Below are 55,384 nucleotides of genomic sequence, written 5' to 3' on the forward strand. Positions count from 1 at the left end.
CGGGCATGCGGAAGACGGTGCTGAGGTCCATCGCAGTCTCCTTGGCGGGGAAGGGGTGGGGCCAGGGCTTGCGGCCCTGGCCCCGGCTGGGTTCAGCGCGTCGGATCAGGCGTGGACGGTCGGCTCGGTCGGCCAGTCGTCGGCGCCCTCCCGGGAGGAGTGCATGGTGAAGCGGACGGACCCGTCGTCGTCGCGGAGCTCCTCGACGGCGTCGAGGAAGTCCTTGGCCCAGGTGTCGTTCTTCATCGCCGGTTCCTTCTCTGCTCGGGCTTCCCGGGGTTGGGCTGGGGCCGTACGGGTTGGTCGGGGGTGCGCGCCCCCGTGGTGTGGGGCTCACGCGACGGCCTGTGGGGCTGCGACCGGCTGGGTGCCGGGCGGGAGGGGGCAGGCGCAGGGGCGCTGGTCGGCGGGGGCTTCGGTGTCGAGGGCGGCCAGGAGCTGGTCGGTGGCGTCGTCCAGCGCGGCGAAGTAGGCGGCGCCGGGCGTTTCGGAGGTGGGCAGGAGCCGCAGGTCGAGGACCGGGTGGGTGCGGCCTGTGGTCTCGCAGGTCAGGTTGTTGCGGGCGACCAGGAGACGGACGGCGGGCGGCATGGCGGGCGCGCATCGGGTGGCGGCCCGGCACAGGGCGGCGGCGGTGGCGGCGTACTCGGCGCCGTCGCGTGGGAGGAGGCCGACCTCGCATGTCTGGCTCTTTCGGGCGCCGTCGTTGTAGTGGTGGCCTTCACAGCTGTCGTAGGTGACGAGGTGCCAGCGGCCGGTGAGGTGGTCGACGAGCGGTTTGATGCCGGGCTCGATCGCGTCGTTCCACTGCGGGTGGGCGGGGTCGAGGTCGTCGGCGCTCTGGGCGGTGGGGCCGGGCAGGCCGGTGGTGTTGATGTTGCCGAAGGCGCTGGTGACCAGTTGGGCGGGGTGGCGGGCGGCTTGGGGGTTGTCCCAGGTGGCGAGGAAGGTTTGGACGTCGCGCATCCGGTTGACGGGGGTGGGGCGCCAGCGGGCGGTCCGGCACCAGGCGCCGTCCGGGTGGGCGGGGTCGGCGAGGAGGGCTGCGGTTCCGTCGATCAGGCGTATGCGGTGGTCGCAGTAGGCGTCGTGGTGGCCGGCGAGGTTCATGCGCCAGCGGGTGGCGATGCAGCCGCCGCCGCAGGTGCCGCGGTAGTCGCAGGTCACGCAGGCGGTCATGAGGCCCTTGCCCTGGCGAAGGAGGTTGGAGCCGCGCTGGGCGGTGGTGATGTCGGCCGGGCTGGTGGTGGGCGTCAGGTGGGTGAGTTGGGCCTGGGGCCAGGGGAGTTCGTCGCAGCTGCCCAGGCGGCCGCCCGGGTAGAGGGTGAAGACGTGGTCGCACTTCATGTCGGAGAAGTGGCAGAACGATGTTGCCAGGCCCCGCAGTCGGCGGATGGTGGGGACGGCCGGGGAGAGCCTGAGGCGGCGGAACAGGCCGGTGGTGATCCAGTGCTGGGTGAGGCCGAGCACGAAGTCGGTGTACTGGTCGGGTGTGATCGCCCAGGCCGGGCCGCCGGGCCGGTCGAGGGCCGCCTGCTGCAGGGTCCGGCTGGGCGGGCGGCGGCTGCCGGTGTGCGTGGTGGGCCGGGTGACGGCGGTGTCGAAGCACGGCACGACGCTGACCGAGGTGACGGCGGTGAACGTGGCCAGGTGGTCGAGGGTTTCGGCGGGCCGGCCGAGGAGCGCGGGGGTGACGGTGGTGATGATGCCGCAGGTCCGGCCGCGTTCGGCCAGCAGTTCCAGGGCCTTGACCACGAGCGGGTAGGTGGCCTCGCCGTCGTAGCCGACGCGCCACCTGTTGCCTTCCGGGTCGCCGTCCAGGGAGATCCCCAGCTCCAGGCCGGGGTAGCGGGCGTCGAACAGGTCGAGCCACTCGGCGTCGAGCTGGACGCCGTTGGTCTGCAGGGACAGGCGCTTGACCTGCGGTATGCCGGCGAGGGTCCGCAGCAGCTGGGCGATGTGCTCCTTTCCGGCGGTCAGGGGTTCGCCGCCGTGCAGTTCGATGGCGAGCGGGCGGCCCGGGAAGAGGTTCGGCAGGAGCTGGACTTGGTCGGCGCTGATCCGTGCGCCGCCGGGGCCTTCCTTGCGCTTCTCGTAGCAGTGCAGGCAGTCGATGTCGCAGGTCTCCCCGCGGACCTTGAGGATGAGCGAGACGGCGTCGACCTCGGACGCGTCCAGCGTCCGGTACAGGTGGCCGATCAGCTCGTTCGGGCTGGTGGGGTGCATCGGGTGCCTCCCAGGAGAGGGGCGGGCTCGGGGCCCAGTCAGGAGTGAAGCGCCTGGTGCCACGCGGCCAGTTGGCCGGGGGTGAGGCGGATGGTGTCGTCGGCGAACTTCAGTCGCCAGCCGTCGCTGTAGCGCTGGGGCAGCCACCCGGCCTCCAGCCAGTCGTCCGGCACGTGGCCGTCCGGGGCGGCGGTTTCGGGCCACACCGCCAGCAGCGCGGCCAGCAGCCGGGCGCGGGCCTGGCGCAGGGCCTGGTGCACAGACGCCGCGGGCGGCGTCGGGGCCCCGGCGAGGACGGGGGTCCACTTGTCACCGAGGAGCGGGTGTCCGGCGGCGGTGTTCTCGGCCTGTTGAACAGCGAGGTGCAGTTGCCCAGTGACCAGATCCACGGCGTCACTCAGTCCGGCCTGGAACAGGCCGTCGAGGTCCTCGACCAGGCTGATCGCGTGCTGGACGCGGTCGGCCAGCGCCCACCGGCGGTAGACGTCCCGCTCGGCCTCGGACATCACCGGTTGTTCCCCGCCGTGCATGGCGTGGGCGGTCCGAAGCACAGTCAGCGCCGGAACTCGGCGCCTCACGGTGCGGAACAGGTCGACGTCGTCGCCCAGGATGTGGAAGCACCGCAGGTAGCCGTGCAGTTCGTCGGCCTCGGCCACGGCCTGGGCCTCCAGGTCTACGCGGATACCGTCGATGATGCGGGACTGCAGCACCGGCACCGGGCCCTCGGTGAACAGCACCCGCAGATCGACGTCGCTGCGGGCGTGGGCGATCCCGCAGGCCACGGGCCCCGTCATCCACACCGGCGAGTGCGGGTACTCCTCGGCGAGCTGCCCGGCGACCGCGCGGGCCGCCGCACGTCTCTGTTCCACCCACGCGTTCACCGGGCCGCCTCCCCTCTCAGGAGGGCGCTGGCGGTCTGGGTGACCCAGGCGTCCAGGGCAGCCCGGATGTCCGCGCGCTGAGCCCCGATGTGAGGGGTGGCGAGCAGGTTCAACGGGGTGGGGCCGGACTTGAACAGGTGCGCGTCGGCGGCCTCGATCGGATCGACGGCCAGGCCGGTCAGGCCGCCGTCAGCAAGTGCCTCCAGGCACGCGCTGGCGTCGATGGTGGCCAGGCGCCCGGCGACGACGAGCAGGGGCCGGCGCCCCGCCGCCGAGCGCAGGAAGCCCGTGCCGAACGCCCCGATGTTCTCTGCGGTGGCGGGCAGCGCGACGATGTGGGCGTCCGCCCAGCCGGGCAGTTCAGCCGCGGGCATCTGCCGCAGGCCGTCGGTGATGCTGGGCCGGGCGGCGAAGGCGACCTCCGCACCGAATCGCTCGGTCACGGCGGCAGCGGCCCGACCGATAGGCCCGGCGCCCCAGACGGCCACACGCATCGACACCACCGGCGTCCCCAGGCAGGCCGTCTTGAGGTGACAGCCGAGGGCCAGGCCGTGGGCGCCGAGCGGGATGCGCCGGGCCAGGGCCAACAGCGCCGCGAGGCACCACTCGGCGACGGCCGGGGCCGATGCCTCGGGGTATCGGTACAGGCCGATCCCCCGCGCGGCCAGGACGGCGGTGTCGATGCCGTCGAGCCCGGAGCCCGCGCGGATGACGTGCCGCAGCTTCGGCATGGCGGCCAGCCGGTCCACATCCAGCCGGATACCGGAGCGGATGACGATCAGCTCCGCGCGGCGCACCGCGCCGCCGAGCTCGTCGAGGCCGGCGACCTCGTAGACGTCGTACCGGCTGAGGCAGCGGACCAAGGCGTTCGGGTCGCCCGCCCCCTTGGCGACGAGGACCGTGGGCGCCCTCATCGCGTCGTCTCCGTCTGGGCGCGGTCCACGAGGACGTCACGGGTGTCCGTGAGCGCGGCGAGGATGGCGGGGGCGACCTGCGGAATCAGGGTCACCGCGGTGAGCTCGGCCAGCGGCAGCCATGCGAAGCCGACCTGGATGGGATCGCGCGGATCGGAGAACCGGGGCGTGGTGCGGCCGTCCGTGATCTCGGCGAGGAAGTTGTGCTGGGTCTTGTGCAGCGGGCCGAGGTCCTTGCCGAAGTGGCCGGGGACGTACTCCACGACGAACATCTCCCGCACGGTCCGCACGCTCAGCCCGCTCTCCTGGTGGACCTTGCGCACAACCGCCTCGCGCAGCGGCTCGCCCTCGATCGCCTTGCCGCCGGGAAGGTTGTAGTGGAAGCAGCCGCCGTCCGCGCTGTCGTCGTAGGACAGGAGCAGGATCCGGTCCTGGTGGATGATCGCGGCCTTCACCGACACGCTGATGCTGGGCAGGTCGCTCAAGGGTGCCTCCGTACTGGTTGTCGGAGCAGGGGTGTCACAGGCAGGCGCGGGCGTCGGGGTCGCCGACGCGCATGAGGTCCTGGACGTCGGCGAGCTGGCAGGCCTCGAAGATGCCCGTGGCGCGGAAGCCGGCGGCGGCCCTGTGCATCGCGGCCAGTGCGGCGCGGGTCAGCTGGTTGGCGTAGATCGCCAGGGCGAAGCCGGCCTCCCCGAGGAGGCGGCGGTCCAGGTGCGGGAAGGCGGTGGGGACGGTGACCAGCGGCACGCCGGACCAGCGGCGGCCCACCTCCAGCGCCTGGTTACCGGTGGTGTCCTTGGAGTGCAGGAGCACGGCGTCCGCTCCGGCCGCCTCGTAGGAGGCGGCGCGGGCCAGTGCGTCGTCCATGCCGCCGCCGCAGATCAGCGTCTCCGTGCGGGCGATCAATAGCAGGCCGGGGGCGGCGGCCTTGAGTTCCTTGATCTGCTCGCACACCGCCTCCGTCTCCGCCATCGCCTGGGCGCGGTGTTCGGAGAACGAGTTGCACTTGGGGTAGCGACTGTCCTCCAGACAGACGGCCGCCGCCCCGGCCGCCTGGAGGTCGAACCCGAACCTGGCGGCCGACGCCCCGGTACCGGCCGCGTTGTCGACGTCCACGATCACCGGCAGATCGGTGACGCGGCGAAGCGAGATGACGACATCGGCCAGGTCCCGGGAGCCGAGCAGGTTCTCGTCCGCCAGCCCGTAGGCAGCCGACACCTCCAGGCCCGACACCCACAGCGCGCCGAACCCGGCCTCGACGGCGACCCGCGCGGCCATGGCGTTGACCGCGCCGATCGCCTGCACGGGCCGCCGGGAGGCGCCAGCGTCACGCAGCGCGGCCCGCAGGCGGCCAGCCGCGGATATCTCAGACATGGCGGCGCTCACCGGATACTTCCTTCCAGGTCGGGGGTCAGGCCGCGCTCCAGCAGCGCGGTCCAGGCGTTCGCGAGCACGTCGGCCCGGGGCTGGTTGGCGTCGATCGTCACGGTCGGCCCGATCTTCGGGAACGCGGCCGGGCTTGCGGTGATCGCCTGGTAGGTGCCGCGCACGGAGCTCTGCACGTGGTCCACATCCCAGTCGTCGCGCACCGAGTCCCCCGCGCTGCGGGAGGCGGCGCGCCGCATCGTGGTGCCGGTGGCAGCGTCCAGGATGAGCGTCAGGTCCGGCACCAGGTCGATCGCGTCGGCGAGCCCGACGTAGGTGTCCTGCGGGTCCTGGCCGTGCTTGACCTGGAAGAACGCGAGCTCCGACAGCAGCCACCGGTCCGCGACCACCGGCCGCCGCGGCAGCGTCGGCGCGATCAGGCGCTCGACGGTGGCCTTCTTGTCGGCCCGCAGTGCCCGCAGGTAGCGCTCGCGGTTGGCCTCGGTGGGCGCGTACTTGCCGTCCACCAGGTCCGCGGCCACCTCGGGGGCGAGGAAGTTCGTGGTGAGCACCGACAGCGGCGTCACCCCGTACAGGGTCTCGAACAGCCTGAACAGGCCCTTGCGCAGCGTGGTCTTGCCGCTGCCGTCCAGGCCCTCGATCACGACGAACGGATACTGGTCCATCCCTACTCCACCTGCCCCGCTCCGGTGCCCGACTGGTACTTGGTGAACTGGCCGCGCCACGGCACCGAGGTGGTCACCAGGTCGGTGAGGCGCATCCCGCCGATCTCGCCGAGCAGCTGCGGCAGCGACGCCTCCAGCACGACGACCTCGGCGACGGCCCGGCAGTACGCGGCGCGCAGAACCGCGCTGTCCTCGCCGCGGGACCGAAGCGCCGCCCGCAGAACGCGCGTCCCTGCGCCGAGGGCGACGGCCCGCACGGCGGACTGAAGCATCGCCAGGGAGGCGGTCCGGCCGCTCTCGTGGTGGATGACGGAGAGCACCCCCACCCACCAGACACTGGAACGGGTCGCGCCGTGCACGGCCGCTTCAAGGCTGCTGTCCAGATCCTCGGCCAGCATCCGGCCCACCTCGTCCACCGCGAGGGTCAGCGGACCGTCAGCGGTGCGGTCGTGGCCGAGCCGGTACGGCACGTCGATCCACGACGTGAGGCCGGCGGCGCGGATCAGCACGTCGTCGCACGGCACCACGAGGGCTGGCCTCGACACCAGGTCGATGGGGTCCAGCTCGGCGGGCAGCCCGAGCTGTTCGGGCGCGAGCGTCGCGGCCTGGCGCCACTGCTCCTGGTGCAGGTGCACCCGCTGCACGTGCAGTCCGTCGGCGAGCGCCTGCCAGCTGTCCCGGACGCTCGCGGGCCTCAGCACTCCGGGCGGGCTCATGGCGGGGGTGGATCCTTCCACGCGGTACTCCTTGATGGTCGAACCGAAGCGATGAATCGTAGTCACGCAGTGACGGACAGCAATGGAAGATGTCGTGGCCGGTTACCGGCCGGTTGACGTGGTGTCGGGCGGTCAGGAGACCGGAAGGTCGGCGTGCACGCTCTTGCCCCAGGGTTCGAGGGTGGTCCCCCACCGGCCGCCGGTGAGTTCGTGGACCAGGGCCAGGCCGCGGTGGCACTCCTGGTCCTCGCCGGCCGACAGCAGCACCGGCAGTTCCGGGGAGCCGTCCCGCACGCAGACTCGGACGAATCCCGGGGCTGGGCGCCGGACGGCCACCTGCATGAAGGTCAGGCAGCCGGTCTTGCAGGCGTTGGAGACCAGCTCGGTGACGATCAGCTCGGCCGGGTCGACCAGTGCGTCCAGGCCCCATTCCTTGAGCTTCCCCCGGACGAGCAGGCGTGCGGCCCGCGCCGACTCCGGGCGGTAGCGCAGGGATGCCGTGGCGGGGCGGGAAGGGAGAGCCGGCTCGGCTGGAGCGAGTTCGACGGCCGTCATGCCAACCCCCGGTACCGCCTGAGCCGCCGTCCGTCCTCCAGCCGCCGCAGGACCGTCTCGCGGCGCAAGGCGCGCTCGAAGCCCTCGACGAAGACCTCGGTACCGTCCGGCCGTCGCCGCCAGGCGCCCCGAGAGGCACCGACGGGATACACCCGCTTCAGGAGTTCGTCCGGGTCAGCACGCGCCGGCCGCCCCGGCAGGCCCGCCGCGATGTCGGCCGGCACCCGGCGGCGAAGCTGGTCGTCAGCAGATCGGCGCACGAAGACCTCCGCAGTCCAATGGTGGAGGTGGCGGCCGTCGGCGTCTCGCGGGCCTCGACTGACCGTCTCTGATGCCCCGTCAATCAGGGCGTTCCACCAAGGTGGCGCGTCTACGCTGAATCTGCAACGGAATCGGCACTGAATCCCCCGACGAAGAGGAAATGGCACATGCCAACGCAAGCGCATGGCCTGGCACCGCGCGCGCGTGACGTGCAACACTGCGCGGATCGATACGGACGGTAGACGCATGCACTCCGGAGGTGAGCACGTGGCAGCACGGCCGAGGCCGACAGCACGGCGGATCGAACTGGGGCACGAGCTTCGGGAACTGCGGCAGCAGGCCGGCATCACGCTGGAAGACGCTGTGAAGGGGCTGGCGTTCAGCTCGACGAAGCTCCAGCGTGTGGAGACCGGTTTTCAGGATCTTCGCAACGCCGGGGATCTACGCAAGCTCCTCGCCCGGTACGGCGTCGACGACGAGGATGAGACCGAGCGTCTGGTGGATCTCCAGCGCACCGCTTCGCGCCAGGACTGGTGGACGCCATACACGGTGGCGACGATGGCGCCCTCGATGCCCCGCTTCCTCGGCGTCGAGTCCGCGGCCCAGTCCGTCCGCGCCTACCACCCCACGTGCGTGCTCGGATTGCTGCAGACCGAGCGGTACGCGAAGGCTCTGCACGAGATCGCCAAGCCGATCGAGGAGTCCACGTCGGAGTTCATACAGAAGAGCGTGGCCCTGCGGATGAAGCGCAAGGAGCGGGTGGTGGCCCCCGACGATCCTGTCAAGCTGTGGGCGATCCAGTACGAGCCGGCGCTACGGTACGTGGCTGGGGACGTGGACATCATGCGCGAGCAGTACGAGGAGATCGCCCGGATCGCAACGCTCGACAACGTGACCGTGCAGATCCTTCCGCAGTCGGTTCGCGGCTACCTGTCGCTCTCTGATTTCACGCTCCTGGACCTCGGCGACAAGCTGCCCAAGACGGTCCAGCTGGACACGGGGGCCGGCATGTCCCTCACGGACAAGTCCCGCGAAGTCGGCCGGTTCACTCGGATGTTCGAGGCGCTGTCCCGCTCGGCCCTCCCCGCTGAGGCGACACCGGAGTTCCTGAAACAACTCACCCGAGAGATCACCTCATGACCCACCACATCACTGCCCCCGAACTCACCGGCGCGGCCCACTGGTTCAAGTCGTCCTACAGTGGAGGATCCGGCAACAACTGCGTCGAGGTCGCCGACCTGACCGGCACTCGCTTCGAAGCGGTGGCCATCCGCGACTCAAAGGACTCCGCCGGGCCGGCCCTGCTCGTCACACCGGAGGCATTCGCAGGTCTCGTGGCGTTTGCCCGCAGCTCCCGCGCCTGAGTCAGCGAGGTGCCGTCTCCCCCCGCCCAAGCGGGGAGAGACAGCACTTCCCCGCGCGGTGGTCACGAGAACGCCGCCATCGACGACCTGCGGCGGCAACTGGCGTCCGTCGGCGCACCACGCCGCTGGCTGCGCCGCGTCCTGCCGCCCGCCGAACCGACCCCGCCCGGGCCCGTCCTGGCAGAGCGCCTCGCCGCGTGCACCGGCGAGGACCTCCCCGGGACGGCCCGCGCGGCTGCCGCGCACCACGTCACCGCGTTTCCCAGGGTTTCCCACGCCCAGATGCGGTTGGAGCGTGAGATCTCGCTGGGCCTGGGTCGACTCAGTACCCACCGGTCTTCCCCTCATAAAGTCCGTGATCCGTTCGCAGTCACCACTGCGGTCGGTCACCATCACAACGACACCGCGCTCGTAACGGGCGATGCCAACCGCGGCAGGTCCGCCGCCGTGTCCCTCCGCGTTCGCAACCAGCTCTGCGACCACCAAGGCCACGTCGTCGGCAAGGCCGGACATGGACCAGGCGAGGAGAACCACGGCCAGGCGCCGCGACACCGCCGCCGGCCTCTCCTCATCGGCCAGCCGCAACAGCATGTCGGCACGGGCCAACCCGAGGTCACAGCGTCCAACCAGGGAAGTGATCAGGAGTGGCATCTTCGCCTCCTCGCACGGCCGACGCGGGACACGCCGTCTTCCAGACCTCCACCGTGCCACCCCGCGGCCTGGTGATGCCGCAGCGCCCGGGCCACGGTTGATTCATCCCCCGAGGCCGCCAATGGCTGCGCTTCGACCTTTCCGACCCTGGATGAGTTCTCGATGGCACTGCAGCTCCATGTAACGCGGATGCGTCACCGCCGCGACACGCTGGCCGCGCCACGCCTCACCCCGAGTCGTGCCCATGCCGAACGGCCACAACAGCCTGGCCATGGGCCGTTCCGGGGCGCGTGTGCGATCCGAACATGCTGGCGCGGCGGTTGCTGCTGGTGTCCCTACGTGCCACCGCGTGACCGTCGGCATCGCCCGCCCCTCAGAGAGGGCGCTGGTCAGCGTCCCTCCAGTAGTGGGTAAGCATCTCCGCCGGCCAGGCAGGCTGGGTGATCTTTCCACGCGGGCCCATCTCACGGAAAACCGGCGCGATGTCGATCACTGGGGTGCCGTTCACGGCGTCGAGGTCCGTGACGTGGATGTCCCGCCCGGCCACGTGCAGCAGGCGAGGGTAGGAGACGGCGAGCTGGGCGGGCCGGCGGTGGTTGCGGTGCGCGAAAGCGCCGCTCTCGGGCCAGCGGGGGTTTCCGCGCGGGCTGCGGGCATGCAGTTGCACGTCCTCCGGCGAGGCCAGGTGGAAGTGCCACAGGACCTGGAGGTGCGAGAACTCGTCGAGGCCCTGGAGCGTGTCGAGGGGGAAGCGTCCGTCGAGCCGGATGATCGACTCGACTCCGCCCTGGTAGTCGTCGGCGACCTCGTGGTGGCCTCCGACCACCACGGCGACAGGCTCGATCGTGAGCATGCGTTTCTCCTCCCCTGTCCGCAGGGTCCCGTGGCCGTTCGGTGGCCGGTCCTGCGGACGCTCGTCGCGGTGCGGTCAGCCTATGGCCTGGAGGACTTCGCGGGCGCGGGCGTCCAGCTGGGTGGCGGCACTGCCGCCCCGGCTGCGGACGGGGGACAGGGCGCTGCGCATCTGCTGGACGATGTCGCGGGTCCGGCCGGACTGGATGCCGTCCATCGCGTCGAGTGCGGTGTGCCAGGTGGAGCACGCTTCGTCGATGTGGCCGCGCTGGGCCTGGACGGCACCGAGGTATCCGAGGGTCACGGCGTGCGTGCGGGCGGAGGCCCGCTGCCGGGTTCGGACGCTGTACCTCATCTCCTCCTCCGCGCCGCGCAGGTCCCCCAGGGCCCGCAGGGTCAGGGCCGTCTCGTGTGCCAGGCTGGCCTCGGCGAAGAAGGCGACCCGCGCCGGCTCCCTGTCCTTGCCGCTGTCGGCGGCGGAGAGGTCGTGCTCGGCGCGGTGCAGTGCCGCCATGGCGTCCGGCTTGCGCCCGGTGGCGGCAAGTGCGCGGGCGTGGACGACTCCCAGCAGCGCGCGTTCCCGGGGGCTCGCGGCTGTGTACCGGGGGTTGTCGACGGAGGCGTCGGCGAACCGCAGGGCGGCCCGGGGGTGGCCGAGGTCGAGCGCCTGGTGGGCCTGGGCGCGGAGGATGTGACCGGCGAGCGCGGGGTCGTCCGCCTCGGCGGCCAGTGCCAGCGCCAAGCCGAAGCTCTGCTGGGCGCCGCCCTGGTCGCCGCCGTCGAACGCCATCCAGCCGTCGAGGTAGGTGAGTTGGCCGGCGGCGGCCAGCAGGTCGGTGCGCACTCGCTCGCTCGTAGGGCGGCCGGTGAGGTAGGCGGCGACGTCGGTGCCCAGGTAGGCCCGCAGGGAGGTGCGGCCAGCCCGTCCGCCCAGCCGCTGGTCCTGGCGGGAGTAGAACTCCGCAGCGTCGCGGAGGGCTTCCACGTGCGCCTCGGAGACCGTCAGGGCGACGACGGGAGCCCGGTTGCGGGCGTGGTCGCGGCGGACGCCCCACCAGGCCGGGCCGGGAACGGTGGCGGCGAGGACGGAGAAGAGGAGCGGTCGGCGACCGAGCATGTCATCCCTGAAGTTCGCGAGTGCAGACACGGGGTCGCTGTCCCACGTGGTCGTGTCCCGGCCGTGATCGGTGAGACCGATCTCGGCTGGACTGACCGGGCGTCCCAGTCCGCGGGACAGCGCCTCGCACAAGATAGCGGGCGCCCGGCCGCTCGGCCTCGATCCGCGGAGCCACTGCGCGATGTGGGACCGCGTCACCGAAAGAAGCTCGTTGGCCCCCGCTTCGGCTGCCGTCCGGCGCACCTGGGCCGCGAGTCGGTCCTGGGACCAGCCCAGTTCCCGGATCACGGCCTCCAGTTGCGTGTTGCGGACCGGCGCCACCGTGTGCTCCCTGCGCTCGAAACGATCTTTAACGGCGTTAACGGCATCCGCACCGTCTCGGGCATTCACACCGGGCGTGACAGGCGGTTCGCTCACTGTCATGAAGATATGGCCTGGCCGGGCCTTGCGGAGCCCGTTTCTCCCGAGTCCGCCTCCATCCCGGGACTCGCACCCTTGCGCGTGCGGACGAGCTCTGACTGTCCGTCCGGCCACCGCTTTCCCGTAGACGACTGTCCTGGAGTGACAACGATGACCGATTCGAGCCGGCGGGTGGTGCCGCACTACGGGCGCACCACTGCGGGCGTCCCCGGGCGGGGCCGTCCGGCCTGTGGCACCGGCGGCCGAGTTTCGATCCCCCCGGCATCCGACGGGCGGGTCGCCGACATGGACGTGATCGGCGAGGCGCCGGAGGCGACGCTCGGCGCTCTGATCGCCGCTCAGGTGCAGCGGGCCGCCCGGCGGATCGCGGAGGCTGAGGCCGCAGTCGTCGACGGCGTCGGGCACATGAGGGGGGAGAAAGCCGCTACCGAGTACGAGGGCGCGGCCGTGATGCTGCTGGAGATCGTGAGTGTGCACGGCTGGCCAGGCGCCGCGCTGGTGGGCGAGGAGGCCGCTGAGGCCGCAGTGCTGATCGCGTCGCGGGCACGCGCCGGGCAGCGTGGCCGGCTGACCCCGGCACTGGCGCGGGCCGTGCACCTCGGGGCGGTACCCGCCTGGCACCTCCAACGACTGGGGGCCGTTGCCGCAAGCGGCAACGCCGAGGCGAGGGCGGCGGCGTGATCACCAAATCCGTTCTGCCCCGGCTGCGCCGTCGGCACGGGACCGCCGAGGCGGTGGTGCCGGCGCACCGGCCGGACGAGGTCAGGGCCGCCGAGCGGTCGATCGAGGAGTTCGTGCGCACCGGCCTGCCGCTCGTGGTGCGGGCCGCCGAGAACGCCGGGGCACTCCCGTCGCCGGACGAACGGGGCCTGCGGCCCGGCACCGATCCGGCAATCAGTCAGCTGACCGCCGCGCTGAACCGCGTCCGCACCACAGCGGCCCTGGACGTGCTGTACGCCGTGCGGCCAATGCTCGATCTGCTGGCCGGGCAACTGCCCTCCGGGGCGGGAGCCGGACGGCTGCTGCTCCTGGCGCCGCAGGCCGCGGTGATGCTGCGACTCGCGGTGCGGGCCGCGGTCCTGGCCGGCGGGGGCTGGCCAGGCCTGCACAGCGAGACCGAACCCCTCGGCGGCCTCGCGCGCGCCGCTCTGGCCGGTGTGGACGGCGGTGACCGGGTCGAGATCGTCGTCCACCTGGAGCGCACGGTCGCTGCCCGGGCGGTGGAACCGCTGCTGGCCGCGCTGGCCGAGCTCGCGGACAACGCGCTGCGGGCCTCGGACGGCACGCGGGTCGTGATGGTGGCCGGGCCGCCGGCGGGCGGGGTGCTGCCGGTGACCGTCACCGACACCGGCACGGGCATGGACGCCGCCGCCCTCGCCCGCACGCAAGCCCTCCTTCGACACCGCCGAGGCGTCTACACCGCCTCGTCCGGCTCCCCGGCCGACGGTCTGGGACTGCGGCTGGTCGCGGCCGCCGCAGACAGCGCCGGTCTGGTGGCCACCGTCGACTCGGCCACCGGCCGGGGCACCACCGCGCAACTCCTGATCCCCGCCCATCTGCTGACCGACCCGGACGACCCCGCCGCGTACGCCGACCCGCACCCCCACGACCGAAGGACCACGCCGTGACCGTCAACACCACGACCGCGCGAACGCTGCTCCTCCACACCAACCGGCCGAAGCCCGGCCCCGCCCGCGCCGACGGACCCAGCCGGCACCGATCCGCCCTCACGCCCTCGGCCACGAACGAGGTGCGGTAATGGCGGTCTTCTCCCGAACGGGCCGTCACCGGGGTGCCGCCGCTGACGTCGTGGCCGTCGTCTGCCAGGAAGCGCACAACGCCGCGCTCAACGACTTCGTCGCCACCTGGCTCCCGCACCTGCTTCGCGCCGCCGAACTCGGCATGCCGCCGCGCGTCGATCAGGCTCCGTCCGTCGTCCGGCGGGCCGCGGCCATGGTCCTCGCGTCCGCCGGGCGGGTCCGGGGGCAGATCTCCCAGGACGCGGCGACCGCGGTCCGCCCTGTCCTCGCCCAGCTCGGCCGGCAGGGCAGTGAACTGAGCGCGGCCCAGCAGCAGATCACGGACGCGGCGTCGCTGGCCTGCCTCTACCAGGTCGACCTCGCCAACGCCCTGGCGTCGCGCTTCGCGGTGCGGCTGGCCGTCCTGACCGGCGGGATCTGGCCCGCACCGCGGCGACAGCCCGCGCAGTTCGCCGAGGTCGGCCAGGCCGCGACGAGCCGGGTGGCGGACTTCGAACGGGTGCAGGTACTGGCAACCGCGGACCTCACTGTGGTGCCCTGGGCGATCGAACCCCTCGCCGCCGCAGTGGCGGAGCTCTTGGACAATGCCCTGCTGTGCGGCGGCCCGCAGGCGCAGGTCGTCCTGGCCAGCTCGACGGAACCGGGCGGTGGCGGTGCCACGTGGCTGACCGTCACGGACAACGGCGGCCCCGGCATGGACGACAGGACCCTCCCGGCCGTACGGCAGGTCCTGGAGAGCGGTGGCCGAGCCCCGGCCGGGACACGGTGGCCCGGCCTCGGGCTGCGGCTGGTGGCAGCGGCCGCCCGGTACCTGGACCTGAAGGTCACCGTCACCAGCGTCCCCGGGCAAACCGTCGCGAGCGTGCTGCTGCCCCCGGCCCTCCTCGTCCCGCCACCCGCCACCGTCAGCCACGCCCTGCGCCAGTTCCAGTGACTCCGTCGGCCGGAGGCCGGACCGGACTGCCCGCCTGCCGGCCATCCCAGCGATCCACGAGGACGATCCGATGACCTCCCCCAGCACCACCGCCGGCGTTCCCGCGCCCGCCGGAACTGGCGCCGCTCGGCCGCTCGGCCCGTTCCTGACGATGCTGTCCCCATCATCCGTGTGCGGCGACCGGACCCGTATCCCGGCCGAGCGCGACTGCACGGGGCCCGGCGAGCTGAGCGCGGCCGCCGCCCGGGCCGGCGGCGCTGGGACGCGGACCGCAGGTGCTGCTCGAGACGGTGCTGCCGGGGGCGACAACCGGCGAGGCGAAGGTCTTCATCGAGAGCAAGCTCTACCCGGCCCTCGTGGCGGCGGCCGGCGGGTGGCGGGCCTACGCGCTGCATGCGCACGGCTTGCTGCTGCTGGCCGTGGTCCCGGATCGGCCCGGCGCCGGCACCGCCCCGCGCCTGCACCTTGTCGGTCCCGCCGCCACCTGGGTCCCCGAAGCAAGGGGAGCCGCGTGACGACACCCCAGTCCAATCGCCGGTCACGCGATGTCCGGGCCGCCGCGCCCACGGGACAGCCGGCGACGCGGACCAAGCCCACGACAGCCGCCGAGAACAGGTGCTCGGGGCGCAGCCGGTCGGCGGCCGGCCCGCGCTCACGGCGTGCTCCCCTCGTGCTCAGCCGTGTTCTCCCGGGCCGTGCCCTGGAGCCGGGTCGGCATTCGCCCGTCTCCTCGCGACGCCGCTCGCGGGACGAAGTCAGGGGAGCCCTGATCGGGGTGCTCCTGCTGGCTGCCACGGCGGGCTTGACGGCGGCCGCTGTGCTCGTGATCGCGGCCCGGACGGGGTCCTGGCCTGCCGCGCTGCTCATCGCGGTGCTGATCGTCGCGGGCGTCGGCGCCGGGGCGGCGGGCACCGCCCGGCTGCCGGCCACCTCGCCCTGGCCGGACCCGTCGCCGGGCAGCCGACCCCGGGACCGCGGCACCACCGGCATCCTTCGGCCCTCGGCGGCCCCGACGTCCCGCCCCACGCCCATCATCCGATCCGTCTTCTCTGGAGGTTCGATGTCGCACCTCGACCCCACTACGAGTCCCGCCGACCACGCTTCGACGGTGCCGCCGTTCGTCTTCGCCCTTCCGGCCGGCGGTGGCCAGGGCGAGGCTGCTGCCCAGGCGGGCGCCGACCGCGTCACGGTCTACGAGGACGGGTCCCGGGTGTCCCTCCACCCGCCGGGCCACGACGGCCCGGAGAGTCTGGTGGCCGCCGCGCTGCCGCAGGGTACGGCGGCGACCGGGCCCCTGAGTGTCGACGGCGTACTGCTGTCGGCCCAGGTAGGGGCCGACGGGACCTGGACTGCCCGCGCGGTCCAGCACCGGGGGTGGGCTGTGGTGACGCTGACGCCCGCTGGCGGCCACGAGGTTCCCCAGGTGACGCTGACCACCGACAGCGGTGCCCCTGTCGCCGACCTGAACCGCGACCGCGCCGCGGGCTGCAGGCACCGACCCGCGTGCCCCGGCGCCGAGGCGGCCGACTTCCAGGCGGCCGTCGCTGTGAACGGCCATCCCGAGCAGGGGTGGAGTCTGTTGTGCAACGGTGTCGTCCTCTTCTCGGACACTGGGGCGGCGATGCCCGACGGTCGCGTCGTCGCACCGCAGGACCGCCGCACCGATATCTGCGAGCGTGCCGCGTGAGCGGGCCGGCTCTGACGCGCCCCGGCGCCGCGCATCGTACCTGCGTGCCGCAGGCCCTCGGGATCATTCGCGTCGACCGGCCCACCGGCGTCGGCGCGCCGTGGGACAACCCATGGCCCGCCGAGTCCACGAGGTACCCGGTGCGCCTGGACACCGCCGCCTCCGCCCGCCTGGCCGGCCATGTGCTCGGCGGCAAGGACCACTTCGCGTCCGACCGGGCCGTGGCGGCCCTACTCGCCGAGGCTGACCCCGCCTGGGCGGCCGACGCGGGCGCGGCCCGCCTCGCCGTCCTCGTCCTGGCCACCCGCCTCGCCGGCGACGGCGTCGGCCAGTTCCTGGATCTGGGCTGCGGCCTGACCACGGGCCAGGCCGACAGCGCGCTCGCACCACTGCACAGCGCTGTCTTCCCTCACACCCCCGCGGCCCGGATCGTCTACGCGGACCGGGACCCGATGGTGCTGGTCCACGCTCGTGCCCTCCTCCGCACCCCGGCGGCTCCCGGCCGCCTTCAGCACCTGCACGTCGACCTCACCAGGGCCTACCGGACGCTGGCGGTACTCCGCGGCCCGCGCGGAGCGGGCTTCGACTGGAGCCTGCCAGTCGCGGTGGTCCTCTCCGACGTCTGCCACGAGCTGACGGCCGGCCAGGTGACGCGACTGCTCGCGGTGCTGCACCGGACCCTGCCGCCGGGAAGCGCCGTCCTCGTCAGCCACCGCACCCCCGCCGACGACGACGCGCGGCGCGCCGCCGTGGCGGCCGCGCACGCCGGCGCCGGCCTGCCGTGGCACCCGCGCACGCCCGCGCAGCTCGCCGACCTGGCGCGGCCCTGGACCAGCACCCGGTCCGCGGCAGCAGGGGCCGGAATCGCCGTGGCCGTGCTGACGGTCGGGAAGGCGGACCGGTGATCGCCGCCAGGCCGCCTGCCGCTGCCGGGCGCCCGCTCGTCGGCACGGGCGCCCTATCGGGAGCACCGGTTCCGCGGATCACACGCTGGAGCAGCGAGGTACTCCAGCGCCCGCGGCCCGTACGCGCCGCCGACGGCACGGTGCGCCTGGGCTACCGGAGGGAGATGCCCGTCGACCATGTGGCCGGCGCCCTGGTCCTGCGCTGCACGGGAATGCCGGGGCGGGGCGAGCCGCTGTGGCGCCGGGCGCACCCGGGCCGCCAAGCCGAGCTGATGCTCGCTCTGGCGTGCCGGGTGTGCGGGAAGCCGGCCGACCGGAGCAGCGAGGGCGTGCTGTGGCTGCTCCCGCTGCCCAGGATGCGCAGCGGGCGGCACCGGCGGGTGGCGCCCGGCTGGCCTGAGGGCGCGCGGGTCGAGCATCCGCCGGTGTGCGCGGAGCACGCCCTCGCGTCACCGGGCCTGTGCCCGGCGTTGGGCGGCGCCGTGCTCGTACGGGCCTCCATGACGGCGCTGTGGGGTGTCGCGGGCTGGCGGCTGCTCCCCGGTACGGAGCCGGTGCACGGCTGTTTCGCCTTCGGAGATGCGCGGGCGCTGCGCTGGGTGGCGGCAACCCACCTGCTGCGCACGCTCACCGGATGCACGGTTCTCACCCTTGAGGATCTGCGGGCCGGCCTCACCGGCCGCTCCGCGGTTTCGGGGGCGGCGCGGTGATCACCAACACGATCGGTGGCCGTGCACATGTGGCCGGGCCGGTATTCCAGGCCGACAGCATCCACGGCGGTATTCACGTCCACCAGGGCGCCGGCGAGCTGTGGGTCCGCCCCGAGCAGCTTCCGCGCACGGCGCCGGAAGCGGAACAGAGCGCCCTGTTCTGATGCTGCGCAGCATGCGCGAAGGATGGACGACCCGGCGTCTACAGCCGCGGCTCCCGATGTGCTGGCAGGCCGAGAGCCGACCCGCCGCCGCAGGGAGGCAGCCGCTCATCCGGCCTCCCCTTCACCCGTACACCACCCCGAGGAGACGTCTTCACATGAACCACCCGCACCTGCCTTCGCTGCTGGGGGTATTCGCACACCCGGACGACGAAAGCCTCCTGGCCGGTGGTGTGCTCGCCCAGCACCACGCAGCCGGCGCCCGTACCGCCGTCGTCACCGCCACCTGGACGGCCGACACCCACCGCATCCCCGAACTCGCCGACGCCCTGAATATCTTGGGCGCCGGAGGCCCGCGGCTGCTCGGCTACGCCGATGCCCGCAACCCCGCCTCGGCACCCGGCGGCGCCGTGCGCCTCGTTGACGCGCCGCTGGACGAGGCCGTCGGCCGCCTGGTCGCACACATCCGCGAACTCCAGCCCGACATCGTCGTCGGCCACGACGCCCTTGGGCAGCTCACCGGCCACCCAGACCACCGGCGTGCCCACCAGATCACCCTCCTCGCCGTAGAGGCCGCCGGCCTGCCACACCTGTATCCCGAAGCCGGCGAGCCCTGGCAGCCGACCGCCCTGTACGCGGCCACACACCCGGAATCGGGCGTGGGCCGGCTCGGCCCGCTCCTTCAAAGCGTGGGCAAAACACTCCTCGCGGCACCGGACGTGTACGTGACCACGACCGTCGACGTCTCCCTGTGGGTCGCGCAGAAGTGGGAGGCGATCCTCGCCCACCGCAGCGAAGTCGCCCGCGCACGGCCCCTGCCCGGCCTTCTCGCCCGCCTGCCCGAAGACGAACGCAACGAGATCGTCCGAACCGAGTTCTTCACCCGCCTCTACTCCGCTCCCGCGCCGGGCGACCCTCACCGACTCACCGACTGACCGGCCCGCACCCAATCCCCATCAAACCGAGGACCCGCATGAGCACGACGCCACCCGCCTTCGACACGCCACCCTCGTCCGCCCAGCCCCTGCCCGTCGAACATGCCGACACTCGGACCTGGCGCGTCACCGTCCGAAAAGGATGAGACCGCGGCCTGGTTCGCGTCGGCCAAGTGACCACCCGGCACGTCCGCCGTCGAGCACCGCGGCGAGGCTCAGCAGTGAGGCCGGCACAGCCCCCGTACGCAGGGCGAACTCGCTCAGGCGCGCCGCGCGGGCCGACCGTAGAACAGGTTCGATGTCAGGGCCCGCAGGGCCAGCCGCCGCTGCGGCTAGAATCCAGGGTCATCCGGGAACGGATGCCCGTACGCCGCGGTGACCGCACCAAACAGCACGCACCGCCCCCTGGAGCACGCACCGCCCCCTGGAGACAGCGCCATGACCGCGCCCCTGCTGCTCGTTGACGGCCACTACCTCCTCCACCGTGCCTGGTACGGGTTCGCCACTCGCATTACCAGTCGCGACAAGACCAGCGACCGCACCGGCGTGTTCGGCTTCATCGCGCTCCTGCGCAAGGCACAGGTCCAGCATGCCGACGGGTTCGAGATCTTCGTGGTCTTCGACTCCGAGGAGGGCTCCCAGGGCCGGGCTGATCGAGTCTCTTGCCCTGATCAAGAGCGCCCTCGACCGCACGGGCGTCCGGTGGATCGAGCAGGACGGCTGCGAGGCGGACGATGTCATCGCCACCCTGGCGACCGGTGCCCGCGCCGAAGGCCGTGCGGTCGACATCATGACACCGACAAGGACTTCATCCAGCTCCTGGCCGACCCCAGCGTGCGCCTGTTGAACACCGGCTTCGCCATGGAGCACCGCTACACCGCAAGGGAGCACGTCCTCCCCCGCTACAGCGTCCTCGCCGAACAGTGGCCGGACTTCCGGGCCCTGATGGGCGACTCCGCCGACAACATCCGCGGCATCCGGGGCGTCGGCGCCAAGACCGCCGCGCGGCTCCTGACCGGCGGGCGCCGGCTCGAGAACATCCCTGCCGAGGAACTGCGCCCCGCCTGGACGGCGCAGTGGGCTCAGGTTCTGCGCTGGCGCGAGATGATCAAACTCGACACCAGGGCCACCGTCTCCGACAACCTCCTCATCACCTCCCCCACTGCGCCGCTGCCCACGGCCGCGCAGGTCCTGGAAGCGCTGCACCTGTGGTGATGACCAAGGTCGCGGCAACGCCTGGTTCTGTTCAGGCCGGGGTGGTCACAGGGCGCCGTCGAAGATCTGGCGATGAGCGTTGACGAAGGCATGCTCGCGGCGGCTCCATGCGATGCGTTGCGTGATGGCTTCCGCGCTGACGGGAAGGCCATCTGAGGCGAGCCCTTGCTCTGCCCAGAACCGGGCGTTGCGGATTTGCCTCTCCAGGATGGAGTCGACGAGCGCGCCGCGGGCCATGGCGTCCAGCCCGTACGCGTCCGCGAGGGCTCGGACCTGAGCCGCCTGGTCCTCGACGGCGGGTGCCGTCAGCTTGGCGCTGATGCACCAGGTCCACGCCATGTAGCCGAGGTCCTCCAGCGGGGAGCCGGGGGCCGCGGTGTCGAAGTCGATGAGAGCTGTCGGCACCCCGTCCCGGAAGACGACGTTGTTCGGACCGGGATCGTGATGGCAGACCACCGGGAAGCGGCCAGCGAGGTCGCTGCCTCTGGTCGCGTCGTGGAACGAGCGCAGGAGCGTACCGGCGGCGCTGACCTGCTGGTTTGACCAGGTGCGGAATCGCTGGGGGACCTCTCCGGGAAGGAAGTCGAGGATGTCGCTCGCTCCCTCGCGTCGAAGGTAGCGCGGAGCGCCGTCGAAGCCCCGGGCGTGCAGCAGCCCCAGGAGTGCGGCGACGAAGGGGGAGGCTGGGGTGGACGGGCGCCGGACGGTGGCACCGTCACGGACGATGCCCGTTGTCATGCGCCCGCCGGTCAACGCCACGGCGCCTGGTGTGGGCGTGGGGAGGACTGGCGGTGTGCTGGTCGCCGGGCGGCTGGGTCGGGCGGTGTGATGGGCGGTGCCTTCGGCGGCCAGCAGCGGGGGGAGGCCGCCGGTGGAGAAGGGCAGGTGCGCGTCGGCGGTGGAGAGTGCGACCCAGGCCGCTTCGGCGATCTCCTCGTCCCCGCCCGCGGCCGGATCGCCGTGGACGTAGGCCGCGCGGAAGACCGCGAAGAGGTCGTGGACGTCGGCAATCCGTTCGCCGACGTGGACCAGGGGGCCGACGTCCACGACCACCCCGGCTTTCGCCAGGGTCTCGCGGGCGGCGGCTTCGGGGAGGGTCTCACCGTGCTCACGGCGGCCTCCGGGTAGTCCCCATTGTCCGCTTCGGCGGCCTCTGACGAGCAGCACCCGTTGTGCCGTCGGGTCGGTGACCAGGGCGTACGCCGAGTCGACTCGTTCGAGTGGGGCCGGCATCAGCTGTTCCCTTCGCCGGGGCCGTTCCACCCCGGGTGTGGGCTCGCCGGGGAGGTCAGGACCTGGGCGAGGTGGTCGGCGATGGTGAAGGCGACCTTCGGGTCGGCGAGGAATCCGGCTGGTTCGATGCTGCGGGTGACCATCAGCGGGATGACGTCCCAGTCCAGGTCGTCGGGGGCCTGGCAGGCGCGGGCGGCCGCGGCCGCGTGGGCGGTGATGGTGGCGGCCTTGGCGAGGAGCTTGTCGCGGTAGCGGGCGGTGAAGCGCTGGACGTGCTGGAGCAGGGCGTGCGGGGCGACCGCGCCTTCGGGGTTCTTCGCCTCGATGACCCACAGCCGCCGGGTGGCCGGGTCGGCGACGAGCAGGTCGATCTCCCCGATGAGGCCGGGGATACCGAGCTGGGCGGCGGTTTTCTCCAGGAGGCGGAAGCGGTGGGGCAGGCCGGCGGTGCGGGCGACGGACTGGATGTCGGCTTCCAGGCGTTCGTCGAGCTGCTGGCGGTAGCGGCGCAGGGCGTCCCCGACGGGCCGGGGCAGGTCGGGGTGCGGGAGGCGACCCTCGTCGAGGTAGGCGGCGTAGAGCTCCTGGGAGGTGTGAAGGAGCCAGGGCAGCAGGAGCAGGCGGTCGCCATGTTCGATCAGCGGGTGGGTGGCGGGCCGGATGCGGCGTTCGACCTCGGTGTAGGCGTGCGCCCCAGACGGGGCGGCGTTGGCCGAGTGCAGACGCAGCCGGTCGACAGCGGCTGCCAGCTCGCCGTTGGGCAGCGCCGACCAGGCGGCGGCCTCGTTGATCAGCTCCTCGGCGGTGACGGCGGCGATGCCGTCCGCTCCGGTCGGCCAGTCGGCGGCCGTTGCCAGCACGGCCCCCAGCGCGGCGAATCCGAAGCCCCAGTGCCGCCGCAGGAGTTGGTCGGCGGCGGCAAGCTGGCTGCCCGCGGGCAGGCGCGGCGCGGTGAACTCGACGCGGGCCCGGGTGCGGGCCGTGGAGAACACGCTGGCCGGGTCGAGGTGTTCGGGCTGGGCAGCGGCGGCCTGGGAGATGAAGTGCTGCTGCCGGGCGTGCTGGTAGGCCTGTGCGTCGAAGCCGAGGTGGAGCAGCTCGGCGTCCGGGTCGGCGATGTGCGTCTGGTCGGTGTCGGTGAGGGTGAACACGCCGGTGGTGTGGATCTCGAGGTGGAGGTCGTGCAGCCGGCGGGCGGCGGCGACCGCGGTGGTGCCGCAGTGCAGTACGAGCTCGGCGAGGGCGACCAGCTCGGCGACGGCCAGCATGTCGACGGGCCGGCGGCCGGCGGGTGGGGTGGTAATCGCCTGTTGGAGGAGCAGCTGCAGGGCGGAGGTGGCAGCGGCGGCACCGGCCTGGCGGCGGCCGGCTTCTTGGACCCAGTTCTGCGCCCAGGGTGCGGCGAGGTTCACGGTCACCTCGTGGTGGCCGCGGGTGCGGCTGGCCCAGGCCGCATTCAGCTGCCGGGCCAGTTCGTCGACCAGGTCGGGCTGGTGGGATCGGATCTGCCCGGTGAGCTCGTCTTCGAGGGCGTGGAGCAGTTGCTCGGCTGGGCCGCCCCGGGCGTAGGCGTCGGCGCCGTGCCAGGTACCGGCGGGAACTCCGGCGCGGCGGACGGCGGTGGCCGCGCTGCGCAGGGCCCGGGCATGGACGTGGTGTGTGCGCGGAAGCGTGGAGTGGGGGGCGGTCGCGGGCCAGAAGGTGGCGGTGCCGGTGAGGCGAAGTACCGGGTGCGCGTTGTCCCAGGCTTCGGCGAAGGCTTCCGGATCGGCACCGCTCCCGGCGCCGCGGCCGCGGCGGATCTGCTCGACCAGGTAGTGCAGGAGCCGGCCGAGTATCCGGTGGCCCTGGTGGCCGTCGCCGGTGAAGGCGGCCAGCAGCGGCGGATCGAGGTCGATGCCGATCCGGGCCCGGTCGGGGTCTGCGCCGGCGTGAAGCGGCAGCCACTCCCCCGTATCCGGCTCGTCCCCGCCGGGGCCGGGGCCCGGGGGCTTGTGGGGGTGGGTGGTCCCGGTCAGCTGTAGCACGACAGGGGCGCCGTCAGGCAGGGTGAGGTGCTCGGCAACCAGGGGGCAGCCGGTGACGGTGGTGCGGATGCTGTCGGCGAGTCCGCTCATCGCGGCCAGGTCGAGTACGGAGTCGTGGCCGTGGTCGGGCCGTGCGATGACGGCCACCGGCGGGTCGGTGCTGACCCGCACCAGCAGGTCGTCGGGGCCCGGTTGGAGAAGGTCGGCGTGGGCCCCGGGAACGCCGGGGTCGGGGTCAACGAGGTGGGTGAAGCGCCAGTGCAGCGCCGGCGGCAGCCCGGCAGCGGCAAGGATGTCGTCCGGACGGGCCCAGGCAGTGGTCCGCTGCCAGGTGAGGTCGACGCCGGCCGCCGGAACGACGGCGACCTCGCTGCGAGGCGGGCCGGGGAGCAGCAGCGTGCCCGCGAGCGACCAGGCGCGCCACGCGTCGAGCGGCTCCTGGTAGAAGACGGCGTCGACGCCGGGGTGCTCGGTGAGCTCCAGGACGAACAGGGCCAGCAGGGCCGGGGCGCCTTCCGCGTCGGCGAGGATCTCGGCGAGCTCTTCGACGTGCAGGTAGCAGGTGTCGCGGATCAGCTCCGGCCCGAGCACCCGGGGTCCGCCGTAGACCACGAGCCGCCCCCGGCCGGCCGGCTGCTCGGCCAGCGTGGCTCGGCCCTCCTCGACCCTCGTCGGCAGAAGGCCGTTCGCAAGCGCGCTGACGACGGCGATGTCGTAGCGGTGGGTGGATGAGGAGATCACGCACACCGGCCCGGGCCGGGCGGGTGCCGAATCCAGGCCCAACAACTGGGCGACGCGGTCCACGGTCAGCGCCTGGAGGCGCTCCTCCGCGGCCAGCCCGTTCGGGACAGTGGCGATCAGGCGGGCCAAGGCCGCGGCGAAGCTGTTCAGCATGGCAGAGGCCGGGACCAGCCGGCGGTGGCCGTGCGCAATGACGGCGAGCACCGGCCCCAGAAGCGGTGATCTGGGGTTGTAGCGCAGCGGCATGGAGGTGATGTCCGAGGTCAGCCACTCCAGCGCGCGAGCGGCGCGATCCGGCTCACGGCACCCGGCGGCGATCTCAGCGGGGTCCGGATCGGCCAGCTCCTGGGCGGCGTCATACTCGCGGGTGCTGATTCCGCAGGCGATGTCCTGCCCGGACCGGTCGTCGTACACCTCGGGCCACGCTGGAGCGAGCCCCGACACCAGCCGGTCGGTGCAGCGCAGTACGAGTTCGAGGACATCGGTGAGGGTGAAACCATGCATGGCCAGTACGGACTCGTCGACCGCCCGCGCCGTCAGCTCCGCGCAGCGAAGGAACATCACCGGGTGGTCAAGCTGCCCCGGGTGAACCAGCAGCCGCTCCCCCGCCACCTCGTACCGCACCAGCGCCCGCGGGTCATTCGGCTCCGCCTCCGTCAGCGTTCCGCGTCCAGGAGCAGCGCGGACGACGGCCTCGACCAGTCCTGGTAGATCTTCTGCGCCCGCCCGCTCCCCGGACCGGACGGAGCCTCGCAGGACTCGGGTCCACAGCAGCAGCAGGTGATCGTGGAAGCGGGAGCAGCCCGGAGAGGCGAGCGCGGTCTCCAACAGCACCAGCAGCGATTCGGTCGAGTGATGGGCCAGCGCCCGGTCAATGGGCTTCCACTGCACCCTCCGGTGCTGCGCGGACGTGGGCTGCTGCGCCGTGGCCATCGTGCTTCCGTTTCCTGTGCCGATCGCGGTCAAGCCAGCCTGGCAGGAGGGCGCCCTCTAGTGTCGGGAAATCTCGTCTTCGGCCAGTCACTCTTCCGGTTACGGCTGGGCTGACCGCACGGCGGCTGACAGTTCACGGACGCCGCTGGACCGGGGATGACGTTGGGCGAGTTCGGTGACGATGGCGCGGATGCTGGGGCGGTTGCGTACCTCCGAGGGGGCGGCGCGGTGGGCGTCGAGTAGTGCGTGAGCGGTCTGCTCTGGCTTGCCCCACTGCCAGTAGGCGCGCGCGAGGTCGGTGTGGAGCCGTCCGCGGCGCTCGGCGGTAGGGAACTGGGCGGCGCGCAGGTCTCGGCCAGCGTGGACGGCTGCTCCGGAGTCGCCGAGGGACCAGAGGACACCCACTTTGTAGAGGGCGACGGACGCGGGGGTGACCGCGAATGGCTGCGTCCCGGTGGCTGGTTCGGGCAGGAGCGCGGCGGCACGTTCGGCTTGGCGGATCATGTCCAGGGCGCGGTCCCGGTCGCCGGCCTCGGCGGCGGCGTAGGCGGCGGCGTAGGCGACGGTGCAGAGCATCTGCGCGTACGTGGCGGCCTGAGCGGGGGTGTTCAGACCGGTGGCTTCGACCTGGGCGGCGGCGTGCAACGTGACGCGCTGCGCGGTGGCGGCCCGATCCTCGTGGCGCAGGACGATGCTGAAGGCGCGTGCGGAGGATGCGCTGGCGAGCGGGTCGCCCGAGAGCCGGGAGTAGGTGTTGGAGCGGTCCGCGGTGATCCGGCTCGCGCTGTAGCGGCCGACCTTGGACAGGGTCTCGGTGGCGAGGTCGTAGCACGCGGCGAGCCGGGCGTAGTCTGCGGCTTCCGTGGCGCAGGCCTCGGCGGTGGCCAGAAGGTCGGGCAGGGCCTGGACGAGGTCGGCGTGGGCGCCGACGTTGAACGCGGAGCGGGCCGCCCGGTACTGGGCTGCCAGCCCGGCCTTGGTCGGCTCGGTGGCGGGTGCGGGCAGCAGGGCCAGGGCGTCGTCGAGGTGGTCGAGCGCGGCGAGGGGCACGACGAGGCCTGCGGCGAGGAGTGACCGGCGTTTCATCGGGTCCTCCTCGGATGCGGCCGTGCGCAGTGCGGTGGCAACTGTAGTGCCCTGAGGCGGGGTTACACCGAGAACTGCGGCGAGAACACCCGGAGGGATGACGAGGCTGTCGGCGAACCGCTTGAGCATGTCTAGGTCAGTCGCGGGCCGCTCGGCGGTCTCGAGTCGGCTGACGGCAGAGGCGGAGTAGCCGGTCGCCTTGCCCAGATCGGTCTGGCGCCACCCGCGCTGCTGCCGGGCCCACCGGATCAGGCCCCCGACGTCGCCTGCCGCGATGAGGTTCCGTGCGCGGGGGGAGTTCCAGTCCGGTATCTGGGCGCGCATGGCTGCTCCCTTCGGGAACTCCACCGGACATCAGCCTGCTCACGGTAGCCGCGGGGTCACGTTCGGTCGAGGGCGTGTGCGTGATGCGCAAATGGCTTGCGCGCGGCGGGATTTGCCTCGGCTCTGATCCGGCTGCGGTGTGTCCTGGTCGGGAGCCAGCACCGCCAGATCGTGCGGTGCGTCGTCTTCTGCCGAGCCCACCGGGAGTCTGTTGTGGCCGATCCGAGCGAGTCCGGCACCGCTCGCGACGGGCGGTGGGGCGCCGGCATGCAGGCATCGGGCAGGAATCCGTCCCGGCAGGAAGGCGTGGCGGTGTGGCCAGCCGGGTGTCCGGCGGCTTTAGGCCGCGGCGAGGGCGAGGAAGGCGGGGACGCCGTCAGCGGCACGGTAGCGCTGGAAGTCCGGCACGAGGTCCTGGACGAGCCGTTCGCAACGCGGGGCGCCGATGCGGCGGGAGAGGGTGAGTGCTTCTCCGGCTGCGTGGGCGGCGAGTTCGGGTTCCTTGAGCTGGAGGTGGCTGGCCGCCTCGTACGCCAAGAAGACGCCGCGGGTCTTGGCTCGGGAGTCGGGCAGGAGGTCTTGGCCCTCGGTGATGAGCTGGTGGGCGCGGCGGGCGTCTCCGAGGTCGAGGAGGGCCTGGCCGGAGTCGACCGCGAGGTCGGCTTCCGACAACCACGAGCACCAGGCCGGCAGTGGCCGGCCGGACGAGGCCCCGAAGTGGTGCTCGGCCGCTTCGAGGGCCCGCAGAGCGGGCTGCTTGTCCTGCTGCGCGGCGAGGGTGCGGGCGAGGCGAAGGTGGAGGAGGGAGCGGGCCGCAGGGTGCTGGGCGCGTTTGAGGGCCTGTCGGAGGATTCCGGCGGCGGTGGTGTGGTCCTGGCGCCAGGCGGCCTGGTAGGCGAGGTCGCCGAGCATTGCGGCTCCGAGGTCGGGGTCGCCGGTGGCATGGGCGCTGTGGAGGCCGGCGATCCAGAGTTTGCCGGCGGCGGTGTGGCGGCCGTGGTCGAAGCGGTGCCAGGCCACGGTCTGCGCAAGGGAGGCGGCCAGGGTGTGGAGGCGCAGGCCGGTGGCCTTGTCGTAGCGTCCGCCCTCGATGAGGTCGGTGACGGTCGTGAGGTGGGCGTCCAGCAAAGCGGAAACGTGCTGACGCTGCTCGGTGACCAGGCTGTTGAGCTGCCGGCTGATGTCCTCCAGGACGGTGACCGTCTCCTCGCCGACCAGCTTCTCTCCCCCCAGTCGCGCTGCGAGCGAGCTCCCAGACCCGGTGGCCCATGCCGCGGCGAGCGCGGTCAGCGCGGTCCCGGAGAGGGTGAGGAAGGTACGGCGTTCCAGTGGTTCCATGGCGGTGTTGAGGGCCTCTCGCAGTGCGATGACGGTGCTGGACGGTCCGAGAGGCACAACGCCCCCATCCCCCGCGGGCAGCCAGTGCGGCCAGGCAGCCGGATCGACCAGATCGAGCGGGAGCTCCAGGGCCTCCGCGATGTAGATCTGGGTCTCGGCCTCCGGGGTGACCCCGAGGACTTCCCACTTGCGGATCCGGTGCTTGTCGGTGCCCGAGCGCAGGCCGCGTCGCTCGGCCGCCGCGCAGATGAGCTTCGCGAGGTCGACCCGGGTCAGGCCCTTGGACGCGCGCTGGTGGGCCAACGGGTGAGTGCACTCGGTCACGTAGTCAGTCAAGCACCGTCCGTGGCTACCTGGGAGGTGTTCAGCGAGGGGGACCCCCGGCGGGACCCCCGCCAAGCCGTCGCGTCTGGGGGCACGTGTGCTCGAAGCTCGATCCTCCGAGCGTCCACGCCCGGCCGTACAAGGCCCGGCGTCCGTCTCGTTCCCGCATGCTCCGAAGGGAGACATCGTCATGCCCCGTTCCCCGGCTCCGCCTCCGGCGCCACTGGTGATGGCCGAAGCCGGCTGCCGTGCCGGGCAGAGCCCGGAGCCGATGCTGCAGACCTGTCCCTATCTCTCCAGCGTCCAGCCCGGCGCCGACCCGCGCCTGGTGTACCTGACCGACACCTCCGGTCCCGAGGCCCCCACCGGGCCGCTCCCTCCGTCGGCGGCCGTGTTCGGGATCGTGGGCCTGGACCGGACGATTGTGTGGCAGGACGACGCCGAGGTCCTCGACCTCCTGCGCTACGCCGCCTCCGGCCCGCGCGCGACCGGCGAGCTCGTGACCCGCTTCGGGCCGAATCGGGTTTCCGCGGCGGTCGGCCGGGGGTGGCTGCAGGATCCCGGCCGCTTGTGCCGGGAGTACTGCGTGGTCTCCGGTGAGATCGAGGTGACCGCGCACTGCAACTGGGGCTGCGTCTCCTGCCCGGTCGCCACGGACCCGAAGCCGCGCCGCACGATGCCGATGCCCCTGTTCGAGGAGATCATCGGCATGCTCGCCGCGGCCGGCGCCCAGTACGTGACCTTCCAGTTCTTCAACGAGCCCACCCTCGACCGGTACTTCGTCCGGCGGCTGGAGGTCCTGGCCGCCCGCGGGATGCCGCTGGCCCTGTACTCGAACGCCTCCGCGCTGACCGCGGACAAGATCGCCGCGCTCCAGCGGACCGGGGTGCTCAAGCACCTGATCGTCAACATCCCCTCCGCCGAGGAGGTCGAGTTCAACATCCTCACCGGCTCGCGGCACTTCCCGCACACGATGGGCAACACGGAGGCGGCTCTGGCTGCCGGCCTGCCGGTGCAGGTCGTCGTCAACGGGGTCGGCGCGCGCCTGAAACGGAATTTGGACGGCGTGGAGCGGCACTTCACGCCGCTGGGCGCCGAGGTGTATCCGAGCCTGACCTGCGACCGGGCCGGTGAGCTGGGCGGCGAGTACGCCCAGGACGTCCACGTGGCGGGGCGGCTGACCGGCTGCGGCTGGCCGGTGCAGCACGTCAACATCTCGGTCACCGGCGACCTGTTCCTGTGCTGCAACGACTACTACCAGCGCGAGACCTTCGGCCATGTCCGGGACGGCTCGATCGACGAGCTGATGTCGAGCGAGCGAGCAGTCGCGCTGCGCCGCAAGGTCTTCGGCGTCGACCAGGCCCCGGACGACTTCCTGTGCCGGCGCTGCCACAACCAGCTGCCCGACTTTCCCGGCCGGGACTTCCGCCCGATCGCGACCTTCGGATAGGAGGCGACCCATCATGAAAACGCCCGTACGGATCTGGTACGTAGCCGGACAGCGGCTGTGCAACCTGTCCTGCGAACGATGCGTGTCCGTCGGCGAGTGGGCCATGAGCAACCGCTACGACTGGAAGAACCCCGAGGACCGCGACGTCTACGAGCAGGTCGTGACCTGGATCGGGACCCGCCCCTACCCGGTGAAGGTCCGCCTGGGCACCCTCGGCGAGCCGTTCGCGAGCACCTTCTTCCTGAAGAAGGCGGCCTGGCTGACCCGGCAGAGCGACGTCGAGTACGTCGAGCTGCTCTCCAACGCGATCCTGCTGCCCAGGAGGCTACCCAAGATCGAAGCGGACGCGAACCTCGGCAAGCTGTCACTGTGGCTGACCTGGCACGACGGGCAGGTCGACCTGGAGCGGTTCATCAAGGCCGCATCCTTCGCCCAGGAGCGCTACGGCTGCTTCGTGGTCGTTAACACCCTGCTGTTCGAGACCAACGCGGAGGCCGTGGCCCGCGCCCGGGACGCCGCCGTTGCCGCCGGACTGCGGTTCAACGTCGACCTCGGCTACGACCCGAGCGCAGCCGTCCAGGACCCGTCCGCCGCCGTACCGGTCCTCCAGAGCTCCGACGCCCTGGACACGCTGGCCGCTCTCGGCGGGAACCGGGCCCTGGCCGAAGCCGCCCTGGTCGGCCTGACCTCCTGCCGGGGAATGCTCTGCCGCGCCGGCCACGACACGGCGTTCATCGACATCCACGGCCAGGCCTACCGCTGCTCCAACTACTCCTCCCAGGAGCAGCCCCCACTGGGCAGTGTCCTGGAGCCGGGCTTCGACCTGCCGCTGCGCCCCGAACCGTGGGCGCCGTGCGCGGCCAGGGGCGGGTGCGGCAACAAGGAGGACTTTCTCAATCTGCAGATCGCCGGCCCCCTGCGCCCCTCCACGGTCCCCAGCCTCGGCTGGACCGACGCCTGACCCCGCCCCCGCCCGTTCCCGCTCCCGTTCCCGGAAAGGAGCGCTCTTGTGTTCATCGGCGACATGACCTGGCCCGACCTGGTCCCGGACCCCGACACCCACGTCATCATCCCCGTCGGCGCCCTGGAACCCCACGGCCCGCACCTCCCGCTGGGCTCCGACACCATGATCAGCGACCACTTCGCCGACCGCCTCGCTGCCGCCGTCGAGGGGCACGTCGCCCCGAGCGTCGGCTATGGCGTGGCCACGCCCGGCCAGCGCCTGGGCGGCACCTTCCCCGGCGTCATCAGCATCACCGGCGCCACCTTCACCGCCTTGGTCGCCGAGATCCTCACCGCCCTGGCCCGCCACGGCTACCGGCGCCTGATCCTGCTGAACTCGGCCATCGACAACATCGCGTTCCTGTGCGAGGCCGCCCGCCACCTCACCGAACACGTCCCCAGCGTGCGGGTGATGATCGTGAACTGGTGGGACGTCGTGGGCGAGGACTTCCGCAACGCCCTCGCCGACGAGACCGGGACCGCCCGCGCGGACGACCACCACGCCGGGATGGTCGAGTCCAGCCTCGTCATGCACATCAGCCCGCACGCCGTCCGCCCCGACCGGCTGCCTGCCGACGGCGGCACCGAGCAGCCCCGCCGGATCAGCTACCACCTGTACCCGCAGCCGGCCGACACCACCACGAGCACCGGCATCGTCTACACCGCCGCCCACGCCGGCCCGGAGCTCGGCAAGCGGGTCGCCGACCAGGTCGCCCAGCAGCTCGCCGACGCCGTCCTCCGCGAGTTCACTGCGCCCCTGCCGTCCTGAACCCAGGCCGCCGCCCGGGGTCGGCCCGGGGGCTCCTCCGAAGGAGACCCACACCCATGTTCGTATTCTCGCCCTCCGCCTCCTACCCGAGGCCGTTCGCGGCCGTCATCGACGACCGCGCCCGGATCGTCCACGCATGGTCCAGCCCGATCGGCCAGCCCGACATCGAGACCAGCCCGCCGTCCTACCTCCGCGGCTGGAACCACGTAGAAGTCGCCCCGGACGGATCCCTGTTCGCGATCGTGCCGCTGCACGCCCTGCTCAAGCTCGCTCCGGACTCCACCCTCACCTGGCGCGCCGACCTCCCCGCCCACCACGACCTCGCCCTCGGCCCCCACGGCGAGATCTACGTCCTCACCGAAGAGCCCCGCCCCGTGCCCTGCACCGGCGGCTCCCACGTCCTGCTCGACAACTCCATCACCGTCCTGGACCCCGACGGCCAGCTGCGCGACGCGCACTCCCTGTACGAGATCCTCACCACCGATCCGGCCCTGGCCACACTGATCACCGACGCGATCGACCGCCACCGCGACGCCGGCCGGACCGCGGACACCGCCGCCCTCGCCCCGCGAATGGAAGGCCCGAACGGCTGGCGGCGCGGCCGCGACATCTCCCGCCTGCTGCGCTCCCGGCCCGGCTCGCCCAGCGACATCCTGCACACCAACACCCTCGAAATCCTCACCCACGCCCACCCGGCCGGCATGTGGGCGGCCGGAGACGTCCTGGTCTCGCTGCGCGACCTCGACCTCATCGCCGTCCTCGACCTGCGCGCCCGCGCCGTGCGCTGGTGGTGGGGCCCCGGCGACCTGTCCGGCCAGCACCAGCCCTCCGCCCAGAGCGACGGCACGATCCTCGTCTTCGACAACGGCCGCCGCGCCGGCCGCTCCCGCATCCTGGAGATCGAACCCCTCACCAGGGCCGCCGTCTGGCAGTACGAGCCCGGCCTGTTCTGCGAGATGGCCGGGGGCTGCGAGCGCCTGGCCGACGGCACCATCCTCATCAGCGACTCCCAGGCCGGCCGCGCCCTGATCGTCGACCGCGCCGGCCGCGAGCACTGGCAAGTCCAGGTCTCCACCAGCACCACGGGCGCGCGCTCCCGCGCGGAGTTCTACCGCCTCTCCGCCATCCCGACCGCCGCCGCCGACCACCTCGGCACCGGGGACCGGCCCGCCCGCGCCCTCACCGAATCCCGCGTCCGCTGCCAGCTCGTCCAGACCGTACGGAGCCCCCTGTGATCAGCGTGATCATCCCCACCCGCGACCGCCCCGGCCCTCTCCACCGCGCCCTACGCAGCGTCGCCCGCCAGACCTACCGGCACTTCGAGGTGATCGTCGTCCGCGATGGCGGCCACACCGTCGAGCCGGTCATCGACCGCTGGCAGCGCGAGATACCCATCCGCCTCCTGGAATCCGACACCCCGTACGGCGTCTCCCACGCCCGCAACCGAGCCATCGCCGCCGCTCAGGGCGACCACGTCGCCCTCCTCGACGACGACGACATCTTCCTGCCGCACCACCTCCAGGCCGCGGCCGACGCGCTGCGAACCCACCGAGTCGACACCGTCTACGGCCAGGCCCTCGTCAGCCCCACCTGGCTCGAGGACCTGCCGCGCGACCGGGGCCACCTGCCGTGCAAGGACTACGCGTTCGACCCGGCCTTCCTCTCCGTCGCCAACACCATCCACACCGGCTCCGTCGTCACCCGCAACCCGGCCGGCAGCCCCGTCCGGTTCGACGAGAAACTGCACCACTGCGAGGACTGGGACTTCCTCCTCTCCCTTCGCGCGGCCGGCAACCGCTTCGCCCGCCTCGACACCATCACCAGCGTCTACCACCAGGTACCTGTGCCCGGCGCCGTCCACACCGCCTACCAGTCCACCCCGACCCCGTTCACCCGGGCACGCACCCTCCTCTACGGCCGCTGGCCCGCGGCCACCGGCCGCGCCGAGGAGTACCGGGACTGGTTCCGCCGCTTCGACCAGCGCCTCGACACCCTCATCGCCCACGGCCGAAGCGTCCCGCCCCACGTGTACGAACACGCCGTCCGCGAGCTCCACGCCACCTTCACCGACCGCCGGTCCCCGGACCGCGACCTCCTGGGCCGGCTCCTCCCCCTCACCCCGGCCTCGCCCTCCCGGCACGACGACGGTGCCTTCGCTCTCCGACCGGCGGTGACGCATGCAGTCCGGTGACGCCCCGTACGACGGCTTCGCGGAGACTTTCGCCCGCGAGGCCGCCGTCAGCGCCTACAACGCCCACTACGACCGCCCCACCGTCCTGGGGCTGATCGGCGACGTGCGCGGCCTCGACATCCTGGACGCCGGCTGCGGCCCCGGCCTGTACCTGTCCGAGCTCGCCGACCGCGGGGCCCGGCCCGTCGGCATCGACCAGAGCGCCGACATGGTCCGCCTCGCCGGCCAGCGCCTCGGGCCCCTCGCGGAAGTCCGCCAGCACGACTTGGCCGAGCCCCTCACCTGGGCGGACGACGAGCGGTTCGACATTGTCCTGCTCACGCTGGTTCTCCACTACCTCCCCGACCGGGTCAGCACGCTGCGGGAACTCGCCCGCGTCCTGCGGCCCAGCGGGCAGATCGTCGTCTCGACCAGTCACCCCACGGCAGATTGGCTGGCCCACGGGGGCAGCTACTTCGCCAGCGGCTTCGTTGAGGAGCCCTGGTCGAACGGCATGACCCACCGATACTGGCACCAGCCCTTCCAAGCATGGCTCGACGAGTTCACTGCCTCCGGACTCGCCCTCGACCGCCTCGTCGAGCACCAGCCACTTCCGTCGATGGCCCGTCATCACCCGGGCGAACACGAGAAACTGACCCGTCAGCCTGGCTTCGTAGCCGTCCGGCTCCGCAAACGGCACCCTGGAATCTAGGCTCTGCGCCAGGCGCCTCAACGACCACCCTCGGAGTCCACCCGTGCCCGTCCGAACCCCGCTCCTGGCCGTGGTCAGCGGCCCGCCGGCGACCGGCAAGACCACCCTCGCCCGGGAACTCGCCCAGCACCTGGGCTGCCCCGCGATCATGCGTGACGAGATCAAGCAGGGCATGGTCATGAACCATCCCGGTCATGCCCCCGACGGCGACGACCCCCTCAACATCCCGGCTCTGGAGGCGTTCTTCGCGACGGTCACCGTTCTCCTCCGGGCCGGGACATCCGTCGTCGCCGAGGCCGCCTTCCAGGACCGTCTCTGGCGCCCCGGGCTGGAGCCGCTCATGAAGATCGCAGACCTCCGGATCATCCGGTGCACCACCCCCACGTCAACCATCGCGCAGCGCATCACTGACCGCGCCCACCGCGATAGCCACAGGGCCGCCCATGGTGACAAGGCCCTGCTCGCCGACATGAAGGCCGGCCTCTACGACCCCGACCAGTTCGTCCCCATCAGCCTGGACGCCCCGAACCTGCTGGTGGACACCTCCGACGGCTACACGCCCGGAATGACGGAGATCCAGAGTTTTCTGTTGCGGCCGGAGCGCGAAGAAGGCGCAAGCTGAGGATCCCACTGGACTGCCCTCAGCCTGACAGGACAGCCTTCGAGCTGGCCAACGCGCGGAATTGGTGGACCCCAGGGTGGCCTGCGGCGTAGCGTCAGGTATGAGGTCCCGCCGCATCCCCCGTCGGCGGGACCTCCTTGGTTCCTGGCTGGCGTGGCGGTGCTGGCGCCGCCACGATGTTCGTCAGGCCGGAGCAGGCTCGATCGCCGTCACCAGGGTGATGCGCTCAGCGCAGAGTGACGCATCTCCCGTGCGGTGCCCCGGTTCGAACACCGCGACGGTGTAGCTGTAGCTGGTGATCCCGGAGGGCAGTTGCAGGAACATGTCGTTGACGCGTGACTTGGTGTGTTCGAGGGCGTCGGACGCACTGGGCTGATCGACGGTCAGCATGCGCGGGCCGATCCCGGGGATGTCCACCTCGACGTTCCACTTCATGCGGCCATCCTGACAGAGCAAAGATCTGCAGCGTCGGCCCCTGGCCGGTGATCGTCTACCTCGGCCCGCCGGACGAATGCGATGCGGGCCGGGACTACGTAGGCAGGCCGGTGAGCCGGTGCGGCGCCACCAGTTGCAGGACGGCCTTCTTCAGCGCCCGGTTGATGTCGGGGTTGCGGCCGGGGACGTAAGAGCGGACCGGCTCGTAGCCGCATGCGGTGTACAGGGCGAGGGCGGCGGTGTTGTGGACGCCGGTCTCCAGCAGGACCTCGGTGTGGCCGCGGCCGAGTAGATCTTGTTCGAGAGCGGCGAGGATCCGGCGGCCTAGCCCTTGACCGCGGGCGGCGGGGGCCACGTACATCCGCTTGATCTCGGCTGTCGAGGGGCTGAGGGCGCGCCAGCCCCCGCAGGCCAGGGCCGGTCCGTCTCCGAGGCGGGCGAGGAGGAACTGGCCGTTGGGGGCGTCGAATTCCGCGCTGTCGGTGGCCTCGGGGTCGTCGGCGCTGCCGTAAGTGGCCATCTGCTCCTGGTGGAGGGCCCGAGTGAGGGTGCGGGCGTCGGCGGTGCCGTACGAGACGGCGGTGAGCGTCCACTGGGGGGCGGCCTGGAGCAGCGTCATGGTGTCGATAGTGCCGTGCGGAGGGCGTCCAGCGCATCCCCGTGCCCGGCTGCGCGCAGTTGGCGGCGGGCGGCTGTGCGGACGGTGGTGAGGAGGGTGCGGCACCGGATGGACTGCACTTGCGGGAGGGTCGGGGCGAGGGCGGTGATCCAGTGGGCTGTCGCCTCGGCGTCCCGGGCCCCGATGCTGGCGCGGACGAGGTGGATTCCGTGGAGGAGGCCGGAGCGGCGGTATCCGGTTGCCGTTCCCTGGGCGGCGATGGGGCCGAGGAGTTGGGCGGCTTCGGTGAGCAGGAGGGAGCGGCGTCCGCGGGTGTGGGCGGCAAGGTCGACGAGCGCTTGGCCCGCTTCGGCGTCGACCTGGTGGGAGGTGAAGTAGTACAGGGAGGGTGGGTCGTCGCTGTGACGCTGGCCGATCAGCTGTCGACATCGGTCGGTGGCCCGGCGGAAGGCGTCGAGGTCGCCGGCGGCGGCTTGGGCGGTGGCGAGCCGCCCCCATGCCCGTGCCTGGACCAGGGGAACGGCCTTCGCCGAGTGCTCGACCGCGGCGTGCGCGAAGCGCAGGGCCAGCCGCGGGTTTCCGCCGGCGGCGTGCTGGTAGGCGAGCATTCCGAGGGCGTTGGAGACGGTGTTCGTGTCGCCGGCGGCGCGCGCGATCCGGATGGCCAGGAGCTGGTAGCGGTGGCCGGCCGGGTCGAGGCCCGCGTCGAAGCTCATCCAGCCGGCGAGCTGGGAGGCGCTGGCGGCGTGCCGGAGGAGGCGGTTGCCGGTGGCGGCGTCGTAGCGGCCGGTGTGGATGAGGACCAGCGACTCGTGCAGGGCGATGCGGGCCTGGCGCTGGCTCAGGGGACTGCCGCCGGTGCGGTCGTCGAGGCGGCGCAGCGCGGCGAGCTGCTCGAAGAGCATGTCGACGAACTCCGGTGCGACGTAGTCGCCTTCGCCGTGGCCGGGGGTGGGTGGGGCCGGGGGTTGCCGGGTGGCGTCCCAGACGGCCGCGGTGAGGTACTCGGCGGCATCCGCGTGGACCAGCGCCGGTTCGACGGACCCGCTGGTCCACGCGGAGGCGGTGCGCAGGACATCCCCCAAGGGGAGGGGGCCGAGGAGCTCCTCGGTCTCGGCGGTCTCGACGGCAGGCTGGTCGAGGCCCCACAGCTGCGCCGAGGTGTAGCGCCGGCCGGTTGCCTCGGTCAGGACCACTGCCGCGACGTCGCGTACGGCGGGAGAGCGGGGCAGGTGCCCGCGCAGCCATTTGTAGCCCGCGGTGAGGTCCACCGGGGGGTGGCCCATGGCGTTCAGCCGCGGGTTGATGGCCTTCACCAGCTCGCGGGCCGACCACTTGGCGTGGTCCAGGGCGTCGGCGAGTACGAGGTGCGCCTGCTCGGGGGCGAGATCAGTCACCACGGCATGACGTTAGGTCACAATCGGTCGGGGTGGGGAGTTTCACGGGATTTCACGCTTGCCGTGCCCACTTCACATCCTTCACGGCGCGGGGCGCTGCCGGACACCGGGTGGTGGTGATGGGCTGGGCGGGTGCCGGTTTTCCTGCTCCTTCACGTTCTACGGTGGCTTTCATGATCCCTGCCTACGTTGCCGCGCTGCGCGCCCTGGTCGGCCCTGACCACGGGCTCTGGCTGCCGGGGGTGAACGCGGTCGTCCTGGATGCGGGGCGGGTGCTGCTACACCGCCGCTCCGACACTGGGGAGTGGTCGATCCTCAGTGGCATCCTCGACCCGGGAGAGGAGCCTGCCGCCGGTGTGGTGCGCGAGGTGAGGGAGGAGACGGGGATCACCGTGGTGGTGGAACGCCTCGCCGGGGTGACGGTGTCCCCCGAGGTGGTGCACACCAACGGGCACCGGGCGCAGTACTTGCAGCTGGTCTTCACGTGCCGGCCCGACGGGCCGGGCCAGGTGGCCCGGGTCGCCGACGACGAGTCGCTCGAGGTCGCCTGGTTCCCCGTGGACGCGCTGCCGCCGATGCGGGAGCGCACGCGCGAGCTGCTCATGATCGGTTTGGAGGAGCGGGAGCGGGCCTGGTTCCGGCCGGCGTGACGGTGTGGCGGATCACCTCGAACGCCTCGGCGGCGTCGTTGCCGATCTGGGCGCCGCGCAGCCGGGCCGCGGCCAGGACCGCTTCGGTGGAGCGGGTGTGCGGCCAGGGCCGCATCTCCGAGTCGTAGACCGCCAGGGCGCGTTCCTTGACGGTCAGCGCGGCGGGGGTGAGGGGCTGGAACCAGGTGGGGTGGAAGGGCCGCTGGCCCCATTCGGTGGCGGAGCGGACCTCCCAGGCCAGGACGGTCGTCACCGGGTGGCCGGGCTGGGGCCGGGTGGCGACGGCGACGGTCTCGGCGGTGATGCGGTGGTCCAGCGACAGGTCGGCGCTGCTGTGGGTGTAGACGATCGAGGGCTGCCAGCGCCGGATCGCCGCCTCGACGGTCTGGGTGACGGTCAGCCGGGGCGTGGTGTCGAAGGCGTTGTCGGGCAGGTCGGCGATCTCGACGTCGGCACCGTAGAGGGCGGCGGCCCGGTGGGCGCAGGTGCTGCGGTGGTCGAGGTCGTCGTAGCCGGGGCGGCTGGTGGAGCTGGCGCTCAGGATCAGGACGTGCACCTGGTCGCCGGCGGCGGCGTGCTCGGCCAGAGTGCCGCCGGCGCCCAGGGTCTCGTCGTCGGCGTGGGCGGCGACGGCCAGTACGGATCGGGGCGTGTTCACGGCGCTCCTCGTTGAGGGATCGGTCCGGGCCGCGGAGCCCGGTGACGGAAAGGGGGGATGGAGCCAGTGCGGACTGCGGGGCTTCCCGATGTCGACCTGCGGGTCGGGAGGGCGCGGATCGGTCGGGGGGTACAGGTCGGGGAGGGCACGGTGATCGTGGCCGACGACCTGGTGCTGGCGGACGGGGTGGTGGTGGGGCCGGGCTGCGATCTGCGCTCGGCCCACCTGGAGCTCGGGGCGGGCGCGCAGGTCGGCGTCGGCGGCCGGTGGTTGGTCGCGGACTCGGCCCGGCTGGGCGCGGGCTCGGTGGTGGACGCGGGCTCGGATGTGGTGTGCCGGGAGCTGGCGGTCGGCCAGGGCACCTACCTGGGGCAGCGGCTGCGGATCGGTGCGGGCGCGACGATGGAGGAGCGCTCGATCGTAAGGATCGGCGACGGCTGCCAGATCGCGCCGGACGTGACGCTGAACTGCACCGAGCCGGTGCTGATCGGCCACCAGGTGGGGATCAGCGCCGAAGTCGCCGTCTTCACCCACGGGTACCACGCCGGGCACCCGGTCCGGGACGGGCACGGCGCGTCGTTCGCGGGCGTCGAGCTCGGCGACGCGGTGTGGCTGGGCTTCCGATCGGTGGTGCTGCCCGGGGTGCGGGTGGGCGAGGGCACCGTGGTGGCCGCGAGTGCCACGGTGACCCGGACGCTGCCGGCCGGGGTGCTGGCCGCCGGGGTCCCCGCGGTGGTCAAGCGGGAGCTGCGGCCGCAGGCCCTGGACGAGCGCCGACGCCGCGAGGCGGTCGCCGCCCTGGTGACCGCCTGGCTGGAGCGGCTCGCCTTCAAGGGCCTGAGCGTGCGCGAGCTGCCCGGTACCGGAGTTCGGACCAGCTGGGAGGTCTCGGGCCGGGGCGGTGGCTGGCAGGTGCGCCTGGACACCGCGACGGTGTCGGTGGAGCTGCGGCCACGCGGCGGCGAGGCGGCGGTGTTCTCCTTCGCCGAGCCGCTGGCGGTGGCGGGGGTCCTGGACGAGGTCGGCCACGATCTGCGGGATTTCTACCGCCGGGCGACGTGGCTCTTCCCGTACGAGGTCAACAGCCGTGGCCTGGTGCCGGAGCGGTTCGCCCGGCTGCTGGACGGCGGGGCCGGGGCTGGTCATGGGCGGGATTCGAGGTAGGCGGCGAGTGCGGGGGTGATGCGGCCGGCCTGTGCGGCGCCGGCCATGCTCTCGGCGAGCTGGTGGCGGGTGCGGGCTCCGATGACGGGGATCACCGGGGCCGGGCGGTGGGCGCGCAGGTAGGCCAGGGCCAGGCCGTGCGGGGTCATCTGCAGCGCGGCGGCCGTCTGGTGGAGTTGGTCGCGGCGCTCGCGCCCGGCGGCGGTGTCGTAGGTGTGGGCGTGGTGGTCGGTGTGCCGGCCGCTGTGGCGGGTGGCCAGGTAGCCGGCGGCGAGGGTGCGGTAGGGGACGACGGTCATGCCGTGCTGGGCGGCCATGGCCAGGTGGCCGGGGTCGGCTTCGACGAGCCAGGGTTCCTCGGGCGGGTCGGCGCGGGGGATGAAGCTCCACAGCGGGGCGGTGACCGTCGGCGCGGTCAGGCGGGCCGCGGTGGCGTGGCCGGCCCAGGCGGTCAGGCGGGCGGTGGTCCAGTTGGAGGCGCCGACCTGCTCGGCGGTCCCTTCCCGGACGGCCCGGTCGGCGGCGTCCGCGATTTCGGCGACGGGCACGGCGGGGTCGTCGCGGTGCAGCAGCAGGACGACGGCCCGGCCCAGGCGCTGCGCGCTGCGGCGAGCGGAGGCGAGGATCGCCTCGGGCCGCAGGTCGCCTTGGTGGGGGCGGGCGGGGTCGAGCCCGGCCTTGGTGATCACCCGCATGCCGGTGGTGCCGCTGCCGCGCAGCCAGGTGCCGATCAGGGGCTCGGCCCGGCAGGCGCCGCCTGCCGGGCCGTAGGTGGGGGCAGTGTCGATGAGCCGGCCGCCGAGCTCCTGGTAGTCGTCGAGGAGTTGGCGGGCCCGCTCGTCGGGGATCGCCGCAGTGCCGAACTCGAAGGTGCCCAGCGCCGCCACGCCCGCGAGCGGGGTGGCGGCGCCGGTGGAGACGGGGGTCACCGCCCGGCTCCGGCCGGGGTCCAGGAGAGGGCGCGGACGCGGGCGGTCTCGGCCAGGAGCTCCTCGAACGGGCGCTGCGGCGGCAGGGGTCCGTAGGTGGCGGTGAACAGGTCCATGTCGGCGGTGAAGGAGCGGATCTCGTTGGGCCGGGGCTGGACGTGGGTGATGGAGCCGCGGCCGGTGGCGCGGATGACGGCCCGGGCCAGGTCGAGGACGGTGATGGACCGCCCCGAGCCGATGTTGACGACGGGCAGCAGCTGGTCGGCTTCCAGGATGCGGCCGAGCATGGCCGTGGTGGTGTCGATGTGGGTGAGGTCCCGGGCCTGGGTTCCGGTGCCCTCGATCGTCAGCGGCCGGTCGGCGAGGGCGGCGTCGACGAACGCCGGGATCACCGCGTCGGGGTCCTCCCACGGCCCGTACGTGTTGAAGAAGCGGACCGTGCCGATCTGCCGGCCGCGGCCCAGCTGCTGGCGGTAGATGTCGGCGAGGTGCTCGGTGGTGGCCTTCCCGGCCGCGTACGGGGAGCGGGGCTGGTGCGGGGCGTGTTCGGCGAGCGGGCCGCTTTGCTGGCCGTAGACCTCGCAGGAGGAGGCGAGCAGGAGGCGGCCGGCTCCGGAGGCGGCGAAGGTGTGGATCATGTGCCGGTCGGCGCTGGTGTTGTGCTCGAAGCCGCCCGGGGCGAACGAGGCGGGGACGGACTTGTGCGCGGCGAGGTGGACGATGGTGTGGAAGCCGTCTAGGTCGGCGGGGGTGAGGGTGCGGACGTCGCGTTCGACGAGGTGGTCGGGGCGGGGCCGGGGCGAGTGGACGGACAGGTCGTCCAGCGCGGTGACGGTGTGTCCGGCGGTGCGCAGGGCGGTGGTGAGGGCGGAGCCGATGAAGCCGGCCGCGCCGGTGATCAGCAGGTTCACGAGCGGTCCTTGGCGAGGTCGAGGGTGTCGAGGTAGGCGGCCAGGGCGGCGGGGTCCTGGTAGGTGTGGGCGCGGATGCCGAGCGCGGTCGCGGCGTCGGTGACGATGGCGATGTCGTCGACGAGGACGAGATGCTCGCGGGTGGTGTGGTGGGCGGCGGCGACGTGGTCGAAGAACTCGGCGCTGGGCTTGGTGGCCCCGATCTCGTGCGAGCAGTGCACGGCGTCCAGCACCGGCAGCTCCTCGCGGAACAGATGGCGCCAGAACGCGGCGTGCAGCACGTTGGTGTTGGAGACCCCGACGACGGCGTCGAAGCGCCCACGGACCGCCGGGCTGGCCAGCAGCGCGAGCAGGGTGGCGTCGGTGGTCCCGTAGATCGAGTTCCAGCCCCGCTCCAGCTGCTCGTCGCTGAGGTCCACCGCCAGGAGGTGGCGCAGGTGCTCCATGTAGACGGCAGGCTCGATCTCTCCACGCTCGAAGGCGTCGAACGGGGCGTCGATCAGCCAGCGCTCCCGCAGTTGCTCCGGGTCCTGCCCGGCGGCGGTGGCCCACGCGGCGATGGCCTTCAGGAAGGAGTAGCTGAAGAAGACGCCGCCCATGTCGACGAGCAGGACGCGGCGGGGTCGGTCAGGTGAGGGCACGGGTGGTCTCCAGTGCAGGCAGCAGGTGGCGGTAGTGGACGGCGATCAGGTCGCGGCGGGGTTTTCCGGTGGAGGTGACTAGGAGGAGCTCGGGCCACCGGTCGGGCAGGACGTGGACGGCGGACAGGTCGCAGTAGGGCAGGTCGCCGGCGCGCCGGGCCGTCTCGACGCCGTGGTGGAGGTCCGCTTCCAGGGCGGCGACCTGTTCGGGAAGCCAGCCTTCGGTGCCCGGGGCCGAGACCAGGGCGACGGCGTGGGGCAGGCCGGGGCCGAGCAGGCACGCGGCGTCGACCTCGGGGTGGGCGAGCAGGTGGGCCTCGACCGGCTCGGGGTTGATCATCTCGCCCGCTCCGGTCTTGAACGCGGCCCCGATCCGGCCGCTCAGCCTCGGCCCGCCCGCCGCGTTCTCGTCAGGGCTCACCCGGTCGCCGGTGTGCAGCCAGCCGTCCGGGTCGGTGACCGGGTTCAGCTGCGGCCACTGTTCGACGTACCCGGCAGCCATGTGGGGGCCGCGCAGCAGGAGTTGTCCGTCGTCGTCGATCCGGTGTTCCACGGCGACCGGCCGTCCCAACCCGGGGGTGGTGGCGTCGTCCTGGTGGAAGGTGGGCACGGTGGTCTCGGTCGCGCCGTAGGCGCCGCAGATTCGAAGTCCCGTGTGCCGGTGGAGGGCCTCGGCGACCGTGCGGTCGAGGGCGGCGGCGCCGTTGACGGCGGTGCGCACCCCGGCCAGGGCCTGCCGGAGCCGCTGTCCGGCGTTGCCCGGCTGCTCGCAGGCGGCGGCCAGGCGGGCCCAGATCTGGGGGACTCCGAGGAGGGTGTCCGTCCGGTGCCGGATCAGGTCGTCTTCGAGGCGGGCCGGGGTGGATGCGACGACGGTGGTCCCGTACAGGCACATCAGGGTGTGCCCCATGATCCGCTGGGCGACGTGGGAGACGGGCAGGTAGGACAGGGCTCTCGCGGGCCGGCCCGCCCAGTGGGCGGTCCAGGTGTCGGTGCCGTGCACCAGGGCCGCCTCGGTGAGGGCGACGGCGCGCGGCACACCGGTGGTGCCGGAGGTGAACACGATCGTGGCGGTCTGCTCCAGGCGGCGCGCGGCCAGGCGCCGGGCCATGGTGCGCCACTGCGCGGGTGTGCCGCCCGGCCGGGTGCTGCGCTCGTCCACCGTGTGTACCGGCGTCCGGGTCTGGTCGGCGACGTCGGCGAGCTCCCGGTCGCCGACGGTGTCGAGGACGGCGGCGGGATCCACCACCGGCCACAGCGCGTCGAGTTGGGCGCGGGTCAGGTCCGGGAGGACGGCGGGCACGCCGCCTGCCAGGAGCACGGCCAAGTCCGCGATGCTGAACAGCGGGGCCGGCTCGGTGCGCAGCAGCACGACGCGCCCGGCCACCTCGGCGGTGGCACGCAGTTGCTGGGCGAGGGTCAGCGCTCGTCCGAGCACCTCGTCGAACGTCCAGACCGCGCCGTTGAGGCCGATGATGGCCGGCAGCTTGCCGGGATGGGCGAGGAAGCGGGGCAGGAGGCGGTCGGCCATCACAGTTCCCTGGCGGTGGTCGCGGTCAGGTGGTGGGCTCCGGCGAGCTGGTGGCCGCGGGCGGCGACCAGGGCGTGCCGGGAGATCGTCAGGGCGTCGCGCCAGCAGCCCTCCAGGCCCGCGGCGCGGTGGATCGCGGCCGCCCCGGCGGCATCGAACAGCGTGCGGCACGCCTGTTCGGCGGCCTCGGCCATCTGGCAGCAGGCCGTGCGCAGCAGGGCCCGCTGCCCGGGGCTGACCTGGCCGGCCAGTGCGCTGCTCCACGCGGTGCCGGTCGCGGCGTCCAGCAGGCCGGCCGCGGCGCGGAGGCGGCCGTCGGCCCGGTCGAAGGCGGTCTGGACGGCGGGCTGGCCGGCCATCGGCCCGCTGCCGTAGCGGGTGGCGGTGGTCGAGGCGAGGGTGGCGAACGCGGTCAGGGCCCGCTCGCCGGTTGCGCGGGCGACCTCGGCGATGCACCCGGCCAGCAACCCGTAGAGGGGGTAGCGGTACAGCGCCCCGTCCGCCAGCGGCGGGTCGGTCAGGCTGATGCTGTGCGCGGGCGGCACCAGGGTGTCGCAGGCCACGGTGTAGGAGGCGCTGCCCCGCAGCCCGAGCGCGTCCCAGTCCTCCTCGACGGCCAGCTGGCCGCGCGGGACGAGCCACCAGCGCGGGGCCGCCGTACCGGAGGCGTCGGCCGGGGCCGCGAGGGCGGCCAGGGTCATTACCGGTGCGCCGGTGACCAGCGGCCAGCGCCCCCGCAGTCGCACCCCATCGCCTTCCCGCTCGGCCAGGCCGACCGGCAGCGAGGAGCCGGCGACCACCGGGGCGGCGCCGGCCAGGTCGCGGGCCACCTGCGCCGGCAGGCGGGACAGGAACGCCCCGGCCGGGCCGTGGATCGCCGCCACCCATCCGGCGGCGGGGTCCGCGAGGGCGACCTCGCGCACCGCCGCGAGGATCTGCGGCACGTCCCACTGAAGGCCGCCGCAGTCCGCGGGCACCGCGGCCCGGGGCAGCGCCGACGCGGTCAGCGCCTCCCACACCCGAGGGTGCAGCGTCCCGTGCTGCTCCCCGAACTCCCGGTGCTCGCCAGCCGTTCGGCTCAACTGCCCCACCGCCACGAGGGCGGGCTGGTCGTGGACAAGGGTCATCGCGATCTCCAAACGGGTCAGGTCGGGCACAAGGCGAAGGGCGCCGCCGTCGGCGGCGAGTGGAGCAGAAAGAGGTCAGCGCAGTCCGGGGCCGGCGAGCAGGTCGCGCAGCACGGGGGCGACCGTGTCCAGGAGGTCGCCCGTTAGCCAGCCCGGTCCCGCCTCCCGGGCCAGCACCTCGCCGGCGGCGCCGACCAGGTGGCAGGCCAGCGCCGCCGCGTCGGCGGGCGCCAACAGCTGGGCGAGCAGCGCGGCGGCGACGCCGGCGAGGACGTCTCCCGTACCGTGCCGGGCCAGGCCCGGGTGCCCGGCGGGCACCAGATAGCTCCGGGTGCCGTCGGCGATCCGGTCCGGATCGCCCTTGGCCACCAGCACCGCGCCGGTCTCCCGGGCCGCGTCGGCCAGCGCTGCCCAGTCGACCGCCTCGCGCCGGACCGGCGGGCCGGGGGCGGTGAGGAGGGCGTGGGCCTCGGGGTGGTTGAGCAGCACCAGGTCGGCGCCGAGGCGCCGAAGGCGCTGCCGGGCGCGGGGGCCGCCGCCCAGCGAGCCGTCGACCACCAGCGCCGTGCCCCGATCGCGGTCCCGGGCCTCTTCCAGGGCGTCGAGCACCTTCCCGGCCAGCGGACTGCCGCCCAGCCCGGGACCGACCAGCCACACCACCCGGCCCCGCGCCGCCGTCTGCGCGAGGCCCTGGGCCATCCGCCGCGACACCCCGGCCACGGTGTCCACGGCCGTGGCGTCGAGTTCGGGCCCCAGCCCCGCGATCAGGTGCGCCTCCAGCGCCACCTGTTGCGCTGCCGGTGCGGGCGGCGCGGCGACCCGCACGCCGTGCGCCCCGGCCCGGCGGGCCGCCAGCGCCGCCACGTACGGCGGCGCGGGGTACTCCCGCGAGCCGCCGATCACCAGCACCAGCCCGCCGTCGCCCTTCACTCCCCCGCCGGCCACCGCGGCGGCCCGAAGCGCCAACTCCCGGGCAGCGAAAGCGTCCACGCGTACGACATCCTTGTCCTCGCCGCCGCGAACTTGGCGGTATGACGATTCGTCAGTCGCTACGCTCGGAGGTGACACCCGCGCCGACACCCGGCGCCGGGCCGCTTCGAGGGGACCTTCGTGACCGCTTCCACCCGTACCTGGCCGCACCTGCTCGCCACCCTCCTGCGCGGCGAGGACCTGACGGCGGACGACACCAGGTGGGCGATGCGCGCGGTCATGGACGACGACCACGAGCCCGTCGCCCTCGCCGGGTTCCTCGTCGCCCTGCGCGCCAAGGGCGAGAGCCCCGCCGAGCTCAGCGGCCTGCTCGACGCCCTCATGGAACGCGTCGTGCCCCTGCCCGTCGACGGCACGGGCATGCTCGACATCGTCGGCACCGGCGGCGACGGCGCGCACACCGTCAACATCTCCACCATGGCCGCGATCGTCACCGCCGCCGCCGGCGTGCCGGTGGTCAAGAACGGCGGCCGCTCCGTCTCCAGCAAGAGCGGCTCCGCCGACGTCCTGGAACAGCTCGGCGTACCCCTCACCCTCGGCCCCGAGCAGGTCGCCCGCTGCGTCACCGAGGTCGGCATCGGCTTCACCTTCGCCCCGGCCTTCCACCGGGGCCTGCGCCACGCCTCCCCCGTACGCCGCATCCTGGGCGTGCCCACCGCCGTCAACTACATCGCGCCGCTGACGAACCCGGCCCGCCCCGGGGCCGCCCTGGTCGGCTGCTCCAACCTCCAGCTCGCCCCCGTCCTGGCTTCCGTGCTCGCAGGCCGCGGCACCCGGGCCCTGGTCGTCCGCGGCCACGACGGTCTGGACGAGATCACCACCGCCGACGTCACCGACGTGTGGAGCGCCGACGAGACCGGCGTGCGCAAGTCCACGTTCGACACCGCCCGCTTCGGTCTTCACCGCCCCAGCCCGGACGCACTGCGCGGCGGGGACGCCGCCTACAACGCCGACGCCGTCCACACCGTGCTCGCCGGCGCCCCGGGGGCCGCTCGCGACGCCGTCCTCGCCAACTCCGCCGGAGCCCTCGCCGCCCACAACGCCACCGCCGCACTCGAGGACGCCTTCGCCGACGGCCTGGACCGGGCCCGCACCGCCATCGACAGCGGAGCCGCCGCCGACCTCCTCTCCCGCTGGACCAAGCTCGCTGCCGAGCTGGCCGCGCCGCACTGACCCCCTCACCGCGGTCACCGCCGTGGCCCGCCGGTCAGCAGCGGGACCAGCCGCGACCAGCGCGAGACCGCCTCCCACCGCGGCCCCATGCCCGCAGCGGCGATGTCGCGCAGCAGCTCCGCGAACGCCTCCCCCCGCCTGCTCGGCACCCGGCCCCCGGCGGCGCCCAGCGCGGCTCGGCCGGACGACGGCTCCGGGTAGGCAGCCACCACCGCGGCCAGCGCAGCCTCCACGGCCGGGCCCGACCCGTCCGGGCCGGACACGTGGGAGGACGCCACCAGCGCGGCCCGCTCCCGCCAGGGCAGGAACACCGCCAACTCCCGTACGACATCCAGCGGATCGTCGCTGGTGTGCACCATCGTCAGAAGCCGGTTGGGGCTCCCCGCCACCTCACGCAGCGAGTCGGCCTCGCGCCGTCCGGGCGCGTTGCCGCCCTTCAAGCGGGTCAGGCGCCGCGCGGCATCACCGTCCCGGTGCCGGTACAACACCAGCAGCCCCGGCCCCAGCCCCACCACCGCGTCCAGGAGCAGCAGCCGCTCCGCGGTCGCACGCCGCAGCTGCCACCACCACAGCGCCCGCACCCCGGCCCGCTCCAGCTGAACCACGCTCGCGCCGACCGGCGTGAACCCCGCCGCCTCCACCCTCGCGAGGACGTCCACCGCAGCACCGGCCGCCACAACGTCCGGCCGCAGCCACAGCAGTGCCGTCTCCCCAGCGAACCGCTGCGCCTCGCCGGTCCCGAGCACCCCGGCGAGCGTCGCCCAGCCCTCCCGCACCAGCGGATCGACGGCGTACTGCCGGCGCTTCTCCGCATCCCGCGTCAGCCGCTCAAGGTCAGGGGTGGGCATGTCCGCCCACCCCTGGCCCGTGGCCGCCACCGGCCTCACGGATGTCCCCACCGCGATCCCCTCCCACTTCCAGCGGACGTGTTCCGCGACCAGCACACCGCGGGCGGCGGGTCGGCCCCAGTGGGCAAGGGCGTGAAGACCGTGAACGCCGGATCGTTTGCGTGAATCCGCGTGAAACCGGATCCGGCCCGCCGAGAGGCCAAGTCCGGAGCCGCCGACTGCCGGGCTCCCGCACGCCTCCCGATGACGCAGAAGCCGACGCTGACGCTGGCGGGTGACGCTGCCGCGCTCGCCGGGCTGCCGCGTTGACGTGGGGTTTTCTCCCGGCCGGGTGGTCGGCGGACGCTGATGACGCTCGGGCGCGCCATGTCTCCGGCCCCCTACTTCCCTTCTCTCTTCTCCAGTGAGATGGGGTACGAGAGCGTCATCAGCGTCATCGCCACACGGCACACCACGAGAACCTGCAGGTCACAACCACTCCACTCCGGGCCGCCGGGTTGTCCTGTGTCACCGAGTCGTCCCTGATGCGGTCGCTCTGACCTGCGATGAGGAATCTTGAATGGCGAAGTGACCGTGAACTGCGGGTGCCGCCGCTCGGAGATGCGGAGAGTTTTCGCCAGTGGATCTTGCTGGATCATGAGGATGCTTGGCGAGTGCTGCTGTGGCGAGTTCGATTGCGTCGGGGTAGATGGCGGCGTCTGCGTAGGCGTCGAGGTCGGTCGAGATGCCGCAGTGGTAATTGCGGGTCTGCAGTGCGAGGAGCCGGTATCTCCAGTGGTGTGGGACGGCGGCTGGGGAGGCCGGCCAGGGCGGGACGGCTTCGACCGCGGCTTGGTGGGCGAGGGTGAGTTGCTGGGGTGTGAAGCGGCGTAGGAGGCGGTTCGCCCGGTGTTGGGCGGTGGTGATCTCGGGGCATGTGGCGAGGTCGAGGTGGGGTTCTCCGAGATCGCTGAGCCAGATTCCGTGCCGCGTGCAGACCCTCTTGTGAATCGGGAGGTGGACGGGAACGGGCTCGCGGATGCCGAGACGGGCAGAGCACCTGTGGCAGGCAGTTGTGGCCCGGACGGGGCTTTCATCGGTGCCGAAGGCGGGGAGTGCGTTGGCCAGGCCAGCGGGAGTGGTGCTGGTGAGGCGAGCAAGTTCGTGCAGGGCCCTGGTGGCTGCGGGGGCGAGCATGTGGTGCTGGGCTCGATCGTCGAGGTTGTTGGTCTTCGTGGAGAACCAGGCGGGCAGTACTGCCAGTACCTCGGTGACGGTGAGGTGGTTGGCCTGGGCGATGCGGGCCAGGTAGGAGTTGAGGGTTTCTCCTGCGACCGGGGCGACTCGCTGTGGCAGCACCGGCGTCCGCTCGTGCCTGCGGGCGAGTGTGCGGGACATCCCGGATGAGATCTGAGGATCTTCCTCCTGCGAGTTGGTTTCCTGACGGCCGGCCAGGACCAGCAGGCGCCGTCGGCGGTCCAGCTCGCGGTAGAAGGTTCTCTGGCTTCCCCGGAAGCCGAGGTCGGATACCTCTTTGAACAGAACGCTGGTCCGCAGGTGCGGATCTTCGGCGAGTCGCTGACGGCAGTAGCTGGCGAGGGGTTCGGTGAGCAGGCTTGACCGTGGGGCCCGAATCCCCGGCGTTCTGCGGCCGCTGATGTAGTCGCGGACGGTCTGGTGGCTGTGGCCGATATGGTCAGCGATGGACTGCACCGGCCATCCGGCCGCATGCAGGATGAGGATCTTCTCGGCTCGCTCTCGGGGCAGCATGGGTATTGATCACGTAGCGGGTGGCCGTGGGGACTGGGAAGTGAAGTCGGCGTCGACGGCGTCGAGGCCCTTCTTGGTGATCATCTCGGTGCCGTCCAGGATGGCGTTGATGGCGGCGCCGCGGATCAGCCAGAGCAGGCTTCCGATCATCCCGTGGGTTCGCTGGTGCAGGTAGCGGTCGAGCCGGGTTAGGGAACCGGGCCGGTGGCGGTGGAGCCTGAGGCTGTCCTCCAGGGCGGCGATCAGCGCGGTCCACTGCTGGTTCTGGCCGAATGGGCCGGTGCGGACCATGCCGAACCGGCCGGCGATCTGCTCTCCTCGAGGGCCGGAGAGCAGTCCGGTGCGTTCCAGGCTGATTCCGGCATAGACGAAGGTGGCCGGGATGCGTTCGGAGAAATACTTCAGGGTGTCGGAGGCTTCGGCGCCGGCGCGTGTGGCGGTGTTGAGGTTGTGGAGTTCGTCGACCGCGACGAGGGTCACATGGGCGTCCGTACTGACGCCGCAGACGGCGTCGGCGATGTCGGTGATGTTGCTCCTGGTGGAGATCGGCAGGTCGAAGAACCGGGCGAACTCCATCGCGATCATCTTGGGGGTGGCGGCGGGTGGGACGGTGATGTAGATGACCGGGATGTCGCTGGAGGAATTCGGGTGACGCCGTCTGTGGATTACCTCGACGGTCTTGCCGAGTTGGGTGAGCGCGGTGGTCTTGCCGGTTCTGGCGGGGCCGGACACCATCAGGCCGCATCGTCCGTAGTGGGCGTTCTTGTTCATCTGGATCAGGCGGCGGCCCGAGGTGATGACCTGGCGGATCGTGGGAGTCTGGACCACCAGCAACCTTGAGTGGTGGTCGATGCGGTCATCGTCGTAGCAGGCTCGTTTGTCGTCCGCGAGACCCGACCAGATCGCCTCGGGCAGCAGTTCCGGCACTGCGGGAATCTCGGTGACGAACCCGCGCCAGCCCGGCAGGGTGGTCAGCTGCAGATGCCCGTACCCGTCTGCGGAATCCCCGCTCTGCCCCGGCCCGCGGCTCACCACCGCTTGTCCGCTTCGGTGAACGGGTCAAAGATCGGCATCGGTATCACCTTGGCGATGTTCTCCTCGGGAGCGTCGTCGGCCGGGCCCGCTTCGCCGTCGGCAACGCGATCGGCAGGGGGTCCCTCGGGCGCGACGGGGGTGGAGGGCGGACTGGACTTGGTGCGGGCGACGACACGCCGGTCCCGGCGGCTGAGCCCGGCTCTGCTGCCCGCGCCACCACTGTCCGCCGGGCCCTGATGGGCTCGTCGCAGCAGATCGGCGACTGCGTCGGCGAGTTGCTCCTCACTCGCTCCGGGCAGGGTGCGGCGGGTGTGGTCCCAAGCGAGTTCGCCGAACGGGGCGGCGACGCGGTGCAGTTGTTTCCAGAACAGGGTGATCCAGCCGCCCTTCCAATGGTCACGGACCCAGATGCGGGACACGTCGTAAGGGTCGTAGTGGATCTCCCACAGATCCTTGCGGTCCTTGACGCCTGACCGCTGCTGCCGCAGAGGGTTAAGGGCCTCGTCGTCGTAGGTCCGGTGCTTGATCTTCACGCCGTAGGCGTTGATCGCCCGCCAGGTCGCGGGCAGCAACTCGATGTAGTCGTCGGCCGACAACGCGACCGGGACATAGCCGGCCGTCTCGACGAGAGCGGCGTACTTCTCATTCGGGCTGAACATCCGCCCCGGGTGAAGCGGGTCGCGCAGTCCGTCGTGGGGCCGGCTCTGCCAGACCACGATCCACTCGTCCAGAAGTTCCTGCAGCTCCACCAAGGACCAGAGCGGCTGTTGTTCGACGTGCCGGCCGCGACGTTCGGCGTTGAAGCCGGTGTAACCGGCCAGGAACTGGGCGAACAGAGTTCCGACGGAACCCAGCATCCGCTCTATGTGGCCCTTCTCCCAGCCCGATGCGTCGTGCACCGGCTGGAAGTTGATGCCCAGAAAGTTGCAGGAGGCCCGGAAGTTGCGGGAGATGAACACTTTCCCCTGGTCGACCACGATGGTCTCGGGGACGATGACCGGCCGGGCGGCTGCGTGCTCCAGACGGGCGTCGATGTCCAGCAGCCGCCTGAACGGCAACGCCGAGCGTGACATCGCCAGCGCCTGGGCCCAGCCGGGCCGCATCGGCTCGGGGGTGACGGTGCGGGCCAGCAACACGCTGGCGTCCACTGACTTGGTCGTCGGCCGCAGCACCGCCGCGGTGAGGCTCCTGGTGGCGACATCGATCATGCCGGTCAGATCCACTCGGGCGGGGACCCCATCGTCCAGGCGGACCAGCACGTCCAGCGGGGTGGAGTCCATCTGCATCAGCTCGCCCGGCGCCGCCGCACTTCTTTCGCCGAACGGCCCATCGGGGCGGTCTGCCAGCGACCGGCGAGTGCGGGCCGATCCGGTGGTGTGCTTGCCCGCCGACAGTTTCTCCAGCAGCCGGTAGAGACTGCGCTGTGACGGCAGCTCCACGACACCCCGACCGTGATCTGCTTCCAGGATCTGGCCTGTCCTCCAGAAAAGGTAAGTCGCCGTCCGGGTGGAACCCTGGGCGGCCTCTGCGACCGCCTTCTGCATTGCCTCCACCACCAGCGGGTCCACCCGGCCGTGCGCGCTGATGGGCTTGGCAGACCGGTGGTCGGCCATCCCGACCACTCCGCGGGCCTCATAGCGGCGGCGCCGTTTGGTGATCGCGCTTGGCGTCACCGGCCGCCCCGCAGCGGTCAGTTCCGCTGCCTTGGCCTGCTCACGGCGGGTCAGCGACACCGCTGCCGGGTCGTACTCCGGCTTCGGCTTCGTGCCAGCAGGCGCCTGCGGCGGAATCCCGCGCAACACCTCCACGATGTGCTGTTCCCACCACAACGCCTCCGCCGCTACTGCCTCCGGCAGACCCTCCAACGGCGTCGCTGGCGGGACCGGTGTCCGCGACGACGCGCGTACCACCTCGAAGTCCTCGGCCGCCGACAACTCGATCAGGCCGATGTCGGTGACTGCACCCTCCGTGTCCGCCAGACGCACGGTCGTGCCGGACACCGCGATCACCGTGTGCAGAACATCGGCCACTCGCACTCGATCACCGATCGACACCCCGACAGGCCGCCGCGGCCGATGCCCCGCGTTCACCTCGCGCTCCCCGCTGTACCAGCGGCCCGCACCAGCGTGGCGGGGCCCAGCCGCTCATGCGCGAGATCGGCTACCAGTTCCTGCCTCCACATCAGATGAAACAGCGCGGGCAGCACCGCCAGCCGATCGCCGACGTTCTCGGCTCCCTTCAGCAACGGCGTCGGCCCCGCGAAGGTCTCCTGTAACCGGGCCGCGATCTCCGGTCTGCCAGCGCAGCGCGGATGCCGGTAGCGGGCCAGCCACCGCAGATTCGCCATCAGCGCAGGGTCCGGGACGCCGACGTGTCTGAACTCCCAGCCGACCGCTGAACAGGCCCGCTCAGTGGCTGCGAACGCCTCGGCGGTCCGCTCGTCGACCTGGTCCTCGGCACGGACATCGACCACGCGAGCACGGCCGTCGGCGAGCCGTACGAAGTAGTCCGGGGCATGGCGCCGCTTCTCTTTCCCGTCATGCCAGTGCAGCCAGAACGGCTGCGAAGCGATCCCCACAACTTCAGGATCGAAGTCCAGCAGGATCAGCTGGTCCTGCTCCAGCCACGACTCGAACCCCACATGACGTCCAGTCGATGCGGCCCACCACCAGCCTGGGAAATGCCCGAGTCCGCGCGACCAGCGGAACGTCCGTACCGGAGTTACCTCCTCCCACGCCAGCCCGTGGCAGTGGTCCAATGGGACAACTCGCTCGTGGCCGTCAGCACCGCCGAAACGGAGCGCAAACCCACCCCCCGCGATGCCATGCTCTAACGCACCCGCAGTGCTCACCCGGCCACCTCGTCCCCAATCGAGTACACCGTAGTGGCAACAAGCCGAGCTTGAGCAAGATTCAGTGACAAAGAGGAAGATCGACTGTCACAGGACACGGGTGCGTCACGGGCAGCGTCATCCCCGCGTCACCAATGACCTCTGACAGGCGATCTTGACCGTTTGCCATTCGATCTTGACCACCGGCGGGTTCCTGCCACCTGATCTTGACTGGTGGCGGCGGATGCGGTGGCGGAGGTCGCCGCACGGGCGTACGGCGATGGCGTGCTGGCGGGGTGCACCGGCCGACGCTGGATCAAAACGCGTCGCTCCGGGCTGGAGTGGTTGGCTAGGCTCGCGCCATGGAGGAGGACGAGGCTCTGGAACCGCTGCGCCGGGTGCTGCTGGAGCGTGACCTGGGCGGTTATCCGGGGACGGTCTCCGCGGCGGTGGAGGCCGCCCGGACGGCACTGGCCGGTGGGGTGGACACCTTGAGCCTGTGGGAGCTCGGCGTGCTGTCCGAGTCGGACGCTCCGGAAGCGCGCCGGCTGCTGTTCGAACTGGAGCAGGAACTCTGGCCGGTGCTGCGGCTGCCTGCCACCGTTGAGGGCCGCGACCGGGCGCTGGCCAGCCCAAGCGGGGGGCACGGGAGCACTCCGCAGGCCCCTGAGCTGACCGCCGCTGAAGCGCCAACCTCAGCCCCGGCGGCGGTCGGCTCAGGACGCCGAGCTGCGCGTCCTCTACCAGATCAGCGGGATCACCGACGCCGTCCAGCCGGTCCTGCGTGCCGGGCTCGGCCTTCCGGCACCCGAGGTCGCGCAGCTGGCCTTCACCTTGCCACCGCACCCACACCACCCCGGCGCCCCGCACATCGACGGCCTTACCCCCACCGAGGACGACGGCCGCCCAGGGACGTTCACCCTCCTGGCCGGCCTGCTGCTCACCGACCAACGGCAGGCCGACCGCGGCAACCTGTGGGTCTGGCCCGGCAGCCACCTGCGCACCGCCGCCTGGCTCCGTGAGCACGGCGCCGACGCGCTGCGCGACGGCGCCCCGTACCCGCCCGTGGAGCCGCCCGCCCCACTTCAGGTGACCGGCCCGGCCGGGAGCCTGGTCCTCGCGCACTACCTGCTCGCCCACAACATCGGCGGGCCCTTCGGCACGGCCGACGACGAGCGCCGCGAGACCGTGTACTTCCGCCTGCGCGCCGAAGGCCACCGCGGACGCTGGCGCGAGGCGGTCACCAACCCCCTGCTGGCGTTCACCGAACCGAATCCCGAACCCGGCTTCGCCTCTCCCGGCAGTCGGTGATCGCCACCCCGTACGCGATCCTCGGAACAGGGGCTCAGCCGAAGGACGGCGCGCCCGCCAACCGGGAACCTCCCATCCCTCCGCCGGAGGAACGACACCGACAACGCGTCCACCCCCAACGACGTGGGTGGGCGCGCGGCGGAGAGTACGCCGCAGGGCAAGGCCCTCCGGTTCAGGCCGCCAGTGAGGTTCCCGCCCGCAGGCGAGAGGGAACCTCGACCTGGTCGGGCGCGGTGAGGCCCAGGAGCTTGGCGACCTCGATCGTGGACACGCGGTACGCCCGGCCCGCGCGGATCAGCGGCACGGGGTACTTCCCGCTGCGGGCGAGTGCGTAGCC

Annotated in this window: 57 protein-coding genes (1 of these 57 only partly in view); 24 read left to right on the plus strand and 33 right to left on the minus strand. The window is 72.4% G+C overall.

Going from position 1 to position 55,384, the window contains the following annotated elements; translation table 11 throughout:
* From ACIO5D_RS16895 to ACIO5D_RS16945, 11 genes are all read right to left on the minus strand, one after another.
* Positions 1-31, minus strand: partial view of an aKG-HExxH-type peptide beta-hydroxylase gene (locus ACIO5D_RS16895; protein WP_400795962.1) — the start only. Its footprint begins 872 nt before the window's first position; 31 of the gene's 903 nt are visible here — the first part of the coding sequence; it begins with the start codon at positions 29-31; its stop codon lies off the left edge, out of view.
* A 74-nt stretch (positions 32-105) separates the two neighbouring features.
* Positions 106-246, minus strand: coding sequence for a hypothetical protein (locus ACIO5D_RS16900; RefSeq protein ID WP_153471719.1), 141 nt, complete (start codon positions 244-246; stop codon positions 106-108).
* 87 nt (positions 247-333) lie between these two features.
* Positions 334-2,226, minus strand: a complete 1,893-nt coding sequence (locus ACIO5D_RS16905) for a radical SAM protein (protein WP_400795965.1) — start codon at positions 2,224-2,226, stop codon at positions 334-336.
* 38 nt (positions 2,227-2,264) lie between these two features.
* Positions 2,265-3,095, minus strand: a complete 831-nt coding sequence (locus ACIO5D_RS16910; RefSeq protein ID WP_400795968.1) for a hypothetical protein — start codon at positions 3,093-3,095, stop codon at positions 2,265-2,267.
* An 8-nt stretch (positions 3,096-3,103) separates the two neighbouring features.
* Positions 3,104-4,021, minus strand: a complete 918-nt coding sequence (locus ACIO5D_RS16915; protein ID WP_400795971.1) for an NAD(P)-dependent oxidoreductase — start codon at positions 4,019-4,021, stop codon at positions 3,104-3,106.
* Positions 4,018-4,506 (minus strand): NUDIX domain-containing protein, encoded by a 489-nt coding sequence (locus ACIO5D_RS16920; RefSeq protein ID WP_400795974.1) that lies wholly within the window; start codon positions 4,504-4,506, stop codon positions 4,018-4,020. The genes ACIO5D_RS16915 and ACIO5D_RS16920 overlap by 4 nt, the downstream gene beginning before the upstream one ends.
* A gap of 34 nt (positions 4,507-4,540) precedes the next feature.
* Positions 4,541-5,398 (minus strand): isocitrate lyase/phosphoenolpyruvate mutase family protein, encoded by an 858-nt coding sequence (locus tag ACIO5D_RS16925; RefSeq protein WP_400795976.1) that lies wholly within the window; start codon positions 5,396-5,398, stop codon positions 4,541-4,543.
* Between the two features lie 8 nt (positions 5,399-5,406).
* Positions 5,407-6,075 (minus strand): dTMP kinase, encoded by a 669-nt coding sequence (locus ACIO5D_RS16930; protein WP_400795979.1) that lies wholly within the window; start codon positions 6,073-6,075, stop codon positions 5,407-5,409.
* A gap of 2 nt (positions 6,076-6,077) precedes the next feature.
* Positions 6,078-6,857 carry a hypothetical protein gene (locus ACIO5D_RS16935; protein ID WP_400761902.1) on the minus strand — a complete coding sequence of 260 codons (780 nt, stop codon included), beginning with the start codon at positions 6,855-6,857 and terminating at the stop codon, positions 6,078-6,080.
* Positions 6,858-6,923: 66 nt separating this feature from the next.
* Positions 6,924-7,346, minus strand: coding sequence for an ATP-binding protein (locus tag ACIO5D_RS16940; protein WP_400795982.1), 423 nt, complete (start codon positions 7,344-7,346; stop codon positions 6,924-6,926).
* Complete coding sequence (locus ACIO5D_RS16945; RefSeq protein ID WP_400795985.1) at positions 7,343-7,606, minus strand: hypothetical protein; 264 nt, start codon at positions 7,604-7,606, stop codon at positions 7,343-7,345. Before ACIO5D_RS16945 ends, ACIO5D_RS16940 begins: the two co-directional genes overlap by 4 nt.
* Positions 7,607-7,874: 268 nt before the next feature.
* Between ACIO5D_RS16945 and ACIO5D_RS16950 the strand changes: the two genes are divergently transcribed.
* Both ACIO5D_RS16950 and ACIO5D_RS16955 read left to right on the plus strand, forming a co-directional pair.
* Positions 7,875-8,747, plus strand: a complete 873-nt coding sequence (locus ACIO5D_RS16950) for a helix-turn-helix transcriptional regulator (protein ID WP_363631246.1) — start codon at positions 7,875-7,877, stop codon at positions 8,745-8,747.
* Positions 8,744-8,971 carry a DUF397 domain-containing protein gene (locus tag ACIO5D_RS16955; RefSeq protein WP_400795989.1) on the plus strand — a complete coding sequence of 76 codons (228 nt, stop codon included), beginning with the start codon at positions 8,744-8,746 and terminating at the stop codon, positions 8,969-8,971. Before ACIO5D_RS16950 ends, ACIO5D_RS16955 begins: the two co-directional genes overlap by 4 nt.
* A 1,024-nt stretch (positions 8,972-9,995) precedes the next feature.
* On the opposite strand, the gene ACIO5D_RS16960 is transcribed toward ACIO5D_RS16955, so the two are convergent.
* A complete protein-coding gene (locus ACIO5D_RS16960; RefSeq protein ID WP_400761910.1) occupies positions 9,996-10,475 on the minus strand; it encodes an SAM-dependent methyltransferase in 480 nt (159 codons plus the stop codon).
* Between the two features lie 75 nt (positions 10,476-10,550).
* Positions 10,551-11,591, minus strand: coding sequence for a Tat pathway signal protein (locus tag ACIO5D_RS16965; RefSeq protein WP_400761912.1), 1,041 nt, complete (start codon positions 11,589-11,591; stop codon positions 10,551-10,553).
* Positions 11,592-12,161: 570 nt separating this feature from the next.
* On the opposite strand from ACIO5D_RS16965, the gene ACIO5D_RS16970 reads away from it, so the two are divergent.
* From ACIO5D_RS16970 to ACIO5D_RS17020, 11 genes are all read left to right on the plus strand, one after another.
* The gene (locus tag ACIO5D_RS16970; protein ID WP_400761914.1) at positions 12,162-12,692 is read left to right on the plus strand and encodes a hypothetical protein; all 531 of its coding nucleotides are present in this window, start codon (positions 12,162-12,164) and stop codon (positions 12,690-12,692) included.
* Positions 12,689-13,639 carry an ATP-binding protein gene (locus tag ACIO5D_RS16975; protein WP_400761916.1) on the plus strand — a complete coding sequence of 317 codons (951 nt, stop codon included), beginning with the start codon at positions 12,689-12,691 and terminating at the stop codon, positions 13,637-13,639. Before ACIO5D_RS16970 ends, ACIO5D_RS16975 begins: the two co-directional genes overlap by 4 nt.
* Before the next feature lie 130 nt (positions 13,640-13,769).
* On the plus strand, positions 13,770-14,705 hold the full coding sequence (locus ACIO5D_RS16980; protein WP_400761918.1) for an ATP-binding protein: 936 nt from the start codon (positions 13,770-13,772) through the stop codon (positions 14,703-14,705).
* Between the two features lie 275 nt (positions 14,706-14,980).
* Positions 14,981-15,220: a hypothetical protein gene (locus ACIO5D_RS16985; protein ID WP_400761920.1), complete on the plus strand. Its 240-nt coding sequence runs from the start codon at positions 14,981-14,983 to the stop codon at positions 15,218-15,220.
* A gap of 947 nt (positions 15,221-16,167) precedes the next feature.
* Complete coding sequence (locus ACIO5D_RS16990) at positions 16,168-16,392, plus strand: DUF5999 family protein (protein ID WP_400796087.1); 225 nt, start codon at positions 16,168-16,170, stop codon at positions 16,390-16,392.
* Between the two features lie 44 nt (positions 16,393-16,436).
* Entirely contained in the window at positions 16,437-17,297 is an 861-nt protein-coding gene (locus ACIO5D_RS16995; RefSeq protein WP_400795992.1) for an SAM-dependent methyltransferase, read from the plus strand.
* 164 nt (positions 17,298-17,461) lie between these two features.
* On the plus strand, positions 17,462-18,007 hold the full coding sequence (locus ACIO5D_RS17000) for a hypothetical protein (protein WP_400761924.1): 546 nt from the start codon (positions 17,462-17,464) through the stop codon (positions 18,005-18,007).
* Complete coding sequence (locus ACIO5D_RS17005) at positions 18,004-18,171, plus strand: hypothetical protein (protein WP_400795995.1); 168 nt, start codon at positions 18,004-18,006, stop codon at positions 18,169-18,171. The genes ACIO5D_RS17000 and ACIO5D_RS17005 overlap by 4 nt, the downstream gene beginning before the upstream one ends.
* Positions 18,172-18,326: 155 nt before the next feature.
* Positions 18,327-19,103, plus strand: a complete 777-nt coding sequence (locus tag ACIO5D_RS17010) for a PIG-L deacetylase family protein (protein ID WP_400795997.1) — start codon at positions 18,327-18,329, stop codon at positions 19,101-19,103.
* Between the two features lie 589 nt (positions 19,104-19,692).
* The gene (locus ACIO5D_RS17015; protein WP_400796000.1) at positions 19,693-19,950 is read left to right on the plus strand and encodes a hypothetical protein; all 258 of its coding nucleotides are present in this window, start codon (positions 19,693-19,695) and stop codon (positions 19,948-19,950) included.
* A gap of 14 nt (positions 19,951-19,964) precedes the next feature.
* A complete protein-coding gene (locus ACIO5D_RS17020) occupies positions 19,965-20,318 on the plus strand; it encodes a 5'-3' exonuclease H3TH domain-containing protein (RefSeq protein ID WP_400796090.1) in 354 nt (117 codons plus the stop codon).
* 45 nt (positions 20,319-20,363) lie between these two features.
* On the opposite strand, the gene ACIO5D_RS17025 is transcribed toward ACIO5D_RS17020, so the two are convergent.
* From ACIO5D_RS17025 to ACIO5D_RS17040, 4 genes are all read right to left on the minus strand, one after another.
* Entirely contained in the window at positions 20,364-21,551 is a 1,188-nt protein-coding gene (locus ACIO5D_RS17025; RefSeq protein ID WP_400796002.1) for an NUDIX domain-containing protein, read from the minus strand.
* The gene (locus ACIO5D_RS17030) at positions 21,551-25,252 is read right to left on the minus strand and encodes a hypothetical protein (RefSeq protein ID WP_400796004.1); all 3,702 of its coding nucleotides are present in this window, start codon (positions 25,250-25,252) and stop codon (positions 21,551-21,553) included. Before ACIO5D_RS17030 ends, ACIO5D_RS17025 begins: the two co-directional genes overlap by 1 nt.
* A 99-nt stretch (positions 25,253-25,351) precedes the next feature.
* The gene (locus ACIO5D_RS17035) at positions 25,352-26,662 is read right to left on the minus strand and encodes a helix-turn-helix domain-containing protein (RefSeq protein WP_400796006.1); all 1,311 of its coding nucleotides are present in this window, start codon (positions 26,660-26,662) and stop codon (positions 25,352-25,354) included.
* A gap of 339 nt (positions 26,663-27,001) precedes the next feature.
* Positions 27,002-28,324 carry an XRE family transcriptional regulator gene (locus tag ACIO5D_RS17040; RefSeq protein ID WP_400762583.1) on the minus strand — a complete coding sequence of 441 codons (1,323 nt, stop codon included), beginning with the start codon at positions 28,322-28,324 and terminating at the stop codon, positions 27,002-27,004.
* A gap of 190 nt (positions 28,325-28,514) precedes the next feature.
* On the opposite strand from ACIO5D_RS17040, the gene ACIO5D_RS17045 reads away from it, so the two are divergent.
* Genes ACIO5D_RS17045 through ACIO5D_RS17075 form a run of 7 tightly spaced genes read left to right on the plus strand, consistent with a single transcriptional unit; the run spans position 28,515 to position 35,049 of the window.
* A complete protein-coding gene (locus ACIO5D_RS17045) occupies positions 28,515-29,774 on the plus strand; it encodes a radical SAM/SPASM domain-containing protein (RefSeq protein WP_400796009.1) in 1,260 nt (419 codons plus the stop codon).
* A gap of 13 nt (positions 29,775-29,787) precedes the next feature.
* Positions 29,788-30,735: a hypothetical protein gene (locus ACIO5D_RS17050; protein ID WP_400762587.1), complete on the plus strand. Its 948-nt coding sequence runs from the start codon at positions 29,788-29,790 to the stop codon at positions 30,733-30,735.
* Between the two features lie 48 nt (positions 30,736-30,783).
* Positions 30,784-31,545 (plus strand): creatininase family protein, encoded by a 762-nt coding sequence (locus ACIO5D_RS17055; protein WP_400796011.1) that lies wholly within the window; start codon positions 30,784-30,786, stop codon positions 31,543-31,545.
* 56 nt (positions 31,546-31,601) lie between these two features.
* Positions 31,602-32,780, plus strand: coding sequence for an arylsulfotransferase family protein (locus ACIO5D_RS17060; RefSeq protein WP_400796014.1), 1,179 nt, complete (start codon positions 31,602-31,604; stop codon positions 32,778-32,780).
* A complete protein-coding gene (locus tag ACIO5D_RS17065) occupies positions 32,777-33,736 on the plus strand; it encodes a glycosyltransferase family 2 protein (RefSeq protein WP_400762592.1) in 960 nt (319 codons plus the stop codon). Before ACIO5D_RS17060 ends, ACIO5D_RS17065 begins: the two co-directional genes overlap by 4 nt.
* Positions 33,723-34,427: a class I SAM-dependent methyltransferase gene (locus tag ACIO5D_RS17070; RefSeq protein WP_400762594.1), complete on the plus strand. Its 705-nt coding sequence runs from the start codon at positions 33,723-33,725 to the stop codon at positions 34,425-34,427. The genes ACIO5D_RS17065 and ACIO5D_RS17070 overlap by 14 nt, the downstream gene beginning before the upstream one ends.
* 43 nt (positions 34,428-34,470) lie before the next feature.
* Complete coding sequence (locus tag ACIO5D_RS17075; RefSeq protein ID WP_400762596.1) at positions 34,471-35,049, plus strand: AAA family ATPase; 579 nt, start codon at positions 34,471-34,473, stop codon at positions 35,047-35,049.
* Between the two features lie 183 nt (positions 35,050-35,232).
* On the opposite strand, the gene ACIO5D_RS17080 is transcribed toward ACIO5D_RS17075, so the two are convergent.
* The 3 genes from ACIO5D_RS17080 to ACIO5D_RS17090 form a co-directional block, all read right to left on the minus strand.
* Positions 35,233-35,484 (minus strand): hypothetical protein, encoded by a 252-nt coding sequence (locus ACIO5D_RS17080; protein WP_400762598.1) that lies wholly within the window; start codon positions 35,482-35,484, stop codon positions 35,233-35,235.
* A gap of 94 nt (positions 35,485-35,578) precedes the next feature.
* Positions 35,579-36,103, minus strand: coding sequence for a GNAT family N-acetyltransferase (locus ACIO5D_RS17085; RefSeq protein ID WP_400796017.1), 525 nt, complete (start codon positions 36,101-36,103; stop codon positions 35,579-35,581).
* Positions 36,100-37,503 carry a hypothetical protein gene (locus tag ACIO5D_RS17090; protein WP_400796020.1) on the minus strand — a complete coding sequence of 468 codons (1,404 nt, stop codon included), beginning with the start codon at positions 37,501-37,503 and terminating at the stop codon, positions 36,100-36,102. The genes ACIO5D_RS17085 and ACIO5D_RS17090 overlap by 4 nt, the downstream gene beginning before the upstream one ends.
* A gap of 170 nt (positions 37,504-37,673) precedes the next feature.
* On the opposite strand from ACIO5D_RS17090, the gene ACIO5D_RS17095 reads away from it, so the two are divergent.
* A complete protein-coding gene (locus ACIO5D_RS17095; protein ID WP_400796023.1) occupies positions 37,674-38,150 on the plus strand; it encodes an NUDIX hydrolase in 477 nt (158 codons plus the stop codon).
* Here ACIO5D_RS17095 and ACIO5D_RS17100 read toward each other — a convergent pair.
* Positions 38,101-38,808, minus strand: a complete 708-nt coding sequence (locus ACIO5D_RS17100; protein WP_400796026.1) for a PIG-L deacetylase family protein — start codon at positions 38,806-38,808, stop codon at positions 38,101-38,103. The genes ACIO5D_RS17095 and ACIO5D_RS17100 overlap by 50 nt on opposite strands.
* 150 nt (positions 38,809-38,958) lie before the next feature.
* Here ACIO5D_RS17100 and ACIO5D_RS17105 point away from each other — a divergent pair, with 150 nt between their 5' ends.
* Positions 38,959-39,972 (plus strand): acyltransferase, encoded by a 1,014-nt coding sequence (locus tag ACIO5D_RS17105; RefSeq protein ID WP_400796029.1) that lies wholly within the window; start codon positions 38,959-38,961, stop codon positions 39,970-39,972.
* Here the strand turns inward: ACIO5D_RS17105 and ACIO5D_RS17110 are convergent.
* The 6 genes from ACIO5D_RS17110 to ACIO5D_RS17135 all read right to left on the minus strand — a co-directional run bounded on the left by ACIO5D_RS17110 (position 39,951) and on the right by ACIO5D_RS17135 (position 46,101).
* Positions 39,951-40,901, minus strand: coding sequence for an aldo/keto reductase (locus tag ACIO5D_RS17110; RefSeq protein ID WP_400796032.1), 951 nt, complete (start codon positions 40,899-40,901; stop codon positions 39,951-39,953). The genes ACIO5D_RS17105 and ACIO5D_RS17110 overlap by 22 nt on opposite strands.
* On the minus strand, positions 40,898-41,812 hold the full coding sequence (locus tag ACIO5D_RS17115; RefSeq protein WP_400796035.1) for an NAD-dependent epimerase/dehydratase family protein: 915 nt from the start codon (positions 41,810-41,812) through the stop codon (positions 40,898-40,900). Before ACIO5D_RS17115 ends, ACIO5D_RS17110 begins: the two co-directional genes overlap by 4 nt.
* Positions 41,809-42,453, minus strand: a complete 645-nt coding sequence (locus ACIO5D_RS17120) for a hypothetical protein (RefSeq protein ID WP_400796038.1) — start codon at positions 42,451-42,453, stop codon at positions 41,809-41,811. The genes ACIO5D_RS17115 and ACIO5D_RS17120 overlap by 4 nt, the downstream gene beginning before the upstream one ends.
* Positions 42,440-43,984, minus strand: coding sequence for an AMP-binding protein (locus tag ACIO5D_RS17125; RefSeq protein ID WP_400796041.1), 1,545 nt, complete (start codon positions 43,982-43,984; stop codon positions 42,440-42,442). The genes ACIO5D_RS17120 and ACIO5D_RS17125 overlap by 14 nt, the downstream gene beginning before the upstream one ends.
* Positions 43,984-45,111: a hypothetical protein gene (locus ACIO5D_RS17130; RefSeq protein WP_400796044.1), complete on the minus strand. Its 1,128-nt coding sequence runs from the start codon at positions 45,109-45,111 to the stop codon at positions 43,984-43,986. The genes ACIO5D_RS17125 and ACIO5D_RS17130 overlap by 1 nt, the downstream gene beginning before the upstream one ends.
* Positions 45,112-45,186: 75 nt before the next feature.
* Positions 45,187-46,101: an NAD(P)H-hydrate dehydratase gene (locus ACIO5D_RS17135; protein ID WP_400796047.1), complete on the minus strand. Its 915-nt coding sequence runs from the start codon at positions 46,099-46,101 to the stop codon at positions 45,187-45,189.
* Between the two features lie 120 nt (positions 46,102-46,221).
* On the opposite strand from ACIO5D_RS17135, the gene trpD reads away from it, so the two are divergent.
* On the plus strand, positions 46,222-47,274 hold the full coding sequence (gene trpD, locus ACIO5D_RS17140) for an anthranilate phosphoribosyltransferase (protein WP_400796050.1): 1,053 nt from the start codon (positions 46,222-46,224) through the stop codon (positions 47,272-47,274).
* A gap of 14 nt (positions 47,275-47,288) precedes the next feature.
* Here trpD and ACIO5D_RS17145 read toward each other — a convergent pair whose 3' ends face one another.
* The 5 genes from ACIO5D_RS17145 to ACIO5D_RS17165 form a co-directional block, all read right to left on the minus strand.
* The gene (locus ACIO5D_RS17145) at positions 47,289-48,122 is read right to left on the minus strand and encodes a nucleoside-diphosphate kinase (RefSeq protein WP_400796052.1); all 834 of its coding nucleotides are present in this window, start codon (positions 48,120-48,122) and stop codon (positions 47,289-47,291) included.
* Positions 48,123-48,629: 507 nt separating this feature from the next.
* Positions 48,630-49,871 carry a TniQ family protein gene (locus ACIO5D_RS17150; RefSeq protein WP_400796055.1) on the minus strand — a complete coding sequence of 414 codons (1,242 nt, stop codon included), beginning with the start codon at positions 49,869-49,871 and terminating at the stop codon, positions 48,630-48,632.
* Positions 49,872-49,880: 9 nt separating this feature from the next.
* Positions 49,881-50,903, minus strand: a complete 1,023-nt coding sequence (locus tag ACIO5D_RS17155) for a TniB family NTP-binding protein (protein WP_400796058.1) — start codon at positions 50,901-50,903, stop codon at positions 49,881-49,883.
* Complete coding sequence (locus tag ACIO5D_RS17160; protein WP_400796093.1) at positions 50,900-52,450, minus strand: Mu transposase C-terminal domain-containing protein; 1,551 nt, start codon at positions 52,448-52,450, stop codon at positions 50,900-50,902. Before ACIO5D_RS17160 ends, ACIO5D_RS17155 begins: the two co-directional genes overlap by 4 nt.
* 542 nt (positions 52,451-52,992) lie before the next feature.
* Positions 52,993-53,664 carry a TnsA-like heteromeric transposase endonuclease subunit gene (locus ACIO5D_RS17165; protein ID WP_400764244.1) on the minus strand — a complete coding sequence of 224 codons (672 nt, stop codon included), beginning with the start codon at positions 53,662-53,664 and terminating at the stop codon, positions 52,993-52,995.
* Positions 53,665-54,570: 906 nt separating this feature from the next.
* On the opposite strand from ACIO5D_RS17165, the gene ACIO5D_RS17170 reads away from it, so the two are divergent.
* Entirely contained in the window at positions 54,571-55,047 is a 477-nt protein-coding gene (locus tag ACIO5D_RS17170) for a hypothetical protein (RefSeq protein WP_400764110.1), read from the plus strand.
* 172 nt (positions 55,048-55,219) lie between these two features.
* On the opposite strand, the gene ACIO5D_RS17175 is transcribed toward ACIO5D_RS17170, so the two are convergent.
* Positions 55,220-55,351, minus strand: coding sequence for a hypothetical protein (locus ACIO5D_RS17175; RefSeq protein ID WP_400796061.1), 132 nt, complete (start codon positions 55,349-55,351; stop codon positions 55,220-55,222).
* Between the last annotated feature and the right edge of the window lie 33 nt (positions 55,352-55,384).

Source organism: Kitasatospora sp. NPDC087315 (assembly GCF_044744345.1).
Taxonomy (GTDB): domain Bacteria; phylum Actinomycetota; class Actinomycetes; order Streptomycetales; family Streptomycetaceae; genus Kitasatospora.

Excerpts from the sequence above, each read along its gene's own strand:
- ACIO5D_RS17150 (WP_400796055.1), bottom strand. The coding sequence starts at position 49,871 with ATGCTGCCCCGAGAGCGAGCCGAGAAGATCCTCATCCTGCATGCGGCC.
- ACIO5D_RS16940 (WP_400795982.1), bottom strand. The coding sequence starts at position 7,346 with ATGACGGCCGTCGAACTCGCTCCAGCCGAGCCGGCTCTCCCTTCCCGC.
- ACIO5D_RS17045 (WP_400796009.1), top strand. The coding sequence starts at position 28,515 with ATGCCCCGTTCCCCGGCTCCGCCTCCGGCGCCACTGGTGATGGCCGAA.
- ACIO5D_RS17060 (WP_400796014.1), top strand. The coding sequence starts at position 31,602 with ATGTTCGTATTCTCGCCCTCCGCCTCCTACCCGAGGCCGTTCGCGGCC.
- ACIO5D_RS16965 (WP_400761912.1), bottom strand. The coding sequence starts at position 11,591 with ATGCTCGGTCGCCGACCGCTCCTCTTCTCCGTCCTCGCCGCCACCGTT.
- ACIO5D_RS17130 (WP_400796044.1), bottom strand. The coding sequence starts at position 45,111 with ATGACCCTTGTCCACGACCAGCCCGCCCTCGTGGCGGTGGGGCAGTTG.
- ACIO5D_RS17030 (WP_400796004.1), bottom strand. The coding sequence starts at position 25,252 with ATGGCCACGGCGCAGCAGCCCACGTCCGCGCAGCACCGGAGGGTGCAG.
- ACIO5D_RS17125 (WP_400796041.1), bottom strand. The coding sequence starts at position 43,984 with ATGGCCGACCGCCTCCTGCCCCGCTTCCTCGCCCATCCCGGCAAGCTG.
- ACIO5D_RS16980 (WP_400761918.1), top strand. The coding sequence starts at position 13,770 with ATGGCGGTCTTCTCCCGAACGGGCCGTCACCGGGGTGCCGCCGCTGAC.
- ACIO5D_RS16905 (WP_400795965.1), bottom strand. The coding sequence starts at position 2,226 with ATGCACCCCACCAGCCCGAACGAGCTGATCGGCCACCTGTACCGGACG.
- ACIO5D_RS17095 (WP_400796023.1), top strand. The coding sequence starts at position 37,674 with ATGATCCCTGCCTACGTTGCCGCGCTGCGCGCCCTGGTCGGCCCTGAC.
- ACIO5D_RS17085 (WP_400796017.1), bottom strand. The coding sequence starts at position 36,103 with ATGACGCTGCTCCAGGCCGCCCCCCAGTGGACGCTCACCGCCGTCTCG.
- ACIO5D_RS17070 (WP_400762594.1), top strand. The coding sequence starts at position 33,723 with ATGCAGTCCGGTGACGCCCCGTACGACGGCTTCGCGGAGACTTTCGCC.
- ACIO5D_RS16955 (WP_400795989.1), top strand. The coding sequence starts at position 8,744 with ATGACCCACCACATCACTGCCCCCGAACTCACCGGCGCGGCCCACTGG.
- ACIO5D_RS16900 (WP_153471719.1), bottom strand. The coding sequence starts at position 246 with ATGAAGAACGACACCTGGGCCAAGGACTTCCTCGACGCCGTCGAGGAG.
- ACIO5D_RS16925 (WP_400795976.1), bottom strand. The coding sequence starts at position 5,398 with ATGTCTGAGATATCCGCGGCTGGCCGCCTGCGGGCCGCGCTGCGTGAC.
- ACIO5D_RS17010 (WP_400795997.1), top strand. The coding sequence starts at position 18,327 with ATGAACCACCCGCACCTGCCTTCGCTGCTGGGGGTATTCGCACACCCG.
- ACIO5D_RS17050 (WP_400762587.1), top strand. The coding sequence starts at position 29,788 with ATGAAAACGCCCGTACGGATCTGGTACGTAGCCGGACAGCGGCTGTGC.
- ACIO5D_RS17000 (WP_400761924.1), top strand. The coding sequence starts at position 17,462 with ATGCCCGTCGACCATGTGGCCGGCGCCCTGGTCCTGCGCTGCACGGGA.
- ACIO5D_RS17020 (WP_400796090.1), top strand. The coding sequence starts at position 19,965 with ATGGAGCACCGCTACACCGCAAGGGAGCACGTCCTCCCCCGCTACAGC.
- ACIO5D_RS16915 (WP_400795971.1), bottom strand. The coding sequence starts at position 4,021 with ATGAGGGCGCCCACGGTCCTCGTCGCCAAGGGGGCGGGCGACCCGAAC.
- ACIO5D_RS17080 (WP_400762598.1), bottom strand. The coding sequence starts at position 35,484 with ATGAAGTGGAACGTCGAGGTGGACATCCCCGGGATCGGCCCGCGCATG.
- ACIO5D_RS17015 (WP_400796000.1), top strand. The coding sequence starts at position 19,693 with ATGCCGACGGGTTCGAGATCTTCGTGGTCTTCGACTCCGAGGAGGGCT.
- ACIO5D_RS16970 (WP_400761914.1), top strand. The coding sequence starts at position 12,162 with ATGACCGATTCGAGCCGGCGGGTGGTGCCGCACTACGGGCGCACCACT.
- ACIO5D_RS16930 (WP_400795979.1), bottom strand. The coding sequence starts at position 6,075 with ATGGACCAGTATCCGTTCGTCGTGATCGAGGGCCTGGACGGCAGCGGC.
- ACIO5D_RS17160 (WP_400796093.1), bottom strand. The coding sequence starts at position 52,450 with ATGCAGAAGGCGGTCGCAGAGGCCGCCCAGGGTTCCACCCGGACGGCG.
- ACIO5D_RS16960 (WP_400761910.1), bottom strand. The coding sequence starts at position 10,475 with ATGCTCACGATCGAGCCTGTCGCCGTGGTGGTCGGAGGCCACCACGAG.
- ACIO5D_RS17035 (WP_400796006.1), bottom strand. The coding sequence starts at position 26,662 with ATGCGCGCCCAGATACCGGACTGGAACTCCCCCCGCGCACGGAACCTC.
- ACIO5D_RS17025 (WP_400796002.1), bottom strand. The coding sequence starts at position 21,551 with ATGCCGGCCCCACTCGAACGAGTCGACTCGGCGTACGCCCTGGTCACC.
- ACIO5D_RS17145 (WP_400796052.1), bottom strand. The coding sequence starts at position 48,122 with ATGCCCACCCCTGACCTTGAGCGGCTGACGCGGGATGCGGAGAAGCGC.